Below are 43,985 nucleotides of genomic sequence, written 5' to 3'. Positions count from 1 at the left end.
TCGAATGCACCGGTCTTGAAAACCGGCATGGGTTTGTAGCCCATCTAGGGTTCAAATCCCTATCTCTCCGCCATATTTAGAAAAGCCCGTTACTGCAAAGTAACGGGCTTTTTGCTTTCTTTATTTTGAAATACTGGCAATGGGTTTGTAGCGTAATCGATGTAGGGTTAAAACCTTATCTCTCCGCCATATTTATCGAAAGAGCCCGCTAGTAATAGCGGGCTTTTTTGTGTTTGGATTCAAACTTTTATCGAAATGGTTTGTAGCGCAATCGATATAGGGTTCAAATCCCTATCTCTCCGCCATATTTAGAGAAGCTCGCTATTTTATAGCGGGCTTTTTGCTTTCTTTATTTTGAAGTTTTAGCAATAGGGTTGTAGCGTAATCAATGTAGCTTCATATTCCTTTCTCTTTGCTATATTCAGAAAGCCAATAGCGATGAATGAGTAACCTATTGATAGGAAGTTCTAATAAGAACCTCACACACTTTAATGAAAAAGCCAGAGCATGGCTCTGGCTTAGAAAGGGCATAATATTTTTTTAGCTATTGGTATTTCTCGAACCACCAAAGAATATGAGCGACTTTAGACATTAAGTTACTTGGGCGTTTATAAATCCCATGTGGCGCATCTGGAATTCTAACCATTGCTGTATCGATATTGCGAAGTTTTAGTGCTTGGTAGTATTGCTCTGTTTCTGCTATAGGCGTTCGCTGATCCGCATCACCAGTTAATAGCATAGTTGGAGTTGTAACGTTTCCTACATAGCTTATTGGTGAAAGTTTCATGTAGTGAGCTGTATCTTCCCATGGCATTTTTTTAAACCAGTTTTTGATAACAAATGGATAAATATCTGTTGTTAATGCGAAGCTGTACCAGTTAATGACAGGCTTAGCGACAACAGCAGCTTTAAATCTATCGGTGTGACCAATGATCCATGCTGTTAATACGCCTCCGCCCGAGCCACCGGTGACAAATAGCGCGTCCTTATTAATTGCCTCTTGGGCGATGACACCGTCTACCACAGACATTAAGTCATCATAATCTTGGCTTGGGTAGTTGTTATGTATAGTTTGGGCAAACTCCTTACCGTAACTATCACTTCCTCGAGGGTTTGCATAAACAACAACATATCCGCTCGCTGCCATTAATTGCACTTCTGCTGAAAAATGAGGACCGTAATTTGTGACTGGGCCACCGTGAATTTCTAAAATCAATGGAAACTGTTTGCCAGCCTCTTTTGCGGCTTTGTAACCAGGTGGGTAGGCAATCCATGCTTGAATATTACGATCATCATAAGACGACTTGACGTTGATTTCTTTTATATCGGCTAATGTTTTGTAATCGAGAGCATCACTATTGAGATCTGTTAACTGTTGAGTTTTGCCTTTTCGAGTGATTGCAATATCTGCTGGGCGCTGTGGATCAGAGTAAGTGAAAGCAATAGTACCATTCTCTGCTACATCAAAATCACTGCCTGTATAAGGTCGGCCAAATGCAAGGCCTCCGAGGTTCTTAGCTACTATCTTACGTTTACCATTTAATGGTTGATAAGCGACATAAGTTTCACCTTTATCGTGATAGCTCATATACACAGCTTTACTATTGTCAGCCCATTGGATGCTATTGATTGAGCGATCTAAATCAGTCGTGATTGCACGTTTATTGCTGCCATCAATATCCATGACATACAATAAAGTGTTCTCATAATTCATATGATGTTGATCGTAGCCTAAATAAGCAATGTAATTACCGTTAGGTGATACATGAGGTGCATTGTCAGGCCCAAGTCGGTCAGTGAGTTGGCTAACTTTTTGAGTCTGGACATCAACACTAAATATATTGCTATCAGTCCATTCTAATTCTTTATCTTCACGGGTGTTCGTTGCATAAATTATCTGTTTGCCGTCTTTTGTCCAACTGAGGTTGCTGCGATGATCAAATTGACCTTGGGTAATTTGTCGAGCAGAGCCACCATCAGCAGACATGACAAAAATATGGCTATGACCAGGTTTCGTAAAACCAGCACCGTCAAAACGGTAGTACATATCATCAATATAAACTGCTGGTTTAGCCCACTTAGCGTTATGTGGTTTACCGGGTAAAGATACAACTGACTTTGGTTTACTTGGAACAAAACGAGTAAAGGCTATTTTTGTGCCATCAGGTGACCAAGTAAGGTTACTGGGCGCATGACTAAAATGGCTCATTTGGCCTACATCACCGCTTTCTAACCATTTAATATGTATTTGAGGTGAACCACTCGCGGTTGATACATAAGCAAGCTTGCTGTTATCGGGTGATAAAGTTGGAGAAAAGTCCACATGCAAGCCATTAGTTACAGGGGTTAAACGCTTTTTGTTGTCCACCTTCCAGATATTGCCGAGCTTTTTATCACTTTGAATATCCATGTAGTTTCGAACAAAATATACCTCATCTCCGTCGTTATTGATTTCAAGATTTGAGGCATATTCGAGGGTAAAAATATCCTCAAGTTGCAATGTATTGTCGGGGCTAGCTTGCGTAACCGCTGATTGAGTTTCCGCAATTGCCATTCTTGAGCTAATAGCAACGGCCATAGGCGTCAGCATTAACACCAGATATATGCCTTTGTTCATGTGTATTCCTTGACGAGTAAAATAAGCATTGGAGAAGTATGAATCTTTAGCTTTTGTATAAGCCTTTATATACTGATTTGACGAATAAATTTAGTCTTTACTGTAAATTAGCATATTAAGAAATAATATTAAAGGGATGTGAATCCTAGTTTACATTTGTGTTTTGTTAGGTATATTACCCGTATAAATAACTTATAAAAGACGCTACTCATGTTTACTCATTCCCTGATAAATCATCATAAACACTCATTTAAACCTACTATTATTCGCAGTTCTGTTAGCCTAGTATCCTTGTTATTAAGCGGCGTTATGGCTCAATCAGCATTCGCAGCTACTCAAGTTATTCATGCAGGTGAGCTACTTGCCATACCAGGGAAGTCGCCATTAACTCAGCAAACTATTGTGGTTAAAGATGGTAAAATCCTTGATGTCAGGAAAGGCTTTATTCCAGCTAAGTCGATTGCAAAAGACGCTAAGTTAATCGATTTATCAAACAGTTTCGTTATGCCAGGTTTAATGGACATGCACGTGCATTTACAAATGGAACTTGGTCCAGATAACACGAAAGATACAGTAAAGTTATCTGATGCTGATATCGCAATGAAAAGTGTTCATTACGCCAAAACAACGTTGTTAGCTGGCTTTACAACAGTGCGTGATTTACTGAGTGAATCAGAGCAAATGTACGCTTTACGAGATGGTGTTGAAAAGGGCTGGATAGAAGGGCCTCGAATTATTGCAGCTGCAGGTATTTCTATCACAGGAGGACATTTAGATGCAGATGGAATGGCGCCAGATTTATTAGCAATGAAGTCTCCTAAAACGCTTTGTGATGGACCTTATGAGTGTCGAAAAATGACCAGGCACGCAATTAAATACGGTGCCGATGCGATTAAAGTCGCGTCAACTGGTGGAGTATTATCGGATACCAATACGGGTACGGGTCAACAAATGACTGATTTAGAGCTAAAAGAGATTGTGCAAACAGCACATGATCTTGGCCGAAAAGTAGCCAGTCATGCCCATGCAACTGCAGGGATTAATGCCGCATTGCGTGCAGGTGTCGACAGTATCGAGCATGGTAGTTATGCAGACGACGAAACCATCAAACTATTTAAGCAAACTGGTGCGTATTTAGTGCCCACATTATTGGCTGGTGCGACGGTTGTAGATATGGCTGAAACATCTGATTTTATGTCTAAACCTATCAAAGCGAAAGCGATCCGTGTTGGCGCTGATATGTTAGCTAACTTCGAAAAGTCATATAAGGCGGGCGTCAAGATTGCGTTTGGTACTGATAGTGGCGTGTCAAAGCATGGTATTAATGCACAAGAAGCGGTGTTAATGCACCAAGCTGGTATGTCCAATAGTGATATTTTACAGTCTGCAACAGTGAATGCGGCTGATTTAATCGATATGTCTGATAAATTAGGTACCATTGAAACCGGTAAATTTGCTGATATTATTGCGACTAAAAAGAGTCCACTTAAGGATATTTCAGCTTTATTGAGCGTCAGTTTTGTCATGAAAGATGGCAAGGTTTATAAAGATCTTTAGTTCGCTCCAAATATTAATCCATTAGTGTTTTAAAAAAGAGGCGTTAGCCTCTTTTTTTGAATAAAACTGTCATTGTTAATGCCTTGTTATCTCGTTTTGTGCATAATAACGCCATTATAAGTAATAGACACCACACTTTTAGCATGAATCAGACACTTTATGGGAATTAGAGATGGAAGCAGTAGCGTTTGAGCAGGTTCTTAGTAGCAATACTGCTGATAACATGACGCTGTCTGAAGCTCAGTCTTATTTTTCCTCGCAGCAAAATGCGCTTAATCTTCATGAGTTTATTGAGCCAAGTTATCTCAGTTCAAAAGAATTTAGAAAACAGGGTGTAGAACGATTAGATCATTTGTCTTTGTTATTATCTCAATACAAACGTTTTTATTGTCAGTACGTACTTAATTCTGGTAGCGATTTTTTAAATACATTAGTAAACAATAAACAGAAGGGCTTGAGTCAATCTATTCATAGCGGCGTTTCTAAAATTGAGAAAAAAGCAATAGAACAAGCAATGTTTTTTAATGCTCGTGCATCATGGATAGCCAATACACGTTTGTTGATATCTATCCTTGATGATAACGAACATTGTATCCAATTTGATGGAGAGGTTTTTGTATTTACTGACGATAATCTCAAAACACATTTTGATGATTGCATTCTTGCAATGGAAGTCGCTGCAGATTTCGAACATTTATTTTTAAATAGTAGAAAGTCTACGCTGGGTACTTGGTTCGAAAGTGTTGTTGCACGATTTAAGTAACAACTTAAATGCTAATTAAAGCAGTGATAATGCACAATTGCATCCAATCTTCTTGTATTAGACATGTTGAAAAGGAAAAAATATGGACGTTTTGTACTTTGCATTTTCTTGGGGTTCGCCTGTTGGATTGGGTTTATTCTTTTTTCTTTCTTGTAGTGGCACGGGTATTTTATTTTGGGGATTATCTAATTTTAAGAAGGGGAGTGAAAAAGCCAACAATTAAACGAGCTTGATATGAGTAGTTAATCATAGAGATGAATACTTATGTTGATGATTCATCATTTATTACTATAAAAACACAATACAACATAACACTGGAGCTTCAAGGGATAAGAAGCTGTCATTTTATAAGGAAATAAAAATCTATGGGTTTAGTTATATTGGCTTCAGCCATTCAGTTTTTGGTCGGTGGAGCGCTTGCAATGGGGCTGATATTCGGATTAAGCGCGTTAACAGGCTATAAAATTACTGAAACAAACAACTCTGTCATTATTGCCCTGTGGTTAACCTATTGCGCGAGCATTTTTGCCAGCATTATCTTGCTTATATATCAATATTCTAAAGAAGCCGCTAGCACCCATTATTTATGGTTACTGCTACCTTGGATGGTACTTGTTGCTATTTATGGATATATTGAACTGTGCGTAGAGAAAATTAATTAGTCGTTTCTTATGCACAAAAAAAACGCGCATATAGCGCGTTTTTTTATAAAGCCAACGATTAAAAATTAGCTGATTTAGGTGAACGTGGGAATGGGATTACATCACGGATGTTGCTTACACCAGTAACATAAGATACCAAACGCTCAAAACCTAAACCGAAACCTGCATGCGGTACAGTGCCGTAACGACGTAAATCACGGTACCACCAGTAATCTTCTTGATCTAACTTCATTTCTGCTAAGCGAGCATCAAGCACATCTAAACGTTCTTCACGTTGTGCTCCACCGATGATTTCACCAATACCAGGTGCTAATACATCCATCGCAGCCACTGTTTTACCATCATCATTCAAGCGCATGTAGAATGCTTTGATATCTTTCGGATAGTTTTTAACAACAACAGGTGCTTTAAAATGCTCTTCAGCAAGGTAACGTTCGTGTTCTGAGTGTAAGTCGATACCCCATTCAACATCGAATTCAAAGTCTTTATCGCAGGCTTTTAAAATTTCGATTGCATCAGTGTAATCAATTTGCGCGAAGTCACTTGTTACAAATGCTTCTAAACGTTCAATTGCCGTTTTCTCAACACGTTGTGCGAAGAACTCTAAATCGTCACGACGTTCTTCTAACACTGCACGGAAACAATATTTAAGCATGTCTTCAGCGAGTTTAGCTGCATCATCTAAGTCAGCGTAAGCAACCTCAGGTTCAACCATCCAGAACTCAGCCAAGTGACGGCTAGTGTTAGAGTTTTCAGCACGGAAAGTCGGACCAAATGTATATACTTTAGATAAAGCACATGCATAAGTTTCAGCATTCAATTGGCCTGATACAGTCAAAAATGATTCTTTACCGAAAAAGTCTTCTGCGAAGTCAACATTGCCTTTATCTGTGCGAGGTAAGTTTTCCATGTCTAGTGTTGATACACGGAACATTTCACCAGCACCTTCTGTGTCAGAAGCAGTGATTAACGGGGTTGATACCCAAATGTAACCTTGTTCGTTATAGAAGCGGTGAATGGCTTGCGATAAACAGTTACGAACACGTGCAACCGCACCAATGATGTTAGTACGTGGACGAAGGTGTGCTAATTCACGTAAATGCTCAATCGAATGACGTTTTGCAGCCATAGGATAAGTGTCAGGATCTTCAACAAACCCAGCTACTTCAACCTGCGTAACTTGTATTTCGAATGCTTGACCTTTACCTGGAGATTCCACGACTTCACCAGTCATGATAACTGAACAACCAGCAGTAAGCTTTAGCACTTCATCAGTATAATTATCTAAATTATTTGGTACTACGCCTTGAATAGGGTCAAAACATGAACCGTCATAAACAGCAAGGAATGAAATACCAGCTTTAGAATCGCGGCGAGATCTAACCCAACCACGAACTGTAACTTGCGAACCAATCGCGAAGTCACCTTTAAATACAGAAGCGACAGATGTAATGCTCATTGTTGCTTAGTTCTCCAATGAATCAATGATAAAAATAAGTGCTTTATATTACCTTGATATCGGCGTTTAACAAGCCGAAAACGCCCTTAGACGCAGATAAATGCGTAAGTTTTACTAATAAATGCCTTAATTGAGCCAATTTCATGTCATATACGTACAATAGGTTGTAAAAATTATCTTGTAACCATATGAACAAAAGCGCTATTTTAATAAAACACTTGGTAGTGGGGTGAATTAGTGACCAAAACAAAATTTTTGCAAATCATATTAACCATTTTGTCTGTGGCCGGTTGGTCTTTGGCCGTTTATGCGCTGCTTGTTTTTGGCGACGCAAGACCTGATCGTGCGGTAGGTTATTTTATGAGTAAAGGTGTTGAAGTCAGATTAAATTGGGATCCAGAATTAACTGTGAGACTGGAGTATGTTATCTGGGCTTGTGCTGCAATAAGTTTTGTTAATCTTGGGGTTAATTTTTATGCTCAAACGTCGAAGAAAATAGGTTTTTGGGTCAATATACCATTGCTACTGATGGTCTCTATTGCTGCTGGCTTGTATATTCGTTACGTTATTTAGCTCTTATCAGTGGTACTGATGTGTTTACACAACAAATCAATAATTGCCGCAGTAACACCCCAAATGAATTTGCCTTTATAAGGCATGTAATGCACATCAAACGTTTGTCCATCACGCATATACCTTAATTGATATCGATTGCTGGCGGTTGTGAAAAAGCTTAGTGGCACCCAAAAAGTCTCAGATACTTCTCCTGGATCGATTTTGATCTCAAATGGTTGTTTTATTATTCCTACAATAGGAGTGATTCGAAACCCTGTAAATGTCGCATGGGCGGGGAACTGACCAATCACGTCGACATTACTTTGTTTTAAGCCAATTTCTTCTTCTGCTTCCCTAAGGGCTGTTTCGATAATGGAGTTATCTTGTTTATCGACTTTTCCGCCGGGGAAACTGTACTGTCCAGGATGTGCTCTTAAATGCAGCGCTCTGCGTGTGATGAGCATATGTAGCTGACCATCAACCTCCATCAGCGGGATTAACACTGCAGCTTTACGTAATGCCTGTTGAATGGGAATATCGCTGGAATTGTCGCTGAGGTTTTGAAGTGCAAAATGGACATTAAACTGTTGAGCGTTCATTTACCTTCCTAACATTAAAGTCGCATCATGAATTAATCAGTTATAACTAAATTATCATATTGCCACCAATAAGGTGTAACTTTTGCCAATGAGGTTTGATTAAACATTTACTTATGACTCCTGTAGTTGTTTATTTAACTGCACGTTATTTGTGCGTAAATTGCACCAAAACTATTGAAATATCGTGAATTATCCATTGAGTTTTAAACAAAGGCGTATTGAGCCTATTTTACCTCTTTAGAGTAAGTTACTGAAAAGTTGTAAATATATTCTGTCATCCTGATGAAATATCACTGTAGTTAAACTGTGATGTTTGACTGGCATGGTAACTGCTGAGTTATTAACCAGGCATGTTATTTGCGAGGATGACAAATATGGGACTGGAAAAGTTACTGTATTTGCAAGGCGTAGGCGCAGAGTTTATTGATTGCTTTGGCAATCATGTTCATATTTCGCCTAATGATAGAAAAGGAATTCTAACGTCAATGTGTTTGGCGTCGCATCAATCTGATGTCGACGGCGCATTGTCAGTACTCAATGATAAGTTCATCGAGCAGCGCATCCACGAATTAGACGTGGCACCCTGGCTTAAACCCATAGGGACATTTCAGTGGACTTACGTCGATGAGCCATATGTAGAGTTATGTTTGACTGAACATTTTGTTGGTTATATACGTTTACATCTTTTTAGTGAGCAAAATGAATCATTTAGATTTCAAATACACAGTAGTCAGTTAACCGCTATTGGTGACTATAAAACAAATGATTGCCTCTATATCAAGTATCACTTTTTATTAAATGAGCATCAAAATAATGCAATTGGGCTTGGCTATCATCAACTGACGTGTTCATTGGACTCAGATAATCATGTCACTGAGTATTTGTGTCAGCTGATGCTCGCACCAAGACAGGCCTACTCAGGATCGATTTCTGAGCCATTATCAAGTGTCAGATATCATCAACAAGCTACTACTGGCAACTTTTCCCTAAGTAAAAAAGCTAATCCTTGGGGTATTTCTACGCAGTTGTATAGCATTAAAAGTGAAAGCCAGTGGGGCGTAGGTGACTTTAATGATTTACAAAAGTTAATCGTATTCAGTGCCGAGCAAGGTGCTGACTTTATTCTGCTTAATCCCCTTCATGCTCTGGACTTACCTAGCCATATTAGTCCGTACAGTCCTGATGATCGACGTAGACTGAATCCACTTTATATTCATATTGAATCAGTAAAAGAATATGACAGCGTTAAACATGTTTTATCAACGCCTGACTGGCAAATGAATAAACACAAACTTTTTGAGAATTCACTGTTAGAATACGCAGAAGTCTATGCACTAAAACAGCAGGTTTTCTGTTTATTGTTTGATATCTTTATTGAAGAAAATCAATCGACTTTAACAGATCGATTTAAAGCATTTAGTGACTTCAAAAAACAGCATGAACAAGCCTTACAACAATATGCTGACTGGCAGGTAGGTCATCATAAAGAAGATAGCTGTCAGGCTACATTTTCTAACCCAGACTTTTGGTGCTACTTACAATTTGTCGCAACAAGTCAGCTTAGTTTATGCCAATTAACGGCGAAATCTGTGGGAATGTCCATCGGTTTAATCCGAGATATGGCCGTAGGGGCTTCTCCCACAGGATCAGAAGTGCAGCAAAATGCTGATTACTTTTGTGCTAACGCTAATATTGGCGCCCCGCCAGATCCTTTTGCACCCCAAGGTCAGAATTGGGGACTTGCCCCGATGGATCCGATTAAATTACAGCAATTAAATTTTCTCCACTTTAAAGACTTAATTAGAAGCAACATGCAATCTTGTGGTGGTTTACGAATTGATCATGTCATGGGATTACTTCGTCTTTGGTGGTGGCCTAAAAACTTAAGCTTAGGTGATGGGGCCTATGTGTATTACCCACTTGATGCGTTACTTGCAATTTTGTCGTTAGAAAGTCAGCGAGCTCAATGCATCGTTATAGGTGAAGATCTTGGCATTGTTCCGCCAGAAATAGTTCAAAACCTTTCTAATGCCAACATATTTTCAAATGAGTTGTTTTATTTTTCAAAGCAAAATGATGGGTTTACATCACCAGAGCATTACAAACGCCAAAGTTTGATGATGCTTGCGAATCATGATGTGCCGACGTTATCTGCTTGGTGGCACGGTAATGATATCGAATTAAGACAGCAACTAAATCTAATTAATCATCAGCAACAGCAAGAGATGCTAAATGAACGTGACCATGAAAAGCATCAATTGATCCATCTATTTTGTCAGAAAGGAATATTGCTGTTTGAAGGCGATATAAACCGTATTGAGTTTGATGAAGTTTTAACGGCTTGGCTTCAACTTTCCGCATCAGGAAACTCATCTTTATACAGCGTACAACTTGAAGATCTTATTTGTGAAACCATGCCTGTCAATATCCCTGGCACATGGAAAGAATACCCTAATTGGCGCCGTCGTTTATCAATGTCACTTGAACATATAACAACATCAGATGCGGTAAAACAGCGCCTTAGTGTGATTAATCATTCTAGAATGACTGATGCACAATTCGATCAGTAGTTAGAACAGTTATTAATTTTATGGAGCAATACACAATGACGAATAATGCGCCTTTATTTAATCAAGGATCGGATATTGCCATCTTGAAAGGAGATTATACGGATGTTTTTTCTTTATTAGGCATGCACAAGGCACCCAATGGTAAATCACTGATTGTGAGATGTTTTATCAAGGGGGCAGTCAGTGTTGAGGTTATTGCTATAAAAGACGGTAAAAAAGTGGCTGAATTATCACAGGTTGATGAACAAGGTTTATTTGCAGGCGTAATGGGGCGAAGGGTTAGGCCATTTTTATATAGTCTTAAAGTGACATATCCATTAAGTGTAGAAACTATAATTGACCCATATCAATTCGAAAGCTTGTTAGATGCGGATGATGTGTACTTATTTGCTGAAGGGAAACAACAAGCTAGTTATCAATTTTTAGGTGCTAATTGGAAACAAGTTAATAAGGTAGATGGTGTGCTTTTTTGTGTATGGGCACCCAATGCACAGCGTGTATCCGTTGTAGGGGATTTTAATCATTGGGATCCTAGACAACATGTAATGAGATTTCATCCAAGCAATGGCATATGGGAGATATTTTTGCCCAATGCCAAAGCGGGGGATTTTTATAAATTTTATATTGTTAATCAATATGGTGAATCGATCGAAAAATCAGACCCTTATGCAAAAGCGATGGAAGCTGCGCCGGGTAATTCATCTATCGTTCCCGCGAATAGCCAGTATCAATGGAAAGACAGCAAATGGTTAACTAAACGCGCCAATACTCAATTACATCAAGCGCCAATGTCAACTTATGAAGTGCACCTTGCCTCATGGAAGCGAAAAGGTGAATGGGGCGAATCCTACCTTAGCTACGACGATCTAATTAGCGAGTTAATTCCTTACATCGTTGAAATGGGCTTTACGCATCTGCAACTGATGCCCATTTGTGAATACCCTTTTGATGGGTCTTGGGGCTATCAACCTGTGGGCTTGTATGCTGCAACATATCGTTTTGGTGATCCTGATGGCTTAAAGGCGTTTGTCGATGCTTGCCACAAACATCAGATTGCTGTGCTGTTGGACTGGGTTCCGGCACACTTTCCTAAAGATCCCCACGGCTTGTCTAAATTTGATGGCAGTTGTTTATATGAACATGAAGATCCTCGACAAGGTGAGCACCCTGACTGGGATACGCTTATCTTTAATTATGGCCGTGGTGAAGTGCAAAGTTTCTTACTGAGTAATGCTTGTTATTGGTTATCTGAATTTCATTTTGATGGATTACGTTTAGATGCTGTTTCATCAATGCTTTACCTAGATTACAGCCGTCAATCTGGTCAATGGTTGCCGAATGAATATGGCGGTCGTGAAAATATTAAAGCCATAGAGTTTTTAAAACTACTCAATGAGCGTATTTATGCGAGCTTTGCTGGCGCAACAATGATTGCTGAAGAATCCACTGCATGGCCAGGGGTGACTAACTCTACGGAAAAAGGGGGCTTAGGATTTGGTTTTAAATGGAATATGGGCTGGATGAATGACAGTTTACGTTATTTAGCACGGGATCCTATCTACCGTTCACATCATCACCATGAAATGACATTTGCTCTAGTCTATGCCTATACCGAGCAATTTATATTGTCTATTAGCCATGATGAAGTCGTACACGGAAAAGGTTCAGTTTTACATAAAATTCCAGGAGACGATTGGCAAAAGTTTGCCACGTTACGTGCTTACATCGGGATGATGTGGGGGCAACCTGGTAAAAAATTATTGTTTATGGGAACTGAGTTTGGTCAGCGTGATGAATGGAATCATAACCAAAGTTTAGATTGGCATTTACTGCAGTTTGCACCTCATCAAGGCATACAAGACTGGGTAAAGGCGCTTAATGGTCTGTATATATCTCATCCTTGTTTATATGAATTAGATCATCAATCAACAGGTTTTCAGTGGCTTGATTGTGATAACAGTCAAGACAGTGTCTTCTCATTTATTCGTTATGCGCAATCTTCTGATGACGCACTCATTTTCATCATCAATATGACCCCGCAAGTACATCATCATTTCCGAATTGGCTTACCGACCCCAAATAACTACGAAGAACTGCTTAACAGTGATGCGAGCCAGTTCGGAGGCAGTAATGTGATTAATCAAACTGTTATTAATGACGAGGTACCTTGGCAAGGCATGGAGCAAAGCGGACTTATCACTGTGCCACCTCTAGGTTGTGTGGTGTTAGCAGCAAGTCAACTTGTAACAAATAACGAGGCGTAAAGATGAACAACGGCGCTGAAAATAACCTCAATGTTCTTGTTACCAAAGGACAATCATATCCACTTGGTGCAACGGTGATTGCTGGTGGGGTGAACTTTGCTATTTTTTCAGCGAATGCAACACAAGTTGTGTTATGCCTGTTTGATCATAACGGTAATAACGAAAAACAAATTTGTTTGGTACATAAAACCAAACAAATTTGGCACGGTTTTGTGCCTGGTGTAAAAGCGGGGGATTTATATGGTTATCGTGTTTACGGTCCGTATCAACCTCACTTGGGTCATAGGTTTAATCACAATAAATTGTTACTCGATCCTTATTCAAAACAACTTAAAGGCAACTTAGCACCCAACGATGCAAATTATGGTTATGACATTAGCCGAAATGATGTTGATGCAGACTTGTCGTTTTGTGAAATCGATAACGCACAATATATGCCTAAATGTGTCGTGATTGATGATTCAGTACTGAAATCTACACCTATAAAAAGACTTAACATTCCTCTTGAAAGCACAGTTATATATGAAATGCACGTTAAAGGATTCAGTGTACTGAATCCCGAAGTTAATAAAGCTCATCAAGGAAAGTTTGCAGGTTTAGCCTCAAAAAGCTCATTGCAATATTTAACTCAGTTGGGCGTGAACTGTGTTGAGCTATTACCAGTTCAATCATTTTTAAATGAGCCATTTTTAATTGAAAAAAATCTAAACAACTATTGGGGCTATAACTCGATTGGTTTTTTTGCGCCAAATCCCAGTTATTTAAGTAGCGAGGATATTGGTGAGTTTAGAAAGATGGTTGATCGTTTTCATGATGCAGGTATCGAAGTTATTTTAGACGTAGTTTATAACCATACTGCAGAAGGAAACCGCCTAGGGCCAACACTTAGTTTCCGAGGTATTGATAACGCCAGTTATTACCGATTAGTGTCAAACGATCAGCGTTTGTATATCAATGATACTGGCTGCGGAAATACGGTTAACTCTAACCATCCTCAGGTTCTGAGGTTAATTATGGACTCATTACGCTACTGGGTTGAGGTCATGGGTGTAGATGGCTTTAGGTTTGATTTAGCAAGTTGTCTTGGTCGTGAAGTATATGGGTTTGATCCGGGCTGCGGTTTTTTTGATGCATTAAGTCAAGACCCTGTATTGTGTCAGGTTAAGTTAATAGCCGAACCTTGGGACATTGGACCAGGCGGTTATCAACTCGGTAATTATCCCATTGCATTCAGTGAATGGAATGACAGGTATCGTGACACCATGAGACGTTTTTGGCGGGGTGATAAAGGCATGTTGCCGGAGTTTGCTCGACGATTTCATGGTTCTGGTGACTTTTTTGAACATCATGGTCGAGCACCTTCTGCCAGTATTAACTTCATTACCAGCCACGATGGTTTTACTCTCCGTGATGTTGTGAGTTATCAACACAGGCACAATTTAGCCAATGGCGAAGACAACCGAGACGGCCATCATGAAAACCTAAGTCATAACTATGGCGTTGAAGGCCATACTAGCAACGAAAATATTATTAATATTCGAGCTAGGCAGCAAAGAAATTTCATCACTACATTAATGCTATCTCAGGGCGTACCAATGCTGCTTAGTGGTGATGAAATGGGCCACAGTCAGCAAGGTAATAACAATGCATATTGCCAAGACAATTCCATCTGTTGGATAGACTGGCAGCAAATTGACTGGCCATTGGTAGAATTTACGTCTGAACTTATTAAACTGCGCCAGCGTTTTCCGATTCTTTGTCATGCCGAGTTCATTCATGAACCAGAAGATCAATACGCAAACGGCTTTACTTGGTATAGCCGTCATGGCGAGCCTATGGTCAAACAACAGTGGAGCGAAGCAGAAACTCGCACTTTAGCAGTTGTGATCACCTCTGAAGTGATACCACCTTATCAGTACCCACAAGCCTTATTACTCCTATTGAATGCTTGTGAAGAATCAAAGCCGTTTCAATTACCCGAAGTTGAGGGATATCAAGGTTGGCAACTATTAGTTGATACGCAATTAACCCATCAAAAATTTCAAACTAAACCCAATGAAAAAGAAAAGTCAGAGGCAGTTTTACTTTGTGGGCGAAGCTTAAAATTATTTCATGCACATCATCAGCTTAACAACAAGATAGTCAATTGAAAATGCGCTTTGTAGTCGTCATTTCAGTCGTCAAAAGACGATGTAAAACCGCGTTGTTTAATAAATTAGCTAACCGAGTCAGATCCGGTTTATTGAACGATTAACATTGTAAGGTGCTAAGGAGTCCATATGACAGTAACGAAAGGGAAATCGACTACTGAAAAACCATCTATTAAAGATAAGTCTTCAGTAAAAAAGCCAGCCAAGACGGCAAAGTCAGGTAAAGCCAAACAGGTGAAGCCTGATGAATTAGATACCAATTCAGCAGTAAATCAATCAACATTGGAAGTCGTGGGCAGTAATCATGATTGCGATCCGTGCGAGACGTTGGCAGCTACATTTAAGCGTCAAATACATGGGTCGTTATGCCGTGATGAGCATGCCATTAACGATATGTATAGTGCACTTGCTTCTACAGTTAAAAATCAACTTTTAAACCAATGGCGAGAGACACGCCTCAAAGACAATCAGTACCAACAAAAACAAGTTGCTTATTTGTCCTTAGAGTTTTTGATGGGCAGATCATTAGGTAATGCGCTGTTAAGTCTTGATTTGACCAAAGAAACACATGAGGCACTGGCGGAGTATGCAGCAGACCTCGAGTCGCTACAAGAAGCAGAACTAGATGCTGGACTTGGAAACGGAGGCTTAGGGCGTTTAGCTGCATGCTTTTTAGACAGCTGTGCAAGTTTAGACTTGTCTGTTGTTGGCTATGGTATTCGTTATGAGTACGGCATGTTTAAACAAAAGATGGTGGACGGTTATCAAGTCGAACAACCTGATCGTTGGCTACGTGAAGGCAACCCTTGGGAAGTCAGGATGGCCAACCATGCCATTACTGTCCCGTTCTTTGGTCATACAGAAACTTATGTCGACCCAAGTGGCGATCGCCATTATGTCTGGGTTGATACACAAGATGTACAAGCGATTCCACATGATATGCCAGTACCAGGTTTTCGTAACGGCCGAATTAATACATTGAGGTTATGGAAAGCAGAAGCAACTGATGATTTTGATTTGGCAGAATTCAATGATGGTGATTATACCGAAGCCGTTGCGCGTAAAAATCTAGCAGAACAAATTACGATGGTACTGTACCCAAATGATGCGAGTGAAAATGGTAAAGAGCTCAGGTTAAGGCAGCAATACTTTTTATCATCAGCAAGCTTACAAGATATTTTACAGCGTTATACCGCCGTTTACGGTGCAGACTTTAGCCAATTTAGTCAGCGCAATGTGATGCAGCTAAACGATACTCATCCGAGTATTGCTGTTCCCGAATTAATGCGTCTTTTAATGGATAGCTATGGCCTAGGTTGGGATGAAGCTTGGCAAGTCACCACAGAATCGATGGCTTATACCAACCATACATTATTACCAGAAGCGCTAGAACGCTGGCCTGTAAGAATGCTAGGTAATATGCTGCCACGGATATTAGATATCATCTATGAAATAAATGCCCGCTATCTTGAGCATGTAGCACATCATTGGCCAGGTGATACCCATAAATTGGCATCGATGTCGATAATTGAGGAAGGGGCACATCCACACGTACGTATGGCATATCTAGCAATTGTGGCAAGCTTTTCTGTCAATGGTGTTGCAGGGCTTCATACTCAATTACTTAAGCAAGGGCTATTTAAAGACTTTTATTCATTATGGCCCCATAAGTTTAATAATAAGACCAATGGCGTTACCCCAAGACGTTGGCTCGTGCATTGTAACCCAAGATTAACCCAGCTTATTAATCGCCGTTTAGGGGAGAGTTGGTTAACTGATCTCACTCAACTTACCGCGCTTAATGCTTTCACTGACGACAAAACATTTGTCAAACAGTGGCAACAAGTTAAATACGATAACAAAGTCGAATTAGCTAAATTGGTTCTTGATGAATGTGAAGTGGCGTTTGATCCGAACATGATGTTCGATGTTCAAGTGAAACGGATACATGAATATAAACGTCAACTGTTAAACATTTTACACGTCATTCATTTGTATCAGCGCATTTTGTCGGGTGACACAAAAGACTTACAGCCAAGATGTGTGTTGATAGGAGGCAAGGCTGCTCCTGGATATGCCATGGCCAAACAAATAATAAAATTGGCGAACAATGTGGCGCACATGGTGAATTCTGACCCTATTGTATCTCCGTACCTACGATTTGCCTTCTTACCGAATTACAACGTCAGCGCAATGGAAAAAATATGCCCAGGTACTGACTTATCAGAGCAAATATCAACTGCAGGTAAAGAAGCATCAGGTACCGGAAACATGAAATTTATGATGAATGGCGCCATGACTATCGGTACGTTCGATGGCGCTAACATTGAAATGTTAGAAGAGGTTGGAGAAGAAAACTTCTTCCTATTTGGTTTACGCGCTGATGAAGTCAGTGAGCTTAAATCTCACTACAACCCCCATGATTTTATTCAGCAATCCCCCGCATTAGCGAATGTCATCAACATGCTTAAAAGTGGCCACTTTAACTTAGTGGAACCTGGCATATTCGACAGTATTATTGCTGCAATTGAAGATCCTTTCGATCAATGGATGATCGCCGCAGATTTTGAAGCTTATAAACAAGCTCAAGAAAAAGTCTCTTTGGCGTATGCCGATCAACAAGGTTGGACCCAAATGAGTATCCGAAATACCGCATCAAGCGGCCGTTTCTCTAGTGACAATACCATCAGTGCTTATCGTGATGATATTTGGCTTGCTAAACAATGAGCAATTTATCGCTTTAATCGATCTACGTTGTGAAGTTAGGAGTTAATTATATATGTCAAACGTTCGATATATCAGTAATCTTACAAGGGATACATACGCCATCATATTAGCAGGAGGAAGGGGCTCTCGTTTACATGAGTTGACTGACTGGCGTGCGAAACCGGCGTTATATTTTGGCGGTAAATTTCGCATCATCGATTTCCCTTTATCAAATTGTATAAATTCAGGCATACGCAGAGTTGGGGTTGTGACTCAATATAAGTCACATTCACTGATCCGCCATGTCAGTCGGGGCTGGGGCCACTTTAAAAAGGAATTAGGTGAGTCAGTTGAAATACTACCAGCATCACAACAAACCTCAGGTAATTGGTATGAAGGTACAGCCGATGCGGTATTCCAAAATATCGATATTATTAGACATGAATTACCCAAATACATCATGATTTTATCTGGAGATCATGTCTATCGCATGGATTATGCTGGGCTGTTAGCTGCACATGCAGAGTCAGGCGCAGATATGACAGTATGTTGCCTTGAAACACCGATACCTGAAGCAGCGGGTTCGTTTGGCGTCATGGAAGTGGATCAAGATAAACGTGTAATAGGTTTTGAAGAAAAGCCTGAAGTGCCTAAGTCTATTCCCGGTAATGAAGAATTTTGTTTAGCGTCAATGGGTAACTATGTGTTTAACACTAAATTCCTATTCGATCAGTTACGCAAAGATGCTGACAATGATCAATCTGATAGAGACTTTGGTAAAGACATTATTCCTTCAATTATCAAAGATGCGAATGTATTTGCATTTCCTTTCACGAGTGCAGTGCCTGACGAGCCGGCTTATTGGCGTGATGTTGGTACCTTAGATTCTTTCTTTCAAGCAAATATGGAATTGCTGTCACCGACGCCAGCGCTCAATTTGTATGATGCAAAATGGCCAATTTGGACATATCAAGAACAGTTGCCACCCGCTAAGTTCGTGTTTGATGACGATGACCGAAGAGGGATGGCGGTAGACTCTATCGTTTCTGGTGGATGTATCATTTCGGGTGCGAAGGTTAAACGTAGCGTGCTTTTTGATGAAGTACGCGTGTGTTCATACTCGTTTGTGAAAGACTCTGTGCTATTGCCAGATGTTGTCGTGTTGAAAAATTGCAAAATTCAAAATGCGATTATCGATCGTGGCTGCATCATTCCTGAGGGGATGGAGATTGGCTATAACAAGCAACAAGATATAGACCGCGGCTTTCGAGTATCTGAAAAAGGCATCACTTTAGTTACTCGCAATATGCTTGGACTGCCGGTTGGATATGAGTAATCGCTAAAGTTTACTGCCATTTAAGCCACAGAACTTGTGGCTTCAATGTTGAGTGAGTTTGTTAAATAGAAAAACTACAAGCAAGGAGATGTTTTGAAAAAAGTGCTGATGATTGCTGCTGAAAATGATGCCATAAAGGGGGCCAAAGTTGGCGGGATGGCAGATGTCATTCGTGATCTTCCTTTGGCTTTGGCGGGTGTTGATATTAACGTTGATGTGGCCATGCCTAATTATGGCTTTATCGCAAAACAGCAGCAGGCAACACTCGTTGGCGAGGTCGTTGTTAAGTTTGGTGCTAATAGCGAGAAAGTGGTTTTATGGCAGGTGTCACTACCGATTAAGGCAGCCAATTCAACCAAAATAAATAATCAGGTTTTTTTGTTTGATCATCCGCTATTTAATGGGCCTAACAATCAAGTTTACTGTAACGGCAGTAGTGAAAGGCCGTTTGCTGAAGATGCCAGTAAGTTTGCCTTGTTTAATCTTGCAGTTGCCCAAGCGTATGTTGATGGTTTGCTTGACCGTGTTGATTATTTACACATGCATGACTGGCATACTGGCTTTTTAGTGATGTTAAGAGCGTTCGCAACAGAATATAAAACGTTAAAGGATATTCGTTGTGTTTTTTCAATTCACAATTTAGCGATACAAGGGATACGACCTATTCGAGATGACGTTTCATCCTTTTGTGCTTGGTATCCTGATTTAGCAAGACAATTAACCCATGAACAGAAGCTGCAAATTACCGACCCTCGTTATTCTGAGTGCATTAATCCAATGAGAATGGGTATAGAATTGAGCGATAAAGTACATTTAGTGTCGCCAAGCTATGCAACAGAAGTATTACTGCCATCCGATCATCAAAATGGATTTTTTGGTGGAGAAGGCTTGGAGCAATCACTTCAAGATAAACATCAACGTGGCGATGTTGTAGGTATTCTAAATGGCTGTGTTTATGACGATTCATCAGTTGAACTTGACTCACAACCTGCATTTATTCAGATCGAAGCGTCAGCGCAACGCGCGTTAATTCGTTGGATGGGACAAAGTCAGTGGGTAAAAAGCGTGGATCAAATTGCGCTATCTCGATTGCAATTGCTGTCGATGAAAAACTCATATGACCATCGCGCTATTACGACTAGCTCTGATGCTATAACGGTTGATTTTGTTATGACCTCTGTTGGCCGTCTAACCGACCAAAAGGTATTACTCTTAAGGCAGCCACATCATGAGTATGGTTCGACGCTAGAAGCAATCTTGATTCAACTAAATATTCATAAACCAAATGGTATATTTGTATTACTAGGCAGTGGAGATGAACAAATAGCGCAAGAGTTTCAAGTCATTGCGGCTAAATATGACAATTTTGTCTTTTTAAACGGCTATGATGATGCATTATCACAAGTCTTATATAAGCAAGGGGACTTATTTATCATGCCTAGTAGCTTTGAGCCATGCGGTATAAGTCAATTACTTGCGATGAAATCAGCTCAAGTTTGCATAGCCCACAGTGTAGGTGGTTTAAAAGACACCATAATCCATCAAAAAAATGGTTGGTTATTTGAGGGGCAAGGATTAGCTGAGCAATCACAGCAATTGATTGAAGTAGTGGTCAGTGCATTATCACTACATACTAATGATTTATTACAATACAAAAAAATGCGACAGTCGGCGGCGGATGTGCGTTTTGATTGGCATAGTGTAGCGCAACATTACAAAGATAAATTGTATCAATAGACTGTTATTAATAGCCTTTTATTAATAGCCAGGTATCAAAAGTCGGTATCAAGACCCTTCAATTAATCGCTTTGTATCAAAATGCTGATATTAAAAGGCAGTTATTAATAGTCTTAGCGTAAAACTTAAGGTATGGAAATTGACGCATTATTGATGGTTAATTTCCATAACGTTTGATGATTTAGCTTTGTCTAAGGTTAGATTTTTTAACGTTGGATTGATTAACGTTAGTAAGTATTGGCAAAATTTTACTGACTTTATCAAATGATTCTTGATATTCAGCATCAACATTCGAATCAGCAACGATTCCGCCTCCGGCCCAACAATAAAGCTTATTATCTTCAGTGACAAGGGTACGAATGGTGATACTGGTATCCATACGACCATCCTGACTGATATAGCCAATACTGCCACAATAAATGTTGCGTCTTGAAGGCTCTAATTCTTCGATAATTTCCATTGAACGGATTTTGGGCGCGCCAGTGATTGAGCCACCAGGAAAAGCCGCTTTAAGTAAATCTACCGCATCATATTGGCTGTCGAGTGTCGCTTCTACTGTACTGACTAAATGATGTACTGCAGGAAAACTCTCAATCTCAAATAATTTCGGTACATTCACGGAACCCGCTGTAGCCACTTTGCTGATGTCATTTCTAAGTAAATCAACAATCATGACGTTTTCAGCTAAGTCTTTTTCTGAGTGACGTAACTGCTCTGCAAACAGAGAATCTTGATCTGATGTGGCGCCGCGAGGCATGGTGCCTTTAATTGGTTTGGTGGATATTTTATTGTCGTGAAGCTGAATAAATCGTTCAGGTGAAATAGATAAAATGCAGTGATTTTTTAACCGTATAAAGGCTGAAAAGGGGGCTTTGTTAGCATCTGAAAGCGCGCAATATGCCTGCCATTCATCACCTTTATAACTTGCACTAAATCTTTGTGTTAAATTAATTTGATAGCAATCACCTTGATGAAGATATTGCTGAACCTTGTTAAACCTTTCTGTATATTGTTGTTTTGTTGTTTGATTTTGCCAAGAAGAAGTTAATGTGAACTCTTGTGTTTCGTGAGGACTCTCTTTTTTTGATATTAAGTTATCAATTTTATTCAATTCAATATTGAGTGCTTCTTCATCTAAATAATGGACAGCGAACCATTGATGTTGCTGATGACAATAAAGTAAGGCAAAGTCATAAAAACCAAGGTTTACATCGTTAAGCTGAATATCTTTCAGTGCTTGTTGAGGTAGCTTTTCGATTATTCTACCTAAGTCATAATTAAAACTGCCAACCACGCCACCGCTAAAAGGTAGCTGGCTTGATTGTTTTACTGGGTAAAGATAGGTTTGTAATTGTTGAATAACATCAAAAACAGTTAATGAAACTCGTGTTTTGCTCTTTGGTGCAAAATCCTGATTTTTTGTGATTTTTTGATGAAATTTCCATTGAATATTGTCAGCTATGCTTTCTATTGTTGCCACTGGATTGAATACGATAATATCGTAATTGGCATCTTGATGACCGGTATGGGATGAGTCTAATAACATTGCCCATGGTTGCTGCGCAATGGCACTAAAGACAGTATGACTATCTTGAGCCCAATCGAGTGATTTGACAGCTAATGATGGGGAGTTAATTAAACGCATTACTAAACCTATTTAAAAAGTGATGTAGCCCAAAAAGGTTGGAAAGAGTATCATATTGTCCTTGCAAGGATTAATAGCTAAATGAATACAATTTAGAGTATTCAAATAAAAATTAAACAAGTTATGCCGCAACGGCTGCTGGAGCGCCCCTATATGTCTACACATTCTGCTAGTGTTGTAATTAAGCAAGCTGACTTTATCGAAAGCATTGCAGATTCATTACAGTATATTTCTTATTATCATCCAAAAGACTTTGTTGATGCGATGGCTAAAGCCTATGATCGCGAAGAAAGTGCAGCGGCGAAAGACGCGATTGCACAAATTCTTATCAACTCTCGTATGTCTGCTGAAGGCAAGCGTCCTTTATGTCAAGACACGGGTATTGTGACGACGTTTGTTAAAATCGGCATGGGTGTACAGTGGGATAAAACGAATATGACCGTGCAGCAAATGGTCGATGAGGGTGTACGTCAAGCATACACCAATCCAGATAACCCGTTACGTGCGTCTATTGTTGCCGATCCTGCTGGTACTCGAAAAAACACCCGTGATAACACGCCTTCGGTCGTTCATATCGACATGGTACCTGGTAATCATGTTGAAGTGATGATCGCAGCGAAAGGCGGTGGGTCAGAAAATAAATCTAAGATGGTGATGTTAAACCCATCAGATGATATTGCTGCTTGGGTTGAAAAAACCTTACCGACGATGGGAGCAGGTTGGTGTCCTCCAGGAATGTTAGGTATAGGTATTGGTGGTACTGCTGAAAAAGCCGCTGTATTAGCGAAAGAATCATTGATGGATCCAGTCGATATCCATGAATTAATGGAACGAGGCGCTGAAACAACTGAAGAAAGATTACGTTTAGATATTTTTGAGCGTGCCAATAATACGGGTATCGGTGCTCAAGGGCTCGGTGGTTTAACCACTGTGCTAGATATTAAAGTTAAATCAGTACCAACACATGCTGCATCTAAACCGGTTGTGATGATCCCGAACTGTGCTGCAACACGACATGTCCACTTTCACTTAGATGGAACAGGTCCAGCTGATTTATCTCCACCTTCATTGTCTGACTGGCCTGAAATTACCCGTGAAGCAGGTGAAAACACGCACAGAGTTGATTTAGACAATGTCACTCAAGCTGAAATTGAAACTTGGAAGAGTGGCGATACCTTATTACTTAACGGAAAAATGTTAACGGGCCGTGATGCTGCGCATAAGCGAATTCAAACCCTTATCGAATCAGGTGAAGGCTTACCTGAAGGGGTCGACTTTACTGGTAAGTTTATTTACTACGTAGGCCCAGTTGACCCTGTAGGCAATGAAGTGGTTGGCCCAGCAGGCCCTACAACTGCAACACGAATGGATAAGTTCACTGACCTAATGCTTGAAAAGACTGGGCTAATGGGCATGATTGGTAAGTCAGAACGTGGCCCACAAACCGTTGAGTCAATTAAGAAACATAAAGCGGTTTATTTAATGGCTGTGGGTGGCGCTGCATACTTAGTCTCTAAAGCAATCAAAAAGTCTCGTGTTGTTGCATTTGAAGATTTAGGTATGGAAGCCATTTACGAGTTCGATGTTAAAGATATGCCAGTTACTGTGGCGGTGGATACTCAAGGCGTGAATGCTCACGAAACGGGTCCTGCAATCTGGAAAGTGAACATTGCTAACGCAAAAAGCTAATTAACGCTTGCGATGCTAGATAATCCGGTCCATTTGTGGTTTATATTTAGCCAAATTGGATAAAAATTAACGCTCAGAAATAGAATGCTTCATTTTTTTGAACTGCTCTATTGCCTGAGCGTTTTTGTTTGGGTACTGTGCTAATCAGCTTTTTAAACATAGCGGTTGCAGAACAACAACGAGAATCTAACAGGCCATCGCTAGACGGCGTCAACGTATAAAGTTGAACCGAATTATATCGGCAATGCTATTGCTATAAACAACAAAAAATAACAAGAGAACATCATCTAATGAGAAAATCATCGCTTTTACTTGCGCTAACTGCCGCAGGTTTTGCGTTAACTGCACAAGCTGCAGAAACAAGCAAAACGCCATTTAATGTTCAACAGCTGGTTAATTTAAATAAGCTTCATTCTGCTGCCGTGTCAAATGACGGTAGTAAATTGGTTTATGCGGTCAAACAAATTGATGAACAGGGTGAAAGCCGTTCTGATTTGTATCTATTGGACTTAACAAATAAAGACGCCAAACCAAAACAAATTACTTCACACAGTGGCACCGAACATGATGTTAATTTCAGTGTTGATGATAAATCAATTTACTTCTTAGCGGCTCGTAATGGTACCAGTCAGCTTTTTAATCTGCCGTTAACTGGCGGTGAAGCAATGCAAGTCACCGATTTACCACTTGATGTGAATGGCTACAAGCTTTCAAACGATGGCAAACAAGTTGTCATGAATATGCGTGTTTTCCCAGACTGTAAAGATTTAACTTGCACAGTCGATCGCATTGAAGCTGAAGAAAATAAGAAAACAACTGGCCGTGAATATAAGCAATTAATGGTTCGCCATTGGGATACTTGGGAAGATCATGCCCGTAGCCATTTATTTGTAGGCCAGCTAAATGGTAAGCCTGTAACTGAAGTTGTTGACGTCACATTTGGTTTAGATACTGAAACGCCGCCAAAGCCATTTTCAGGAATGGAAGAAGTCACTTTTACCGCTGATGGTAAGCACATCGTTTATAGCGCTAAAGCGCCAAGCAAAGATCAGGCTTGGACAACGAATTATGATTTATGGAAAGTGCCAGTAACTGGTGGTGATGCAGAAAACCTTACTGAGAAAAACTTAGCATGGGATGCACAACCGACATATTCAAAAGATGGTCGTCAATTAGCCTATTTAGCGATGAGCAAACCAGGTTTTGAAGCCGATCGCTACCGTATTATGCTACGTGACACTGTAACTGGCGCGGAAAAAGAAGTTGCACCGTTATGGGATCGCAGCCCACATTCACTGACTTTTAGTGATGATGGACGCACATTGTATGTGACAGCTCAAGACGTTGGTCAAGTCAGTATCTTCGAGGTCAACACACAGTTTGGTGATGTTCGACCAATTTATAATGATGGCAGCAACAGCTTAGTTGCTGTGACTGATTCAAGCATTATTTTCAGTAACAAGTCATTGGTTGAACCTGGTGATTTATACAAAATTAGTTTAGAAGGCGAAAATTTAACACGCCTAACGAATGTCAACGAAGATAAGTTAGCCAAAATTCAATTTGGTGAATTCCAACAGTTTAACTTTAAAGGCTGGAACAACGAGACTGTACATGGTTACTGGATTAAACCTGCTAACTACGAGTCTGGTAAAAAGTACCCAGTTGCATATTTAGTTCACGGTGGCCCGCAAGGTTCATTTGGCAACTCATTTAGTGGTCGCTGGAATGCACAACTATGGGCAGGTGCTGGCTACGGTGTGGTGATGGTGGATTTCCATGGTTCAACAGGTTATGGCCAAGCCTTTACTGATTCGATATCTAAAGATTGGGGCGGTAAACCTTTAGAAGATTTACAAAAAGGCTTAGCAGCAGTAGGCCAGCAACAAAAGTGGTTAGATACCGAAAACGCATGTGCCTTAGGTGGTTCATACGGTGGTTACATGATGAATTGGTTCCAAGGTAATTGGAGCGACGGTTTTAAGTGTTTAGTTAACCATGCTGGTTTGTTTGACATGCGCTCTATGTATCACGTCACAGAAGAACTATGGTTCCCTGAGTACGAGTTTGGCGGTACGTACACAGAAAACAAAGACTTATACGAGAAATTTAACCCAGTTAATTACGTTGAAAACTGGAAAACGCCGATGCTAGTTATTCATGGCGAAAAGGATTTCCGTGTTCCATATGGTCAAGGCTTAGCGGCATTTACCTATATGCAGCGTAACGGTATCCCATCAGAGTTATTAATGTTCCCAGACGAAAATCACTGGATTCTTAATCAAGATAATCTACAGCAGTGGTACAAAAATGTTTTAGGCTGGATGGATCGCTGGACTGAAAATAAATAAACTGTCATTACAGTTAACCAATAAAAAAGAGATGCCAATGGCATCTCTTTTTTTGTGTCACTTTAGCTAGACTATGTTGATGATATTAAAAAATCACTACGAATAAAGTGGCGGTAACTCTGTGTCAAAGTGCAAGTTTTATAGTAATGACCTAGTCTTTATCAGCAAGTTTGAGTTCTGTTGGAGGACATTTATGGCCTGTTTTTGTTATCCACAAAAAATAAGCTAATCTTCTTCTTGAGCAGGTAAATTTTCGCTGCCCATTTTTTTGACTAATTCGGTTACGTTTACCCATTGAAAACCTTAACTTAGCTTTTTTATGCTGTTTATTATTATCATAAAAGTTATCGAAATAACTCAGCGTAATTGAAATTCAGAACTATGGTTATTATAACAAATATTATTCTTTTAAGGCTTAGAATTATTCATAATAACTGAATTTTGAAACTTAATTTCAATAATGTGTTTTTATGATTCAAAACGAGCGAACACCAGTGGTCAATGTGACGGCGACGATGTCGTTACTAATGAGTATTAAGCAAGTGTAAAATTACTATTACCTAAGTCAAACTTTTAAGAAAACACGATTGAAAAAGAAACAAAAAACAGTAAAGTTGCGCGACTATTTTTTCAGCCACAAAACTAACGATATTTGAGGGTATAAATGTGGATTTAATGCTTTATGTTAAGTTCTTTTTAGGCTTAGTAGCGATTATCAACCCTGTAGGCTTATTGCCTGTATTTGTCAGCTTAACAAGTCATCAAACAGAAGAAGAACGTAATCATACTGGTAAAGTTGCTAATTTTGCTGTGGTAGTGATATTGCTTGTTACTATTTTCATTGGTCAGCATATATTAAACATGTTTAGCATCTCTTTATCAGCATTTAGAATTGCAGGTGGTAGTTTGATTGCCATTATTGCGATGTCAATGTTGCAAGGTAAATTGAGTCCAGTTAAACGTAACCAAGAAGAAGATCGTGAAGCATCAGGTATGGAATCAGTAGCGGTTGTTCCGTTAGCGTTACCTTTAATGGCAGGTCCTGGTGCCATTAGTTCGGTCATTGTTTTTGCTTCTGATCATAATAAACTGATCGATTTAATCGGTATGTCGATTACTGTTGTCGTTTTTGGTTTAATGAGTTTCGCCTTATTCAGAATGGCGCCAATCATCTTCAAAATTCTGGGCACAACAGGCATTAATGTTATCACTCGTCTAATGGGTCTATTAATGCTATCCATTGGTATTGAAGTTGTTGCTGCAGGATTAAAGGGATTATTCCCGACATTAATGGCTTAATATCCGTAGTGTTAGTGAATTTAATCGACTTTTTGAACAGCAAATGCGCAATAGGAACACAAGAGGGGATTTTCCCTTGACCCTCCTAGCGCATTTGCGTAAAGTACCGTCCGTTCACAGGATATTGAAATCATTATTCACTTTGTTTCATTGACAGTGGCGGTGCTTTTAGCACAATAAATTGAAAAGGTGACGTGTCCGAGTGGCTGAAGGAGCACGCCTGGAAAGTGTGTAAAGGGCAACCTTTCGAGAGTTCGAATCTCTCCGTCACCGCCAATTTATCTTCTGATATTTCTTCTTTATCTCCAGTTTGCCTTTCCAACTGACATCATTTTGTTCTTATTTTTACCTGCACTATTCTTATATATTTTATGCTTTGGCGTGAAATGATCACTATTAATACCCCTAATATTTAATAATTATCCGACTAGATTAACTCTGATTATAGATTCAATTTTTAGGAAGAGAATGAAACCGAATAGATTGTCTGAGCAGTGGAATGCGGGTGAAGTATTAATGTTGTTTTACGGCAATGCCACCATCATGGCTTCATTAATGTTATGTGTCGCTTCATTTATGACTGCAACTCATTTAGCGCCAGATCATGACAGCTTGGGTACATGTCAATTAGAAGTCTCTTACGGGACACAGGGAGCAGGGTTAAAGTTTCCTTATAAACTTCAAGAAGATTGTTTATAAAATGATAAACAGACATAAACCTCAGGGTGTAATGCTTACATCTCTAACTGCAAGCATTACACTGGTGTTGTCGTTAATCTATATGAGTGGGCTGTTTTCTGGTAATACAAATCGAATCGCATTTGGTTTCACTTCAAATCGCACTTTTTCACTGCGGTAAGGCTCACCATCTAAGTTGAGCGGTAAACTTAATGGGAAATCAATTTCTAGCCACTGAGTTTGAAAGTGAAAGCAAAACTCGCCTTTAGCCGTTTCAGATTGTATTTCTTCTAACACCTGAGGCAGTTCTAATGGTGTAAATCCTTTAAGCAAAGTGACGTCCATTAAACCATCATTTATTTTTGCATTAGGTGCGAGAATCTGTCCGCCACCAGCTTGGCGCCCATTACACATGGCTCCGACTACGATATTACCAGTAAACTTACCTTCATCAGTCGTAATGCTACCTTCGTAGGGTTTAAAACCGATGGCTTTTGCTAAGCCAGTAAGGGTATACGCACCGCCGCCTAAAAAGTCTTTTAATTCGACTGGTGTGTCTGCAGTAACTTGCGCACCGAAGCCAGCGGCTGCGATATTAATAAAGTGTCGATCGTTTGCAGCAATCAAATCAATATCTATCGCCTTATTATGAATAGCAAAGGTGAGGGCATCTGTAATGCTGGTTGGTATATTACAGGCGGTAGCAAAATCATTTGCCGTACCCAAAGGCAACACAGCTACCTCAGGTAACGAGACATTGTCTTTTAAATGCATTAATGCTGTGACAGCTTCATTGAGTGAGCCATCACCACCTCCAATAATGACTCGATCAACACCTGATTCGATTGATTCTTTAATTAACCTTTCCATGTCAGGCCCTTCCCAAGTGACCTTAACATCTAATTTTATTCCACTTTCTCTTAGTGCATAAACCGCAGTTCTAATTTCTGGTATACCGGCTTTTTTTCCATTAAGTATTAAACTGAAATATTTGGCTGTCATGGATATTTCCTGATTGATGTCAGTAAAGCGAATGTGCTCGTCCCGATTGTTGATGAGGCAGCTTTGTGATTCTTTATTCACAAAAAGATGTCACAAAAGATGTCAAATACGTTTATTGTGCTGCAAAGTCATAACGTTCATGATTTACTTATGCCATAAAAATAATAACAACTAAACGTAAATCCGCTTTTATATTAAAAATTAACCTTTTAAAACAATAAAAATATCGTTTTGATGAATAAAAAGGACTTATTAAGATGCAAAAATCAGCGCTTACCTTAGCAATTTCATTGGGTCTAGCCAGTTTAGTCGGTTGTAATTCAATGACTAATGAAACCGAAACAGCCCAAAATGTTCAACAATCTGAGTTACAGCAGTCTGCAGTATCATTTCAGCAATACTCTGATGAGTTTATCAACGCATTATGGCAATGGTCCCCAACTTGGGCGTTATACAGTGGGAAACACGTTAATGATGGCTATCTAGAAGTGCCAAATGATCAGGCTCGCGCTAAAACTTTATCATTTGTAGCCAAGCAACAAGCTAAGTTAACTGCTTTTGATAAAACCGCTTTAACCACGAGTGAATTAATTGATTATGAGCTGATTTCGAACCTTCTGGCGAGTATTAAATGGCAACAGGAAAGGTTTAAAGCATGGCAATGGAATCCTTCGCAATACAATGTGGCAGGCGGGTTCGCTCAAATCATTAATGAAGATTTTGCCCCTTTAGATGAAAGACTGCAGTCTGTTATTGCGCGCCTTGAAAATGTGCCTGCATATTACTTAGCTGCGCAAGCGAATATTGAGAATCCGACGATAGAACATACTCAACTTGCCATAATGCAAAATAAAGGTGCGTTTTCAGTATTATCTGATGACTTAGCGAATAAAGTGGCTGAATCAGGTTTATCTTCAACTGAAAAAGCACTGTTCAATACACGTTTTGAATTAGCTAAAACAGCGATCAATCAACATATTGATTGGTTAACAGCACTAGAAGCTAAACTAGAAAAAGAAGGTGCACGTAGCTTTAGAATTGGTGAAGAGCTTTACGAAGAAAAGTTTGCATTAGATATTCAAGCTGGTATGTCAGGGAAAGCATTGTTTGAAAAAGCGACAGCTGACAAACTTCGTGTTCAAAGTGAGATGGCTAAAATAACACATGATATTTGGTCTAAATATATCGATACACCTATCCCTAAAGATGACAATGTCGCGATAAAACAGTTAATTGATGTGTTATCAGTTAAGCATGTAAAACGAGATGATTTTGTCGATGAAGTCAGAGCTCAAATTCCGGAGCTAGTGAAGTTTGTTAATGAAAAACAATTGATGACTTTAGATCCTTCAAAGCCGTTAGTTGTTAGAGAAACACCGGAATATATGCGTGGTTTTGCTGGAGCCTCAATCAGTGCCCCCGGTCCATACGAAAAATCTGCTAATACTTACTATAATGTCACACCACTTGATGGTATGAGCGATGAATCTGCAGAAAGTTATTTACGTGAATACAATCATTGGATTCTACAAGTATTAAATATCCATGAAGCGATTCCAGGACATTATACTCAGCTTGTATATTCAAACGAATCGCCTAGCTTGATAAAAAGTTTATTTGGTAACGGTGCCATGGTTGAAGGATGGGCAGTGTACACCGAACGGATGATGCTGGAAGAAGGGTACGGTAATTTCGAACCTGAAATGTGGTTGATGTACTACAAGTGGAATTTACGTGTTATCGCAAATACCATTTTAGATTACAGCATTCAGGTCAATGGGATGACTGAAGAGCAAGCCATTGAGCTTATGACAAAGGAAGCGTTCCAGCAGCAAGCAGAAGCGGAAGGTAAGTGGCGCCGTGCAACATTGAGCCAAGTACAATTAACCAGTTATTACTCTGGATATCGTGAAATTTATGATTTACGTGAAGAGTTAAAACAAGCTCAAGGTGAAGAGTTTGATTTAAAATCATTCCATGAACAGTTTCTAAGTTACGGAAGTGCACCGGTTAAATACATTAAGCAACTAATGACTAGCCAATAGTTTGCATGACCTAATTTGTTAATCAGAACTTGCGATACCGTTCTCATAGTAGAGCGCAACAATTAAAAGCCGACAGCATGTGTCGGCTTTTTTATACGTATCTTAATATTTCCAAGGTTTAAACGATAAGGTGTAAACAATAAAGTGCAAACGCGATTTTTCTTTACATTTGAGTGCTAGGTTTAGCTTTAAATATGATAAGGCTTAATGCAGAACATATTGCAGCGCAAGCTGTCCAAAACAAAGTAATAGCAAACCAAATAATGGTAGGGGCTTCATTTAGCCCAAAAGATCCATAACTCAATTGAGTTGTATCGACGATTAACTGTACCCCGAATAACTGAGGTATATTTACCCAAACACCTAGAGACATGATAAGCAATGTGGGCTCAAGACCGATTAATAAAATCAGTGGTGTGATAATGGGCGGTAGGTTTAATACTACCGCTAATATCAATAAACGCTTTATAAACACGTTAAATGTCACTCTTCAAATCCTTTGAATATTATTTGCTTATGCAGTTCACTTTATTGATTAAGTAAAAACAAGTAAATCTAAATTAGCCAATAATAGATTAATTTGTGTTCATCGTTTTGTTTGTCAATTTAGCCTCTGATTTAGCTTTCATTCTTAAGGCAATATTCACTAATGCGATTAAAACAGGCACTTCAATCAATGGGCCAATCACGCCTGCAAAAGCTTGATCTGAATGAATACCGAACACTGCGATTGAAACAGCGATGGCTAATTCGAAGTTGTTACCAGTGGCAGTAAATGCAATTGAAGCATTTTTATCGTAAGGAAGTCCCATTTTTTGGCCGATAAAAAAGCTTATGAAAAACATAAGTATAAAATAGATCCCTAATGGCAACGCAACTCTTAATACATCCATTGGCAATTCTAAAATCATGTCACCTTTTAAACTGAACATTAAGACAATCGTTGCTAGTAAAGCGATTAAAGTCACAGGCGAAATTTTAGGAATAAAGACATCGTTATACCATTGCTCTCCTTTTTTTCCGACTAGGATTTTACGCGTTAAAAAACCAGCTAAAAATGGGATACCCAGATATATCAAAACACTTTGAGCAATGTCGGCCATTGAAATATCGACAACAAAACCTTCGTATCCGAACACGGGTGGAAGTACAGTGATAAACAACCAAGCCATGAAGCTATAAGTTAAAATTTGAAATACACTGTTAATGGCGACGAGTGCTGCACCAAGTTCTTTATTTCCACCACCAATGTCATTCCACACCAATACCATAGCGATACAACGAGCAATACCAATTAAGATAATACCAACCATATAACCCGGATAATCACTTAAAAAAGTCATGGCTAAAATGAACATGAGTATTGGACCTACAATCCAATTCATGATTAATGAAAGGGTAATCACTTGTTTATCTTTAGTGACTTTACCTAATAATTTGTAATCCACTTTGGCAAGAGGCGGATACATCATAAGAATAAGGCCAATTGCTAAGGGGATATTGGTACTACCGACATTCATTGATTGTGTAAGCTGTTCTACTTGTGGAAATAATGCGCCAATTGACACGCCAATTGCCATGGCTACAAAAATCCAAACCGTTAAATAACGATCAAGAAAGCTCATTTTTTTACTGGCCATTTCTGGAATTGGTTCATTCATAGTAACTATCTCTTATATTGACTTTAATCGTGTATCGTCGAATAACGATAATTTGGTGGTATGTTGTTACATACTCCGTTATTCAACTATCAGTGTCTGGTTAAAATAAATCGTTAAATTGCTGCTGATAATCTGCCAGTGCAGTGCGGTTTATGCGGTAACAAATTTTAGGAGGCTTAGGTTCAGCGGTTATAAAACCGGCTTGTTTTAAAATACGTATATGTTCCGATACCGTAGATTGAGCAAGTCCAACTTCTGAAACAAGGTCACTACTTAAACAGCCACCAATTTCATCAAGATTAAACAATATCTTCAGAATTCGAATGCGAGCAGGGTGTGACATGGCTTTCGCTTGCGCCGCGAATGTTTTTTCGATGAGTAATTGCTGCTCATTGACTTCAAAAGCTGATACAGAACTTTGTTTACAATTTTGTACCATGGTCATTCCTTAAAGTAGTTGTTACACGTCTTAACTATAAACCTGTCTATATTTGTCTAGGCTCTTAGCTTCTGTTGGCTCAATAGTTAATCGTCGATTAACGATATGGTATGCCTAATTGTTGCTTTCTGCAATAAATATGGAGAACTGACCGTCAAAATTGTTAATAAATTAACTAAAAGCTAACTTAGGTCTCAAATTTACATAAATTCGGTAGTAATATCATATTCTCGGTGATAATCTAAATGGTAATTGTTATCGTTTAGATTAAGACCGTTATGAAAAAAATTCTCCTAATTGACCAACAACTCACACACAGTCTTCGCCTTTGTCAGCAAATGGAATCGATGGGCTACAGCATTGAAATCGTGGATAATGGTTTTAATGCACTAGTAGAATTAGAGCGTAATGAATTTGAGGTTATTCTATTAGATTATTGTGTACCTAAAATGGAATCATTTTGGTTACTGATGGCCAAGCATTGCCATACTCCGGTTATCGTATTAGCAAATGATAATAATAACTTAGAACGAATTCATGCATTTGAACTTGGTGCTGACGATTACATAGCATCTCCGTTTAACGTGAGAGAATTATTATTGCGTGTAAACGTACTGCGCCGTCGAAGTGAAAAGGTTGTTCATCAATCAGACTTTGATGACATCTTATTTGATGATACAAACAATACTGTAATGCTCAATACACAGCATTTAAAACTGACTCAAACTGAGTATCGATTATTTAAATATTTGTTTCAGCGAAAAGGCGAGGTTGTCACTAAAGCAGAATTGCAAATGCGTGTTTTACACAAAGAGCTCGGTGAGTTTGATCGCAACCTAGATATGCATATCAGTAATACGCGGCGTAAGATGGCTAACAAATGTTTACCTCGTGAGCTGATTAATACTGTTCGTGGTAAAGGTTATTGCTTTAGTCCAATCCTTATATAGATTTGTGGTCTTTGGTCTTTGGTCTTTGGTCTTTGCTCAACGATTTTGTCTATCTGAGTATTAGGTTTGTTTCTTTTACACATTTCAAATGATGCCGAATATTGTTATTCGGCATTTTTATGTCTTCAATAAACGTGACGTTCCCTGTTTGTGTAGGAGTTTACCTTTGTGATGACGCGAGGGGCTACAATAGCGATAAATTGAGCAGATGATTATCAGTTAATCAGCAATAGATTTTATTGAGTGACAGCATTTGGTAAGATGTGGCCATAAAAAATCGATAATTACCTTACATAAGGAAGTCCTATGCGTATTAGCGCGAATTTTGATGGCGGCAACATTGAGACTATCAATTTAGACAAACACGATGACATTCAACTTGCTATTCGACCAGATGAAGGTGGTGAGTTTTATCAATGGTTTAACTTCCGTATGGAAGGTGAAATCGGTCAAACTTACACATTGAACATTATGAATGCGGGTACTGCATCTTATCCAAAAGGTTGGGAAGATTATCAAGCGGTAGCCAGTTACGATCGTCAACATTGGTTCCGTCTGCCAACGAGTTATCAAGATGGAAAGCTTTCTATTCAAGTTGATTTAGATTGTGAAGCGATTCAAATTGCTTACTTTGCACCATACAGTTACGAGCGTCATCTAGATCTGATTAGCTCTGTACAATTACATCCTGCTGTTAGCCTCGAAAACTTGGGCTTAACGCTAGATGGCCGTGACATGAGCCTATTAAAAATTGGCGATAACGATCCAGCTAAAAAGAACATTTGGATTACGGCCAGACAGCATCCAGGCGAAACAATGGCAGAATGGTTAATAGAAGGGCTATTAAACCAATTATTAGACAGCGATTGCCCAACGGCCAAGTTGTTACTTGATAAAGCTAATTTCTATATCGTGCCAAACATGAATCCAGATGGAAGCGTCAGAGGCCATTTACGTACGAATGCTGTTGGTACTAACTTAAACCGTGAGTGGGAGTCGCCTAGTTTAGAGCGAAGCCCTGAGGTTTATTATGTTACCAATAAGATGAAAGAGACGGGTGTCGATTTATTCTATGATGTTCACGGTGATGAAGGTTTACCTTACGTGTTTGTTGCTGGCTGTGAAGGTGCACCAAATTACACTCCACATATGGCCAAGTTACAAGAACAGTTCCTTGCAGCGTTAGGTATGGCAAGTGCTGATTTCCAAACTAAATATGGTTATGACAAAGATGAGCCAGGCAAAGCGAACTTAACCGTTGGTTCTAACTGGGTTGGTAACACCTTTAAGTGTCTTGCAAATACGTTAGAAATGCCATTTAAAGATAATGATAACTTACCTGATCCTGTTGTCGGTTGGTCTCCTGCGCGATGCGAATACCTTGGGGAAGCTTCGTTAGTGGCGATGCTTGCCGTAGTAGACAATTTAAGCGAGTAATCAATTATGGCGTTAATTGAATGTCCTTCGTGCCAAAAACGTATTTCTAGCAAAGCGAAAGAGTGTCAGCATTGCAAAGTGAAAGTCGATGGTGATAATCAATCTGCCCGTGTGATAAGTCATATACAACAATCTAATAAGTTAATGACACATAGCTTTGTGTTTTTAACGTTATTTATAGCAGGTGTTGTTATTTGGTTTTGGGGTGGTGAACCAGCAACCGGAATGACGTCGTATATTGCTGTGGGTTGTTTCGTGTTTGGCTTCGTAGGCTATACGATTACGCGAGCTAGAATTGTCTTACATAAACGGAAAAGTGTATGAACGATATCAACAAAGTGATTGATGAAATGCCAGATGAAGTTTATCAGCGTCTTCGCTCTGCTGCGGAAACAGGTAAATGGGAAGATGGCACGGCATTATCGCCAGAACAAAAAGAATCAACATTACAGGTAGTCATGTTATATCAAGCGCGCAAACTTGAACAAACTGATCACTTTACTATTGGTGCTGGTGGTAAGATAAATGAGTTGTCTAAATCTGAACTTAAAAAACAATTCCGTGGTGAATCAATCGCTGAATTCAAAGAATCAGATATTTAAAGGCAGTAATACATCGCTCAATATGTGAGTTTGATATTTTTCATATAAATCTATCGAATTTGATGAGAATATTTGATTCACAAATAAGCCACTATTTGCAGTGGCTTTTTTATTATCTATTGTTTTACTTTAGAAATTTGTCTTTACTCGGTTAATTCACCAAGCAGATTCTGCTTCATTGCAAATTTTACTTCTGCAGCGGTCAAATCTTTTGATAGCAAATAATGGAGTTTTGCTAATGCCGCTTCAATGGTCATATCTGCGCCGCTAATCACTCCGGCTTGAGCTAATGCATTGCCTGTTGCATAACCTCCCATGTTGACTTTACCTTGAAAACACTGAGTCAAGTTAACAATGACAATGCCACGTTCGTCAGCTTGCTTTAACGTATCTAATAAAGCGTTATCTTGTGGTGCATTCCCTACACCAAATGTCAGCAAAATAAGCGCTTTAACAGGTTGCATTAATATGTTGTTGAATATCTCAGTCGAAATACCAGGATAAAGGGTTATGACGCCAACAGGTTGGGGACTGATTTCAATAACATCTAAGGCTTGCGTTGTAGGTTCAGATATTTTGCCTGCACGTAAGTTAATTTTAATACCAGCTTCTAGCAGTATTGGAAAATTCGGTGAAGCGAAAGCGTCAAAGCCATCAGCATGGGCTTTTGTAGAACGATTACCTCTAAACAGTTTGTTATTAAAGAATAAACATACTTCAGCGACAGGGTAGTTGGCTGCAATATAGAGTGAGTTTAATAAGTTTGTTTGGCCATCTGAACGTAGCTGAGCTAAAGGAATTTGAGAGCCTGTTACAATAACTGGTTTAGATAGCCCTTGTAGCATAAAAGAGAGAGCAGATGCCGTGTATGCCATGGTATCTGTGCCATGTAGAATGACAAAGCCATCATATTTATCATAATTAGCTTTAATGTCATTTGCGATCAACTGCCAATCAGTCGGTGCCATATTTGAAGAGTCTATTAATGGCGAATATTCGTTTATGACAAAGTCGGGCATTTCTTCATGATAAAACTCAGGCATAGATTTAACGCAATCTGTTAGAAATCCAGCAACAGGGGCGAATCCATTGTCGGTTTTTCGCATACCAATAGTACCGCCAGTATAAGCGACGTAAATTGAGCGTTTAATCATGCTTGTTGTCATGTTCGTGCATTTCTCAGGGCTGATATTTGATGAATCGTTAAATTATACGTGTCTAACTGAATAAAACCCAATAAAAAAGCCCGTAAAACGGGCTTTTTTGAATATTCTATATTTTAAAGGTTTTGCCAGTCTTCTGGCTGTTTAAGGCAAAAACTGTTTAAAGGTTACAATTTTCGCAATACAAATACATGCCTTTAGGATCATCAAACATGCTGAATTCATCAACTACAGTTTGCCATTCACCTAGCATTTGATTTAGAACAGGTGATTGAGTTGATGCTTCTGGTAGATAGGTTGCTACTGAGGCAAGCATTTGTTGTACAAACTCTTGTTCTGCAGTTAACTCTTGTTCGATAACTTTTGTATCAAATACCTCAATTTGTGCCATTTCAGCTGCTTTAGCAATGGCGCTGTCCATATCACCAAGTGCATCGACAAGTCCTAACTCGACAGCTCTTGTACCAGACCAAACTCGGCCCTGAGCAATTCTGTCTACTTGATCTAGGCTCATATTTCTTTCTTTAGCAACTAACGAAATAAATTCTTGATACCCATGTTCAATATGTCGTTGAACGACTGCTGCTACATTAGGATCTAAAGCTCGGGTTGCTGAAATACCAGCCCAATCTGAAGTCGATACCCCATCTGAATGGATCCCCCAGTTAGATAGGACATTTTCAAATGTGGCAAACATACCGAAGATACCTATTGAACCAGTTAAGGTTGTTGGTGTTGCATAGATATAATCCGCACTTGCAGAAATCCAGTAACCGCCCGATGCCGCTAAACTGCCCATACTGACAACAACAGGCTTGCCTGCTTGCTTTAATGCGATAACTTCTTGACGAATTTTTTCAGAAGCAAAAGCACTGCCGCCAGGACTATCAACTCGTAATACAACCGCTTTTACTTTTTCATCAAAGCGCGCTTTGCGCAGAAGAGCTGAAGTACTTTCGCCCCCTATCTGGCCAGCTTGTTGGGTACCATTTAAAATATTACCTTTCGCAACAATAATACCAACTGAGTCTTTCTCGATAAGGGCTGGAAGCGGTTTTACAGCGTTATAGTATTCGGTAAAAGAAACTTGTTTGAAGTTATCGCCGTCACTATCAGCGCCCACTTTTTCAACCATGGCAAGTCTGAAAGATTCATCAGATGCCAGTTCATCTACCCAGTTTAATTTTATTGCAAGTTGAGCTGAGTCGCCGGATACACTGTCTAGCTCAGTTAGATAACGATTGGGACTTAGTACAATATTGTCTGGAGCGATGTTACGGTTTGTCGCTACGATTGATTCGTAACTTTGCCAAATATCGCCTAATAATGCCTGACTTGCTTCTTTAGCTGGCGCTGACATGTCATCACGAATAAAAGGTTCTACAGCAGACTTAAATGTACCAACACGAAAAACATGGGTGCTGACATTTAATTTTTCTAATGCTGATTTATAAAACAAGCGATAACTGCTTAAACCTTCAAGAGAAACAGCCCCTTTATTATTAAGATAAATGGTGTCCGCGTAACTTGCTAAGAAATATTGGTTCTGTTCATAGTAGTTACCAAAAGCGACGACAGACTTGCCTGCTTGTTTAAATTTATTCAATGCATCGCCAATAGCCGTCATCTTACTGATACCAGCAGAGCGCAAGTGCTGCATGTTAATGACGATGGTATTGATACGAGGATCTTGAATAGCACTGTCTATGACGTAAATGATGTCGGATAACAACATTTCGCCCTCTGGATCATTGCCTTTACTTTGTTTAAATACCGCTTCAATAGGATCAACATGACGCTTTTGGTCAACGATAGTGCCAGCAAGATTGAGCATAAGTGCAGATTGGTTTTCGATGACAATTTCTTCTTCAGCACTTAACGCGACAACGATAATAGCAATTAAACCAAAAAAGATAAGATTGAGAATGACTTTACGTATCCCGTTGATGGTTTTCCAAATCAAAGAGAAAATTCGTTTAATCAGTGAGGGTTTAGCGGACATTAAGCCACTCCTATAGCATTTCATTACTATTATGCTAACTGAAAAAGCTTGGCTATGGGAAATTGAATTGTAACGGTTTTTAACAATAGCAAAGCGAAAGCATTGAGCTTAACAAAATCTCGTTGTATGCTAGTTTAAATCACTTGTTTAAAAAGGATGTTTGAATGTCGTTTCCACATTTACTAGAACCCTTAGATTTAGGCTTCACTCAATTAAAAAATCGAGTGTTAATGGGCTCCATGCATACTGGCTTAGAAGAAGAAAAGGGCGGATTTGAGAAACTGGCTGCGTTTTATAAAGAACGTGCAGCAGGTGGCTGTGGGCTAATCGTAACTGGCGGTATCGCGCCTAACTTTCGTGGACGCCTAGCACCTCATGCTTGCCAATTAAGTTTTCCTTGGCAAGTTAAGAAGCATCGCATTGTCACAAAGGCTGTCCATGAAACTGATGGTAAAATCTGTATGCAGATCCTCCATGCTGGTCGTTATGGTTATCATCCTTTTTCACAAGCACCGAGTAAAATTAAATCGCCAATTACACCATTTACGCCTTCAAAAATGTCATCTAGACAAGTTGCTGGAACAATTAAAGATTATGCATCCAGTGCTGCGCTTGCTAAAAAAGCGGGCTATGACGGTGTAGAAGTAATGGGCTCAGAAGGCTATCTCATTAATCAATTCATTAGCTCTCGTACCAATAAACGTACTGACGAATGGGGTGGCAGCTTTGTTCAACGTGCACGTTTCCCATTAGAGATAGTCAAAGCTATCCGTGAGAAGGTGGGCAAAGAATTTATCATAATATTCAGACTATCAATGTTGGATTTAGTTGATAACGGTTCGACATGGGATGAAGTCGTTAAATTAGCAAAATGGTTAGAGCGTGAAGGTGTTTCAATTATCAATACTGGTATTGGTTGGCATGAAGCGCGAGTACCTACAATTGCGACAAGTGTTCCAAGAGGGGCATTTTCTTGGGTGACTGAGAAACTTAAATCTGAAGTGTCAGTTCCTTTGATTGCAACTAACCGTATCAATACGCCTGAAATTGGCGAATCAATCATTGCTTCTGGGCAAGCAGATATGGTTTCAATGGCAAGACCTTTCCTTGCGGATGCAGAGTTTGTTAATAAAGCCGCTGCTGGGCAAAGTGAACTTATCAATACTTGTATTGGTTGTAACCAAGCTTGTTTAGATCATACGTTTTCAATGAAGCGTGCTACTTGCCTTGTTAACCCTCGCGCTTGCTATGAAACAGAAATCAATTTCACCCCAACGCAACACAAAAAACGTTTAGCAGTTATGGGAGCAGGTCCTGCTGGCATGGCATTTTCGGTATATGCAGCGTCACGTGGGCATGAAGTGGTTTTATTTGAAGCTAAAAATGAAGTTGGCGGCCAGTTTAATTTGGCACGTAAGATCCCAGGTAAGGAAGAGTTTGACGAAACCATCCGCTATTTCAACAACCAAATGAAGCTACACAAGGTTGAATTACGTTTAAATACTCGTTTAGATTTGGATGTTTTAGCGAATGAAAAATTTGATGAAGTGATCGTCGCTTCAGGTGTTGTCCCGCGTGCACTTGATCTCCCTGGTTTTGATAGCCCTAAAGTTGTCGATTATCAGCAAGTTCTGAAAGGAGAAGTCTATATTGGCGAGAAAGTGGCGCTGATTGGTGCGGGCGGTATCGGATTTGATATGGCACATTTTTTATGTGAACGTGAGTCGAGCACATTACAACCGGACAAATGGCTTGAGCAGTGGGGCATTGATAAAACCTATCAACATCCAGGCGGCTTAACTGAGGAGTCTGAACATAAACCAGATCGCGAAGTTTACTTACTGCAACGTAAGACGACTAAGATGGGGAAAGGCCTCGGTAAAACAACCGGCTGGATCCACAGAAGTGTTCTTAAACAGCATAAAGTGAACATGAAAACGGGTGTGAGCTATGAGAAATTTGACACTGAAGGCTTACACATCAAGGTAGGGGAAGAATCCGAAGTACTGCGAGTTGATAATGTTGTACTGTGTGCAGGTCAAGAGTCTAACCGCACGCTTGTAGACGATATGAAATCAACTGGCTTACCAGTGCATTTGATTGGCGGTGTTGATGTTGCTGCTGAACTGGATGCTAAACGAGCAATTCGACAAGGTGCTGAACTAGCAATGGCTATTTAACCACTGAATCTAATAAGGTTCTAATCGTTAACTTAATAAAACCTAGCAAATTGCTAGGTTTTTTGTTTTTATTAAACGCCATATTTTATTAATGATACGAATATAAATGGACGAAATAAAAGGTATTTTCAAGTCTTGGCATAATGAGGTTGATACCAAGCAAGTGTTTAACTTTACGCTCAATGCCCCTAGTGCTGAGGAATTTAACCGATTAAGAACAGAAACGGGTTGGGGAACGGCTCCAGTTGATACAGTAAACAATAGCCTAAATAATTCTTTATTTTTCGTTTGTGTCTTCCAAGAGACTAGATTGATTGCCACCGGCAGAGTCATTGGTGATGACGGGCTGTTTTTCTATATTCAAGATGTCATTGTGGCTAAAGCCTACCAAGGTAGTGGCTTGGGACATTTTATTATGCAAGCTATCGAAATGTATTTAACTCAACAAGTCACACAAGGTACTACAGTGGGTCTATTTTGCGCGCAAGGCAAAGAAGGGTTTTATAAAAAATATCAATATTTAGTAAGAGATGGCTCAGAATTAGGGTTTGGTATGTGTAAGTTTTATTGATACTTTTTATGATGTGTTTTCAATATGATTTTAAATAAAGGAACGACGATGGCTAAAAATGTTGTTATTACCGGTGCGAACAGAGGGATTGGTTTAGCATTGGCTAAATTATTTAAGCAACAGGGTGATAAAGTGTTTGCTTTATGCCGCCACACTTCAGATGAGCTTGAACAGCTAGACGTGAATGTTATCACTCAAATTGATGTTGCAACTGATGAAGGCATACATAATATGCAAACTTCTTTAGCGGGAGTGAATATTGATGTTTTGATATGTAATGCAGGCATTTTACGTGATGAGCAATTAACACACTTAAACCTTGACACCATTAGGCAGCAATTTGAAATTAATGCATTGGCACCACTTCGCATTGTTGCCGCACTAAATCATCAACTGAATGCTGGCGGCAAAGTCGCTATGATCACTTCACGTATGGGATCAATCGAGGATAATACCTCTGGAGGGCGATATGGGTATCGTATGTCTAAAGCTGCTCTTAATGCCGCATCGATGTCGCTAAGCCATGATTTATCTCCAAAACAAATAGCGGTTGGCATATACCACCCTGGTTATGTTCAAACCGATATGGTAAATCACGGAGGCGATATTTCGGCCTTAGAGTCAGCAAGTCGACTGGTAGGGCTAATTAACTCACTGGATATGACAACAACTGGTGTATTCAAACATTCAAACGGACAAACATTACCTTGGTAAAATTTGTATGCTCTGTTTTTATCTTTTCTATGGTATTGGGCATCACACTTTTTGAGTATTTAGATTAAAACAAGCTTAACCGCTCGTTTTGTATGCAATATGTCGTAAATTTTAAGTTTAGTTACAGACTGTATATTTAATATGTAATGCTAATAATTATATCAAGGTGCTATTGAATAAAACTGTGATAGTTAGATTCAATCAGTGCCATAGTGAGGAATAGGGAATCATGACGACGAAAACAGAATCTGGGGATAATGCACCCGGATTGCTCGGTAGAGCGCTAGACAGTATTGAAAGGGTTGGTAATAAACTACCAGATCCTGCAATGCTATTCTTAATTTTAATGTTTGCTGTTTGGGTGATATCAGCCTTGTTATCTGGCGTCAGTTTTGATGCGATAGATCCAAGAACCGATAGCCCAATTGTTATTAATAACTTATTAAGTGCAACTGCGTTAACAGAATTTTTAACTTCAATGGTGAAAACATTCACCGCATTTGCACCGTTAGGTGTTGTACTGGTTGCAATGCTAGGTGTGGGGATTGCTGAGCAGTCAGGTTTTATCAATACTGCATTAAA

At 39.4% G+C, this 43,985-nt stretch carries 34 protein-coding genes and 1 tRNA gene (1 of these 35 only partly in view); 25 read left to right on the top strand and 10 right to left on the bottom strand.

Annotated elements, in window-relative coordinates; genetic code table 11:
• Positions 1–544: 544 nt before the first annotated feature.
• The gene (locus AN944_RS10770; RefSeq protein WP_144430174.1) at positions 545–2,590 is read right to left on the bottom strand and encodes a S9 family peptidase; all 2,046 of its coding nucleotides are present in this window, start codon (positions 2,588–2,590) and stop codon (positions 545–547) included.
• Positions 2,591–2,926: 336 nt separating this feature from the next.
• Between AN944_RS10770 and AN944_RS10765 the strand changes: the two genes are divergently transcribed.
• From AN944_RS10765 to AN944_RS10755, 4 genes are all read left to right on the top strand, one after another.
• Positions 2,927–4,174 carry an amidohydrolase family protein gene (locus AN944_RS10765; RefSeq protein ID WP_055024613.1) on the top strand — a complete coding sequence of 416 codons (1,248 nt, stop codon included), beginning with the start codon at positions 2,927–2,929 and terminating at the stop codon, positions 4,172–4,174.
• A gap of 172 nt (positions 4,175–4,346) precedes the next feature.
• A complete protein-coding gene (locus AN944_RS10760; RefSeq protein WP_055024612.1) occupies positions 4,347–4,937 on the top strand; it encodes a hypothetical protein in 591 nt (196 codons plus the stop codon).
• Positions 4,938–5,019: 82 nt separating this feature from the next.
• A complete protein-coding gene (locus tag AN944_RS21630; RefSeq protein WP_156003232.1) occupies positions 5,020–5,160 on the top strand; it encodes a hypothetical protein in 141 nt (46 codons plus the stop codon).
• Positions 5,161–5,302: 142 nt separating this feature from the next.
• Positions 5,303–5,599 (top strand): hypothetical protein, encoded by a 297-nt coding sequence (locus AN944_RS10755; RefSeq protein WP_055024611.1) that lies wholly within the window; start codon positions 5,303–5,305, stop codon positions 5,597–5,599.
• A 58-nt stretch (positions 5,600–5,657) separates the two neighbouring features.
• Here AN944_RS10755 and asnS read toward each other — a convergent pair whose 3' ends face one another.
• A complete protein-coding gene (asnS, locus tag AN944_RS10750; protein WP_055024610.1) occupies positions 5,658–7,058 on the bottom strand; it encodes an asparagine--tRNA ligase in 1,401 nt (466 codons plus the stop codon).
• A 237-nt stretch (positions 7,059–7,295) separates the two neighbouring features.
• On the opposite strand from asnS, the gene AN944_RS10745 reads away from it, so the two are divergent.
• Positions 7,296–7,631 (top strand): hypothetical protein, encoded by a 336-nt coding sequence (locus AN944_RS10745; RefSeq protein ID WP_055024609.1) that lies wholly within the window; start codon positions 7,296–7,298, stop codon positions 7,629–7,631.
• On the opposite strand, the gene AN944_RS10740 is transcribed toward AN944_RS10745, so the two are convergent.
• Positions 7,628–8,212 (bottom strand): CoA pyrophosphatase, encoded by a 585-nt coding sequence (locus AN944_RS10740; RefSeq protein WP_055024608.1) that lies wholly within the window; start codon positions 8,210–8,212, stop codon positions 7,628–7,630. The two genes, AN944_RS10745 and AN944_RS10740, sit on opposite strands and share 4 nt — an antisense overlap.
• Positions 8,213–8,586: 374 nt before the next feature.
• Here AN944_RS10740 and malQ point away from each other — a divergent pair, with 374 nt between their 5' ends.
• From malQ to AN944_RS10710, 6 genes are all read left to right on the top strand, one after another.
• Positions 8,587–10,782, top strand: coding sequence for a 4-alpha-glucanotransferase (gene malQ / locus AN944_RS10735; RefSeq protein ID WP_055024607.1), 2,196 nt, complete (start codon positions 8,587–8,589; stop codon positions 10,780–10,782).
• A gap of 35 nt (positions 10,783–10,817) precedes the next feature.
• On the top strand, positions 10,818–13,046 hold the full coding sequence (gene glgB, locus AN944_RS10730) for a 1,4-alpha-glucan branching protein GlgB (RefSeq protein ID WP_055024606.1): 2,229 nt from the start codon (positions 10,818–10,820) through the stop codon (positions 13,044–13,046).
• A 2-nt stretch (positions 13,047–13,048) separates the two neighbouring features.
• Positions 13,049–15,196, top strand: a complete 2,148-nt coding sequence (glgX, locus tag AN944_RS10725) for a glycogen debranching protein GlgX (protein ID WP_055024605.1) — start codon at positions 13,049–13,051, stop codon at positions 15,194–15,196.
• Positions 15,197–15,325: 129 nt separating this feature from the next.
• A complete protein-coding gene (locus tag AN944_RS10720; RefSeq protein WP_082419986.1) occupies positions 15,326–17,923 on the top strand; it encodes a glycogen/starch/alpha-glucan phosphorylase in 2,598 nt (865 codons plus the stop codon).
• A 52-nt stretch (positions 17,924–17,975) separates the two neighbouring features.
• Positions 17,976–19,238: a glucose-1-phosphate adenylyltransferase gene (glgC, locus tag AN944_RS10715; RefSeq protein WP_055024604.1), complete on the top strand. Its 1,263-nt coding sequence runs from the start codon at positions 17,976–17,978 to the stop codon at positions 19,236–19,238.
• Between the two features lie 108 nt (positions 19,239–19,346).
• On the top strand, positions 19,347–20,975 hold the full coding sequence (locus AN944_RS10710; protein WP_055024622.1) for a glycogen synthase: 1,629 nt from the start codon (positions 19,347–19,349) through the stop codon (positions 20,973–20,975).
• A 181-nt stretch (positions 20,976–21,156) separates the two neighbouring features.
• On the opposite strand, the gene pabB is transcribed toward AN944_RS10710, so the two are convergent.
• Positions 21,157–22,620, bottom strand: coding sequence for an aminodeoxychorismate synthase component I (gene pabB, locus AN944_RS10705; RefSeq protein ID WP_055024603.1), 1,464 nt, complete (start codon positions 22,618–22,620; stop codon positions 21,157–21,159).
• A 153-nt stretch (positions 22,621–22,773) separates the two neighbouring features.
• On the opposite strand from pabB, the gene AN944_RS10700 reads away from it, so the two are divergent.
• The 5 genes from AN944_RS10700 (at position 22,774) to AN944_RS10680 (ending at position 28,658) form a co-directional block, all read left to right on the top strand.
• Complete coding sequence (locus tag AN944_RS10700) at positions 22,774–24,309, top strand: fumarate hydratase (protein ID WP_055024602.1); 1,536 nt, start codon at positions 22,774–22,776, stop codon at positions 24,307–24,309.
• 290 nt (positions 24,310–24,599) lie between these two features.
• Positions 24,600–26,660 carry a S9 family peptidase gene (locus AN944_RS10695; RefSeq protein WP_055024601.1) on the top strand — a complete coding sequence of 687 codons (2,061 nt, stop codon included), beginning with the start codon at positions 24,600–24,602 and terminating at the stop codon, positions 26,658–26,660.
• Between the two features lie 666 nt (positions 26,661–27,326).
• Positions 27,327–27,959 (top strand): YchE family NAAT transporter, encoded by a 633-nt coding sequence (locus AN944_RS10690; protein WP_055024600.1) that lies wholly within the window; start codon positions 27,327–27,329, stop codon positions 27,957–27,959.
• A gap of 188 nt (positions 27,960–28,147) precedes the next feature.
• A tRNA-Ser gene (locus AN944_RS10685) sits at positions 28,148–28,235 on the top strand.
• Positions 28,236–28,427: 192 nt separating this feature from the next.
• Complete coding sequence (locus AN944_RS10680) at positions 28,428–28,658, top strand: hypothetical protein (protein WP_055024599.1); 231 nt, start codon at positions 28,428–28,430, stop codon at positions 28,656–28,658.
• Positions 28,659–28,736: 78 nt separating this feature from the next.
• Here AN944_RS10680 and yegS read toward each other — a convergent pair whose 3' ends face one another.
• Positions 28,737–29,639, bottom strand: a complete 903-nt coding sequence (gene yegS, locus AN944_RS10675; protein ID WP_055024598.1) for a lipid kinase YegS — start codon at positions 29,637–29,639, stop codon at positions 28,737–28,739.
• Between the two features lie 257 nt (positions 29,640–29,896).
• Between yegS and AN944_RS10670 the strand changes: the two genes are divergently transcribed.
• Entirely contained in the window at positions 29,897–31,684 is a 1,788-nt protein-coding gene (locus AN944_RS10670) for a DUF885 domain-containing protein (RefSeq protein WP_055024597.1), read from the top strand.
• A 163-nt stretch (positions 31,685–31,847) separates the two neighbouring features.
• On the opposite strand, the gene AN944_RS10665 is transcribed toward AN944_RS10670, so the two are convergent.
• From AN944_RS10665 to AN944_RS10655, 3 genes are all read right to left on the bottom strand, one after another.
• Positions 31,848–32,171, bottom strand: a complete 324-nt coding sequence (locus AN944_RS10665; protein ID WP_055024596.1) for a hypothetical protein — start codon at positions 32,169–32,171, stop codon at positions 31,848–31,850.
• An 88-nt stretch (positions 32,172–32,259) separates the two neighbouring features.
• Complete coding sequence (arsB, locus tag AN944_RS10660; protein WP_162838651.1) at positions 32,260–33,324, bottom strand: ACR3 family arsenite efflux transporter; 1,065 nt, start codon at positions 33,322–33,324, stop codon at positions 32,260–32,262.
• A gap of 121 nt (positions 33,325–33,445) precedes the next feature.
• On the bottom strand, positions 33,446–33,784 hold the full coding sequence (locus AN944_RS10655; RefSeq protein WP_055024594.1) for a helix-turn-helix transcriptional regulator: 339 nt from the start codon (positions 33,782–33,784) through the stop codon (positions 33,446–33,448).
• Between the two features lie 278 nt (positions 33,785–34,062).
• On the opposite strand from AN944_RS10655, the gene AN944_RS10650 reads away from it, so the two are divergent.
• The 4 genes from AN944_RS10650 (at position 34,063) to AN944_RS10635 (ending at position 36,773) form a co-directional block, all read left to right on the top strand.
• Entirely contained in the window at positions 34,063–34,734 is a 672-nt protein-coding gene (locus tag AN944_RS10650) for a response regulator transcription factor (protein WP_055024593.1), read from the top strand.
• A gap of 306 nt (positions 34,735–35,040) precedes the next feature.
• Entirely contained in the window at positions 35,041–36,171 is a 1,131-nt protein-coding gene (locus tag AN944_RS10645; RefSeq protein ID WP_055024592.1) for a M14-type cytosolic carboxypeptidase, read from the top strand.
• A gap of 6 nt (positions 36,172–36,177) precedes the next feature.
• Positions 36,178–36,495 (top strand): hypothetical protein, encoded by a 318-nt coding sequence (locus tag AN944_RS10640; protein WP_055024591.1) that lies wholly within the window; start codon positions 36,178–36,180, stop codon positions 36,493–36,495.
• Positions 36,492–36,773 carry a YeaC family protein gene (locus AN944_RS10635; protein WP_055024590.1) on the top strand — a complete coding sequence of 94 codons (282 nt, stop codon included), beginning with the start codon at positions 36,492–36,494 and terminating at the stop codon, positions 36,771–36,773. The genes AN944_RS10640 and AN944_RS10635 overlap by 4 nt, the downstream gene beginning before the upstream one ends.
• 143 nt (positions 36,774–36,916) lie before the next feature.
• Here AN944_RS10635 and ansA read toward each other — a convergent pair whose 3' ends face one another.
• A complete protein-coding gene (ansA, locus tag AN944_RS10630; protein WP_055024621.1) occupies positions 36,917–37,927 on the bottom strand; it encodes an asparaginase in 1,011 nt (336 codons plus the stop codon).
• Between the two features lie 169 nt (positions 37,928–38,096).
• Complete coding sequence (sppA, locus tag AN944_RS10625) at positions 38,097–39,938, bottom strand: signal peptide peptidase SppA (RefSeq protein WP_055024589.1); 1,842 nt, start codon at positions 39,936–39,938, stop codon at positions 38,097–38,099.
• Positions 39,939–40,102: 164 nt separating this feature from the next.
• On the opposite strand from sppA, the gene AN944_RS10620 reads away from it, so the two are divergent.
• The 4 genes from AN944_RS10620 to AN944_RS10605 form a co-directional block, all read left to right on the top strand.
• Positions 40,103–42,118, top strand: coding sequence for an FAD-dependent oxidoreductase (locus AN944_RS10620; protein ID WP_055024588.1), 2,016 nt, complete (start codon positions 40,103–40,105; stop codon positions 42,116–42,118).
• A 106-nt stretch (positions 42,119–42,224) separates the two neighbouring features.
• Positions 42,225–42,689 (top strand): GNAT family N-acetyltransferase, encoded by a 465-nt coding sequence (locus AN944_RS10615; protein ID WP_082419985.1) that lies wholly within the window; start codon positions 42,225–42,227, stop codon positions 42,687–42,689.
• 48 nt (positions 42,690–42,737) lie between these two features.
• Entirely contained in the window at positions 42,738–43,403 is a 666-nt protein-coding gene (locus tag AN944_RS10610; protein ID WP_055024587.1) for an SDR family oxidoreductase, read from the top strand.
• Positions 43,404–43,632: 229 nt separating this feature from the next.
• On the top strand, positions 43,633–43,985 hold the 5' end (the start) of the coding sequence (locus tag AN944_RS10605) for an AbgT family transporter (protein WP_055024586.1). 1,198 nt of this gene lie beyond the right edge of the window; 353 of the gene's 1,551 nt are visible here — the first part of the coding sequence; its start codon is at positions 43,633–43,635; its stop codon lies off the right edge, out of view.

The sequence above is a fragment of the Shewanella sp. P1-14-1 genome, assembly GCF_001401775.1.
Classification (GTDB): Bacteria; Pseudomonadota; Gammaproteobacteria; order Enterobacterales; family Shewanellaceae; genus Shewanella; species Shewanella japonica.
This window is presented reverse-complemented; position numbering and strand designations above follow the sequence as displayed.

Bases quoted from the DNA above. Each gene is read 5' to 3' on its own strand.
- AN944_RS10770 (WP_144430174.1), bottom strand. From the start codon at position 2,590: ATGCTGACGCCTATGGCCGTTGCTATTAGCTCAAGAATGGCAATTGCG.
- AN944_RS10765 (WP_055024613.1), top strand. From the start codon at position 2,927: ATGGCTCAATCAGCATTCGCAGCTACTCAAGTTATTCATGCAGGTGAG.
- AN944_RS10760 (WP_055024612.1), top strand. From the start codon at position 4,347: ATGGAAGCAGTAGCGTTTGAGCAGGTTCTTAGTAGCAATACTGCTGAT.
- AN944_RS21630 (WP_156003232.1), top strand. From the start codon at position 5,020: ATGGACGTTTTGTACTTTGCATTTTCTTGGGGTTCGCCTGTTGGATTG.
- AN944_RS10755 (WP_055024611.1), top strand. From the start codon at position 5,303: ATGGGTTTAGTTATATTGGCTTCAGCCATTCAGTTTTTGGTCGGTGGA.
- asnS (WP_055024610.1), bottom strand. From the start codon at position 7,058: ATGAGCATTACATCTGTCGCTTCTGTATTTAAAGGTGACTTCGCGATT.
- AN944_RS10740 (WP_055024608.1), bottom strand. From the start codon at position 8,212: ATGAACGCTCAACAGTTTAATGTCCATTTTGCACTTCAAAACCTCAGC.
- malQ (WP_055024607.1), top strand. From the start codon at position 8,587: ATGGGACTGGAAAAGTTACTGTATTTGCAAGGCGTAGGCGCAGAGTTT.
- glgB (WP_055024606.1), top strand. From the start codon at position 10,818: ATGACGAATAATGCGCCTTTATTTAATCAAGGATCGGATATTGCCATC.
- glgX (WP_055024605.1), top strand. From the start codon at position 13,049: ATGAACAACGGCGCTGAAAATAACCTCAATGTTCTTGTTACCAAAGGA.
- AN944_RS10720 (WP_082419986.1), top strand. From the start codon at position 15,326: ATGACAGTAACGAAAGGGAAATCGACTACTGAAAAACCATCTATTAAA.
- glgC (WP_055024604.1), top strand. From the start codon at position 17,976: ATGTCAAACGTTCGATATATCAGTAATCTTACAAGGGATACATACGCC.
- AN944_RS10710 (WP_055024622.1), top strand. From the start codon at position 19,347: ATGATTGCTGCTGAAAATGATGCCATAAAGGGGGCCAAAGTTGGCGGG.
- pabB (WP_055024603.1), bottom strand. From the start codon at position 22,620: ATGCGTTTAATTAACTCCCCATCATTAGCTGTCAAATCACTCGATTGG.
- AN944_RS10700 (WP_055024602.1), top strand. From the start codon at position 22,774: ATGTCTACACATTCTGCTAGTGTTGTAATTAAGCAAGCTGACTTTATC.
- AN944_RS10695 (WP_055024601.1), top strand. From the start codon at position 24,600: ATGAGAAAATCATCGCTTTTACTTGCGCTAACTGCCGCAGGTTTTGCG.
- AN944_RS10680 (WP_055024599.1), top strand. From the start codon at position 28,428: ATGAAACCGAATAGATTGTCTGAGCAGTGGAATGCGGGTGAAGTATTA.
- yegS (WP_055024598.1), bottom strand. From the start codon at position 29,639: ATGACAGCCAAATATTTCAGTTTAATACTTAATGGAAAAAAAGCCGGT.
- AN944_RS10670 (WP_055024597.1), top strand. From the start codon at position 29,897: ATGCAAAAATCAGCGCTTACCTTAGCAATTTCATTGGGTCTAGCCAGT.
- arsB (WP_162838651.1), bottom strand. From the start codon at position 33,324: ATGGCCAGTAAAAAAATGAGCTTTCTTGATCGTTATTTAACGGTTTGG.
- AN944_RS10655 (WP_055024594.1), bottom strand. From the start codon at position 33,784: ATGGTACAAAATTGTAAACAAAGTTCTGTATCAGCTTTTGAAGTCAAT.
- AN944_RS10650 (WP_055024593.1), top strand. From the start codon at position 34,063: ATGAAAAAAATTCTCCTAATTGACCAACAACTCACACACAGTCTTCGC.
- AN944_RS10645 (WP_055024592.1), top strand. From the start codon at position 35,041: ATGCGTATTAGCGCGAATTTTGATGGCGGCAACATTGAGACTATCAAT.
- AN944_RS10640 (WP_055024591.1), top strand. From the start codon at position 36,178: ATGGCGTTAATTGAATGTCCTTCGTGCCAAAAACGTATTTCTAGCAAA.
- AN944_RS10635 (WP_055024590.1), top strand. From the start codon at position 36,492: ATGAACGATATCAACAAAGTGATTGATGAAATGCCAGATGAAGTTTAT.
- ansA (WP_055024621.1), bottom strand. From the start codon at position 37,927: ATGATTAAACGCTCAATTTACGTCGCTTATACTGGCGGTACTATTGGT.
- sppA (WP_055024589.1), bottom strand. From the start codon at position 39,938: ATGTCCGCTAAACCCTCACTGATTAAACGAATTTTCTCTTTGATTTGG.
- AN944_RS10620 (WP_055024588.1), top strand. From the start codon at position 40,103: ATGTCGTTTCCACATTTACTAGAACCCTTAGATTTAGGCTTCACTCAA.
- AN944_RS10615 (WP_082419985.1), top strand. From the start codon at position 42,225: ATGGACGAAATAAAAGGTATTTTCAAGTCTTGGCATAATGAGGTTGAT.
- AN944_RS10610 (WP_055024587.1), top strand. From the start codon at position 42,738: ATGGCTAAAAATGTTGTTATTACCGGTGCGAACAGAGGGATTGGTTTA.